The sequence below is a fragment of the Kumtagia sp. genome (assembly GCF_059502445.1).
Genome location: NZ_JCACER010000017.1, coordinates 54,987 through 105,284 on the forward strand (window position 1 = coordinate 54,987; position 50,298 = coordinate 105,284).

Genomic DNA, 50,298 nt, shown 5'->3' on the forward strand with positions numbered 1-50,298 from the left:
AGCACCGGAATGGCGATGCCATGGGCGATGAACAGGCCGCCTTCCGGCACGGCGATGCCGTTCTGCTCGGCATAGCGCCGCACGATGCCCGTCGGCCATGGATAGGAATTGGCTATTCCTACGGCGCCGAGGATGATGCCACAGGTGACGGCGCCGCGCAGCACCTCGGCCCACACCGGCCGCAGCGGAAAGCGGAAGCGCTTGCGCTGCCGGCGCGCCTGCAGGAGCATCAGCACGACGGCACCGCAGGCGACGATCGCGGCGATCCAGCTCCAGCGCGCGCCGATCGAGCCCTGCGGGCCGCCGCCCATCAGCTGGAAGGTGGCATCGAGCGGCGCGATCGTCTGGCCGCTGGTGATCCACCAGGCGGCGCCGCGCCACACCAGCAGGCCGCCCAGCGTCACGATGAAGGCAGGAACGTCCATATAGGCGATGATGAAGCCCTGGAACCCGCCGATCAAAAGGCCGATGGCCAAGCCTATGGCCAGGGCCAGCACCCATATCCAGGGATTGCCGAGCTCCAGCCCGACGACGCGGACGAGGAAATGCACCTGGGCGAAACCCATGATCATGCCGACCACGCCTTCCACCGATCCCACCGACAGGTCGATGTTGCGCATGACGATCACCAGCACCATGCCGGTCGCCATGATGGCGACCGAGGAGGTCTGGACGGAAAGATTCCAGAGGTTGCGGGCCGACAGGAAGGTGCGGCTGTCGAAGTCGAACGGATTGACGCCGATCCGCGCGCTCGAGATGACCTGCAACCCGATCCAGATGATCAGCAGCGCCCCGATCATGCCGAGCATGCGGGTATCGATCTCGGTGGCCTTCAGGAAGCGGGCGACGCCGCCGAGCTCGGATGCCCGCGCGAGGTCGGCCGACGATTTGGTGGCCGTATCGGTCATCGCTTCCTCCCTGCCGGTCGGCCGTCTGTCGCGGTTTGCCGGCTGTTGACGAGCTTAAGAAAACGCCGCGGCTTTCGCAAACCGCGGCGCCCGTTTTCATCGGCGGTTGAGCCGATCAGTTGCAGGCGGCGACGCTGCCTGCGGCGACGCCGGCACAGGCCACGTCCTTCGAGATCCAGCCGGCGTCTATGACGACGTTGAGGTTGTCCTTGGTGATCGCCACCGGGGTCAGGAACACCGACTTCACCGTGTTGCCGCCGGGCGTGGTGAAGTCGACGGCGTTCGGGATGTCGGCCATCGTCTTGCCGTCAGCGAGCTGCGCGGCGATCTCGGCGGCGTTCTTGCCGAGCTCGCGCGCGTCCTTCCATACCGACACGGTCTGCGTGCCGAGCGCGATGCGGTTGAGCGCCGCGTGGTCGCCGTCCTGGCCCGAGACCGGCACCGAGCCAGCAAGGCCCTGCGCGGCGAGCGCGGCAATCGCGCCGCCGGCGGTGCCGTCATTCGAAGCCACGACCGCGTCGACCTTGTTGTCGTTGGCGGTCAGGAACTGCTCCATGTTCTTCTGTGCGTTGGCGGGCAGCCAGCCGTCCGTGTAAGCCTCGCCGACATTCTTGATCTTGCCGGCGTCGACCGCTTCCTTCAGCACTTCCATCTGGCCGGAGAACAGGAAGTCGGCGTTCGGGTCGGCGCCCGAGCCTTTGATGAAGACGTAGTTGCCTTCCGGCTTGACGGCGAACACGCCCTTGGCCTGCAGGCGGCCGACTTCCTTGTTGTCGAAGGTCAGGTAGAAGACGTCCTTGTTCTCGATCAGGCGGTCGTAGCCGACCACCGGGATGCCCTCGTCGACCGCCTTCTGCACGGCCGGGCCGATGGCCGAGGCGTCCTGCGCCAGGATGATCAGCGCGTTGGCGCCCTGCGCGATCAGGCTCTCGACGTCGGTGAGCTGCTTGCCGGGGTTCGACTGCGCGTCGGCGGAGATGTACTTGTCGCCGGCTGCCTCGATCGCCGCCTTCATGGCCGCCTCGTCGGTCTTCCAGCGCTCCTCCTGGAAGTTCGACCACGAGACGCCGATGACCTTGTCCTTGGCGCTCGCGACGGTGGCGAGCGACATCGACAGCGCGACACCCGCCAGCATGGCGGCTGCAAACTTGTTCATGATTTCCTCCCTGCGCCTTTGCGGCGCTCCTACAGCTCCGAAGCTTTTTTTCGAGCTTCGAAAAAAATATGCCTCGGCCCGAGGCTGCTGTCAACTGGGGATTTGCGACGCCGACAGGTACTTTTTTCGGAACCCGAAGTAAATGGTGACAGCCCTTTTGCTTTCTGCCACACTCTCGCCCGAGTCGACGATCGGTCGCGATAGGATCGCAATCGTTGGCCGGGGAGGAAACTTACGCCATGTCGGTCGGAATCCGTCACGACGACTTGCGGCGGCGCAATCGCGCGATGGTCATCTCCGCCGTCCGGCGTGCCGGCCAGGCGTCGCGCACCGAAATCGCCGCCACCACCAGCCTGAGCCACTCGACGATCTCCGCCATCTCGTCCGATCTGATCGCTGAAGGCATCCTGGCCGAGGCCAGGAATGCCGAGGTGGGCACGCTCAAGCGCGGCCGCCCGCAGGTGGCGATCGGCCTCGATCCCGACGCAGCCACGGTGGTGACCATCGTGCTGCTCTTCAACTTCCTGGCGGTCTCGGTCGTCGACTATGCCGGCCGCACCATCGTGGAGGAACGCAGGAAGCTCAAAACCTTCGATCTCGGCGAGGACGAGCTCGTCGGCGAATGCATCGCGCTGGTGCGGCGGCAGCTCGCCAAGCGCGACGCCGCCGGCCGGCGCATCCTCAGAATCGTGCTCGCGGTCCAGGGCACCACCGATGCGGCTGGCCACACGATGCTGTGGTCGCCGATCACCGAACATGAGGGCATCCCTTTCGGCGAACGTCTGGCGCAGGCTTTCGGCGTGCCGGTGACGGTCGAGAACGACTGCAACATGATCGCCGTCGCGCTGCGGTGGCGCGATCCCGAGCGCTACCGTGACGACTTCATCGCCATACTGCTGTCGCACGGCATCGGCATGGGCCTCGTGCTGAAGGGCGAGTTGTTCACCGGCACCCACTCCTCGGGCGGCGAGTTCGGCCACATGGTGCACCGGCCGGACGGGGCGCTCTGCCGCTGCGGCCGCCGCGGCTGCGTGGAAGCCTATGCCGGAAATTATGCGATCTGGCGCAGTGCCAGCGGCGCCAGCGAGGACGAGGCGCCGATCTCCGACATCGACGCCGCCGACATGGCGCGGCTCGCCGCTGCGGCGCGCGATCACGACGGCCCGGAGCGCGAGGCCTACCGCAAGGCGGGCGAGGCGCTGGGCTACGGCTTCGGCAGCCTGTTCGCGCTGATCGATCCCGCGCCGGTGGCGCTGGTCGGCATCGGTGCCGCCGCCTTCGACCTGATCGAGCCGTCGCTGCGCGCCGCGATCGCCATGACCGCCGGCGGCCAGCACTCCAAGGCGATCTCCTTCGCCACCGAGACCGACGAGGTCCCGCTGATCGCGCTGGGCTGCGCCATGCGGGCGCTGACCTTCATCGATCAGGAAGTGCTCGCCGGCGCCGCACCTGTGCGCGGCAGGGATGTGGCGTGAGCGGGGCCATCAGTCGAAGTTGATCGGTATGGTGAGATGCAGCTTCGCCCCGGGCGGCGGCGCGGGCACCGGCGATGCGCGACGCACCATGGACAGGGCTTCCCTGTCGAGCCTCGCATCCCCGGATGAACGCGAGACTGAAGAAGACTGGAGCCGGCCGCCGGCATTGATCGTGAACGTCACGTGTACGTCGCCCTTGCGGTTCATCGAACGCAGTGTTCGCTGTATCTTCCTGCGGACCTGCGATTGCCAGCGCGCGATGTCCGATGCGCTTGCTCCGGCACCGGCGGTAGCGCTCCGCGCCGACGCCGCCCGCGGCGCATTCTGTGCGGATTTTTGAGCGGATACACTCGGCTTCGGCGGAGTCTTCTTCGTGGTCTTCTCGGCCGGCTTGTTTTCGGCAGGCTTTTCCCTGGCCGGTTTCTGGTCGGCCTTCTTCCTCACCACCGGCTTCGGCTCTTCGATCTCCGGACGCGGCTCGGGGATCGCCATCGCGACCTCCGGTAGCGGTACCTCGACCAGGTCCGGGACCACCTCCTCGGCTTCGGTGATCGTTTCTTCGGGGACCACTTCGGGAGCCTGCTCGGTTTCCACCGTATCCGGCGCGACCTCCTGCACCTCCTCCGGCACAGCCTCGGCCACCTCGGTTTCCTCGACCGGGTCCATCTCCTCCGTAACCGGCTCGGCGGTTTCGACCGGCTCCTCGACCGATTCGGTCGCCTGACTCTCCGCTATCTCCGCCATGTCCAGCGGCACTGCATTCGGCATCACGACCGTGGGGGCGATCATCTCCAGCATGATCGCCGGGGGTGCCTCATCGGGAGGAGGCGGCAACGGACTTGACTGATGGATCAGCCAGGCCGACCCAACATGCGCTGCCACGACGAGCACCGCCGCCCCGGACCACAGGGCCACTTCGCGCTTGTGGAAACGCGGCCCGACGAGGTCGGAGATCAGGCCAGCATGCACGCTCATTGCGCCGGTCCGCTCGCCGCCGCGCCCGCCGGTGCCACCTCGCCGCCGGCCGGCACCGTCTCCAGCCCGACCAGCGCGATCTTGAGATAGCCGGCCGCGCGCAGCAGGTTCATCACGTCCATCAGCGCGCCGTAGTCGACCGCCCGGTCGGCGCGCAGGAACACGCGCTGCTGCTTGTCGCCTCCGGTCGTCTGGTCGAGAGCGGCGCCGAGCGCCGGCCGGCCGACCGTGTCCTCGCCGATGGCGATGGAGAGATCGTCCTTCACCGTCACGAACAGCGGCTTGTCCGGCCGCGGCGCCGCGGTCGCGGTGGAGGCCGGCAGGTCGACGTTCACGTCGACGGTGGCCAGCGGCGCCGCCACCATGAAGATGATCAGCAGCACCAGCATGACGTCGATGAAGGGCGTGACGTTGATCTCGTGGTTCTCGTCGAGATCGTCGCCGTCGAAGGATTCTTTTATGCCGCCGGCCATGACGGAGCGTCCCCTACTCGGCCGCGTCGCGGATCAGCACCGGACGGCCGCCGGCCGACTGCCGCTCGACCGCCGGGGCGAAGCGGAAATCGAGGTCGCGGCTGACGAGGCGCTCGACGCCGGCGGCGGCGTCGGCCAGCGCCTGGCGGTAGGCCGTGATGGAGCGGGCGAACACGTTGTAGATGACGACCGCGGGTATGGCCGCGACCAGCCCGATCGCCGTCGCCAGCAGCGCCTCGGCGATGCCCGGCGCCACGACGGCGAGGTTGGTGGTCTGCGCTTCCGATATGCCGATGAAGGAATTCATGATGCCCCACACCGTGCCGAACAGGCCGACGAAGGGGGCGGTCGAGCCGATGGTGGCGAGCACGCCGGTGCCCTTGGTCATCCTGCGCCCGGCCAGCGCCTGGATACGGCCGAGCCGCGAGTTCACGCGTTCCTTGAGACCGTGAGACGACGCGTGTTGCAGCGCCTCGGCGGAGAGGCCGACCTCTTCCGCCGCCGCCCGGACCAGCTCCGCGCCCGGGCCGCCGCGCTTGCCGACCTCGGTCACCGCCTCGTCGAGCGTCCTGACCGAACCGAGCACCCGCAGCACGCCGCGCAGCCGCGTCTTGGCGCCGGCGATCTCCAGCGACTTGGCCAGCCACACCGTCCAGGTGACCAGCGAGGCGAAGGCAAGGCCGATCATCACCGCCTTGACCACCCAGTCGGCCGCCATGAACATGCCCCAGGGCGAAAGGTCGTGCGGCAGCGTGGAATTTGCAGCCTCGTCCTCGACGGCCACCGTAGGGCCCTCTCCCGCTGCAACCGGATCGGCCGGCGCGGTCGTCGGCGCGACGCCATCTACCGCCGTCCCGCCCGCAGCGGGCTCGGCAGCGACCGGCGCCTGCGCGTCCGGAGCTACCTGCGGCTGGCTTAGCCGTTCCTGCGTGGCGGCCGGCGCCGGCGCGGCGCCGGGCTGGTCGACCTGCGGCGTTGCCGTCGGCTGCGACGGCGCCTCCACTGCAGGCCGCGGATTGGCTTGCGGCGTGCCGCCGGCATCCTGAGCCACGGCGTGGCCGGCGGACATCAGAAGCGCCGCGGTCAGGGCTGCCCTCAACACACTCGGCAGTTGCACTCGCCGTCCGCCCGGAAAACAGATCATCGTGACCTCGCTCTCGCCCTTGCTGCTGCGAAACGCGGCTTTGTCGCGGTAGCCGCGAGCCGACACCAGCGCTATTCGCGCCGCAAAGCCCGCCATCCCCGTCGGAACACGGCGAACCCTTCGTCAAGCCATGATCGCCTTGACGGGCGGGGACGTAACATTCCTGACTAATCCATTCAACAATTATTTGGCTGAACTATTCCCACCTGACCGCCTCCCCCCGGCAGAAGTCCGCCTGCGCCGGTCCTCGGTCTTTCCCATTCCCCAAAAAGTGCAACCCGGCGTCGCACCGGCTGCTTCGGCACAGATGCGAGCTGCCGACCTCCCAGTCAGCCGCCCGCGCGCGAGCGGGCCGCGACCTTCATCCGGTAGAGCGGACGCAATATCTCGCGCGCCAGCTTGTCCAGCAGCGGCCGCTTCTTCCGCTGGATGGTGCTGCCGCCGAGCGTCGCCGAGATCTCCCGGACCCCGCTCGGCTCGACGCTGAGCGGGGCAAGACCGGTGACCCAGTTCATCTGGGCTGTCGTGTCGACGGGCCGGTCGAATCGTTCGGTGGCGGCAAGCAGCCGGCCGGCAGCGTCCCGGCCGATGAGTTGCGCGGCCATGCGCAGCCCGACCGGGTTCGGCCGGATGATGCGAAGCCCGTCGGCGGCAAAAACCTCCGGCCCGCGCTCCCTTCCTTCCTGCACCGGGAAGCGGATGAGATCGCCGGGCCCAAGACACGCGCGCGCCGCGGCGAAGGTTGCCGGAAAGCCCGGCTCCAATGCGACGTCGTCCTCGAGCACCAGTCCGGCATCGAGTCCCTGGTCGACGATGGCGCGCCAGGCCCCACGATGCGACAGGAAGCAGGCGATCTCGCTCCGCGACAGCGCGAAGGGATAACGTGGTCGATGCAGGTGCCTGCGGTAGACGCGATCGATGTCCGCGTCGCTCAGATCCAGCGCATCCACGGCATCCATGATCTCGAGCGGCACCGGCAACCCGGCCGCCAGCCGTTGCACCTGCGGCTGCCGATCGTGCGCGCGCCGCAGGTGGATGATGAACGCCTTGATGCCGCCTGCCGGGGCGGGAATGGCTGTGTCGTCGACCTGGATCAGGGTCAGCTCCGCTGGGATCGAGGCCGGCCTATAGCATGGAACGGGGCCGAGGAGACAAGCCGGTCCGCCAGCCCACGAGCTGCGGTGCGACGCCGACCTTTGAAGGGCGGCCGTTCTTTCCGAGGGGCTGCTGCGCCTCCGCCTCAGCCACGTTTGTGCTGCATCTCCTTGACGATGACGTCGCCGTCGAGAACCAAAGGCTCGTCGTCCAGGAACAGCGAGCAGTTGCGCATCGGGATGTCGAGATGGCAGGCGGTGTCGTTCGGCCCGCCGAGTTCGTTGTTCGGGCCTGTCGAGAACATCACGTTGCCGTAGAACGAGCGCGGTTCCATGCCCATACCGCCGGGGAACTCGCCCGGCACCATGCGATGCCACTTGGCGTCGGGGTTCAGGCCCCAGCCGACATGGCTCATGCCCTTGCCGCGGGGATCGTCGAAGGCGTCCATGTAGGACTTGACGAGTTCGGCGTCGAGGCCGCCGCGGATATCGGTGATCCAGCCCTTCTCGATCGTGTAGACGATCGGATCGCGGACATAGATGTTCTGCGGCAGCAGGATGTCGCCCGGCGCCACCACGATCGTGCCGTCGACGCCGTCGTCGTCGCCGCCTGTGAACACGAAGCCCGAAGGCCAGTGGTCCCAGCGGCCCGGCTCGTCGGTGCAGGCATATTCCGTGACCGCCGGATAGGTGTTGAGCTTGTAGGTGACGTCGGTCCCGTGCGGCGAGGTGATGCGCATCACCTTCGCCTTCGACAGGAGATGGCCGGCGAACTCGACGCGCTCGCGCAGCGCCTTGCTCGGCAGCATCCGGGCAAGCAGTTCCGGCGGCTCGACCGCCGTCAGGATGCGCGTGCCCGCCGCCTGGATGGCCATCTGCTCCGGGCTGAACAGCAGGAAGATGCAGTCGATCAGCATGTCGGCGGCCTTCAGCGCCTCGACAGCCTCCGGCATCGCCGCCAGGCCGGTCTTGCCCACCGCCCAGGCGCCCGCGGGCGGCACGGCGGGCAGGCGCATGTGATACATCTTCGCGCCGAGACGCTGGCCGGCCGCCATGAAGGCATCGGCATAGTCGAGGCGCTCGTTGCCCTGGGTGAGCACGATGAGCCGCTCGCCTTCATGCACGCCCGACATCTTGAGCTGATGCAGGCAGATCTCCGTAAAGCTGAACTGATCCATTCTGGTTCTCCTAGAGTGCGTGCCCTGCGGCTCAGTGCCGGTTCCCGAGATAGTCGAGCGCCTCGTCGAGACGGACGACGTCGCCATATTTGGAATCGATGTCGAAGAGGTTCGCCTCGTGCGGACCATCGTGCCGGTCGCCGACGCAGTCGCGCACGACGATGACGCGGAACCCGTGCTGCACCCCGTCGACAGCGCTCGCGCGGATGCAGCCGCTGGTCGAACAACCCGCCAGGATAAGCGTGTCGATGCCCTGTGCGTGCAGCATCGGCGCAAGGCTGGTGCCGAAGAAGGCGCTGGCATATTGCTTGGTGAAGACGGGCTCGCCGGCGGCCGGCTCGACGCCTTCGCAGAACTCGGCGAGCGGATTGCCGGGGACCATGGCGGCCATCACCGGGCTTTTCTTCACCCACATGCCGCCGTCGGCGCAGCCGGGTGCGTGATAGAGGATGTTGGTGTGAACGACCGGCGTCTGCGTGCGCCGGGCCATCGCCAGCAGCGTCGGCGTCCGCGCCACGGCGGCGACGACGCCCGGCGCGTAGAGCGGCGCGCCTTCGGTGGTGTAGGCCTTCATGAAGTCGATGACGAGCACGGCCGGACTCTTGCCGAAGCCGATGCGGTTGCCCCAGACTCCCTGGTAGTTGTCCTGCGCCGACTGGCTCATCACCTGCTCCTCCTCAATAGGCGCCCGACAGCAGCGCGCCGGCGCCCGGTACGATCGGCGCCAGCTCCAGCGCCTTCAGCATTTGGTAGGTGGTCGCGATGGCCGCCGTCACCACCGGCTTCCCGGTCATCGCCTCGACGCGGGCGACGCTGGCCAGCGACGGCATCTGCACGCAGGCCGAAAGCACGATCGCATCGACGCCCGACGTGTCGAGGTCCTGCACGATAGCGGGCAGGTTTGCCGGATCGTGCGCCGCCACCTCGAGGTTGTTGGATATCTCGAGCGCCTTGTGGGTGACGACCTCGACGCCCTCGGCTTCGATATAGTCGATCACCATCCTGGTCAGCGGCTTCATGTAGGGCGCGACCAGCGCGATGCGCCTGGCTCCCATGACGCCCAGCGCATCGACCAGGGCGCCGGCGCTGGTGACCACCGGCGCGGCCGCCTCGTTCGCCACGGTGACGGCATGCAGGCGCTTCTCGCTCTCGCGGTGATAGCCGTGGCCCATCGACATGATGGCGACGAGGCAGGCATAGCCGAGCACGTCGACGCGCGCGTCGGACAGCTCCAGCGCGCAGCGGTCGGACTGGGCGTCCATGGCGGCCAGCTCGTCCTTGGTGACGTGCTTCATGCGCATGCGCGCAGAGTGGAAGGTGAAGCGCTCCGGCAGGATGAGCTGGCGCGCCGCCAGCATCGCCGGGATCTCCGTCTCCATGGTGATATTGGAACTGGGGACGATCTGGCCGATGCGATAATGGGTCTTGTTCATGAATCAGCTCCTGACCGGAATGCTTGAGCCAAGCAGCGTGTTGACCGCGACGATGAAACCTTCGAGGTCGTCCCACGGGATCATGTGCCCGGCATTCTCGACCTTGGTCATGGCGATAGACGGGTTGAGCCGCTCTATCTCCGCACGGTCGGCGTCTTCGATCACACCGCCGCGTCCGGCGATCATCAGGCTGGCCGGCACCGGCAGGCCGGGCAGGTCCTTGTGGAAATCGTCGTCGTGGAAATCGTTGAAGGCCTTGACGATCGCCGGCTCGTAGCAGGTGTGCAGCCATTCGGCGCGCAGGGCCCGCTGCTCCTCCGTCCAGGTCGGGCAGAAGGCGCGCATGCCCTCCGCATCCGTGCCGGCCGTGGCCAGCCGGATGGAATCGACATACCAGGGCAGCTTGGAGGGATAGGAGCGCCGTCCTGGGCCGGAGACCGGCGGATCGACCATCACCAGGCGGGCGATGCCCGAAGCCTGCGCATGGGCCGCGCGCGCACCGATGCGGGCACCCATCGAGTGGCCGAGCACCGTCGCGTCCCGCAGTTCCAGCGCCTGGATGAAGGCAACCAGATCGGCCGCCATGGCGTCGGTGCCATAGTCGAGATCGGGTCCGCTCGACGACAGGCCACGGCCTCGCACGTCGAGCACATGTACGTCGAAGGCCTCCGCCAGCCGCTCGGCCACGAAGCCCCAGGTGATCGCCGGACTGGTGATACCCGGCACCACGACGAGGGGAGCGCCCTTTCCTGCATAGCGCAGAAAATGCTGGCGGATGCCGTTGGCGGAGACGTTGTGGCCGGTGGGAGCAGCAGTCATGGTCCGTCTCCTCACGCCGCCGCGGCGCTCTTCAGGGGCGCCGCGTAGATGTCGTAGCCGAACACCCAGGCCGGATCCTCCTGGGTCCGCAGCCAGGTGTTGGCGTTGGAAACCGCCTGAATGCGGGAGGCCCTGTCGCGCCGGTTCTCCTCGTACAACTGGAAGGCGCTGGCGTGGTCGCCGATGCCGGTCTCCGCCAGGCAGCGCGCCAGCATGGCCGCGTCCTCGATCGCCATGGCCGCGCCCTGCGCCATATGCGGCTTCATCGGGTGGCAGGCGTCGCCGAGCAGGACCATGCGGCCGCTGCTCCAGAGCGGCAGCGGATTGCGGTTGAGCAGCGGCCATTTGGTGACCTCGTCGGTCGACGCGATCAGCGCCTGGACGATCGGGTGATAGCCGACGAAGGCCGCTTCCATCTCCTCGCGGGAGGATTGCACGAAGGCGCCATCGAAGTCCCAGGCGTCGTGCGGCACGCCGGTGACGTAGTAGTACTCGTCCTTCCTGGTGGTGGTGTAATAGACCATCATGTGGCGGTCTTCCGACCACCATTTCACGCAGGCTTCGAAATCGAAATTGTAGCGGCGCAGCTTCTCGCCGGTGATCAGCGCGCGATGGCCGACCCAGCCGGAGTAGTTGGGCTTCTCCGGCCCGAGCAGCGCCTCGCGGACACGCGAATTGATGCCGTCCGCGCCGACCACGATGTCGGCCTTCGCCGTCGAGCCGTCGGCAAAGGTCAGGTTGACCCCGGCTTCGTCCTCGACGAGGGCCTCGAGGCGCTTGTCGAAGTGCAGCGTGCCGGTCTCCAGCGTCGAAATCTGCAAGGTGTGAAGGTCGCCGCGATGCACGGTGACGTAATGCGCACCGTACTCCTTGAGGGCGAAGTCGCCCAGCGGGATGCGCGAGAGATAGTCGCCGGTCGCGCCGTCGCGGCTGAACCAGAAGGACGGCTGGCTCCCCATCGCGACCAGCGCGTCCTCGATCCCCATGCGGCGGAATATCTTGAGGACGTTCGGCCCCATATGGATGCCGGCGCCAAGGCGGGAAAAGGCGGGCGCCTGCTCGTAGATGTCGACCTGGAAGCCCGCCTTCTGAAGCAGCGTGCCGGCCGCGACCCCGCCCAGGCCGGCACCGACGACGGCAATCTTCTGTAGTTTCGCCATGACCTCATCTCCGCAGCGCATTCACGCAACGAGTACGGCCAACAGACGAATAGTTCAAGTGTCTACACTTTTTTTCTGCTTCGGATTTGCTCCTCACCGGCGGGCATCTTGAAGCGAGACCCTTGCAAATCGCGCTGATTCGCATCATGAATTTCGAGAGATTGACAGGGCATCGTAAAACGCGATTAAAGTGATTGCACTCTTTATGAAAGGCTGAGCCGAGTGAAGGTCGTCGACATGCGCCATAACGCGATGCGCATGGGCCGGGCAGCAGGGCATTGCCGCGCGCCGGCGCACATTGACGGCCGCTCGCGTTCGGCGCTTCATGCCTGGATCGCTGAAGGTGCCGCGGAAAGCGACGGAAACGAGAATGCTCGGGAAACAGGATGCAGGGCAGCCAGACAACGAATACGCCTTTTCGGAGCAGATCGGCTATCTCCTGCGTCGCGCCTATCAGAAGCACCTGGCGATCTTCCAGGCAAACGCCTCCGATCCGCAGCTGACGTCGGTGCAGTTCGCGACGCTTTGTGCCCTCAAGGACCGCGGGCCGCAGTCGCAGGGGGAACTGGTCCGCTCGACCGCGATCGACCAGGCGACCATCCGGGGCATCATCGCGCGCCTGCAGGCGCGCTCGCTGGTCGCGCTTGGCGAGGACCCCTCGGATGCCCGCAAGGTCATCGTGACGATCACGGAAGAAGGCAGGACCGTTCTCGATGCGATGATCCCCTGCGCCCGCAGGATCAGCGAATTGACCGTGGAGCGGCTCAACCCGGCAGAACGGCTGGCGCTGATGCACACTCTGCGGCAGATCATCGGAACCGACACGCTCGAATAACGATTCCGGGCCACATGCCAGAGCCGCAGCCATGACGGTCGAACTTCTGGTCAACGGCGAGCGGGTCGAGGTCGAGGCCTCCCCGCAGACGCCGCTGTTCTACGTCCTGCGCAACGATCTTGCCCTCAACGGCCCGAAATATGGCTGCGGCCTGGGCGAATGCGGCGCCTGCGCGGTGCTAGTCGCGAACCGCGCGGTTCGCTCGTGCGCCGTCCCGCTTTCAGCCCTGAAGGGCCGGCCGGTCACCACGCTGGAGGGCCTGGGAACCCGCGAAAGGCCCCACCCGGTCCAGTCCGCCTTCATTGCCCGGAACGCGGCGCAATGCGGCTACTGCCTGAACGGCATGATCATCGCCACGGTCGCCCTGCTGCGCCGCACGAACAATCCGAGCGAGAGCGAGATCCGGGAGGCGTTGCGCCACCACCTATGCCGCTGCGGCACGCATCTGGAGATCCTGGACGCCGTGCGCGCCGCGGCGCGAGCCGGCAGCCCGGACGAAACGCATCGGGACCATCCATGAAGCAGCCCCGCGAAAAGCCGATCTCAGCCTATCTGGGCGACGCCGACATGCTCACCGTCACGCGGGTCTCGGATACCGGTCGGGAGGAGCTTTTCGTCGCCATCGGCGCCGACGGGAAGGTGCGCGCCTTCAACGGCCATGTCGACCTCGGCACGGGCATCCGCACCGCCCTGGCTCAGATCGTCGCGGAAGAGCTGGACGTGCCGTTCCAGGCCGTCGAGATGGTGCTCGGCGCCACCGAGGCGGCCCCGAACCAGGGCCCGACGATCGCCAGCGAGACGATCCAGGTCACGGCGATTCCGCTTCGTCAGGCGGCCGCCACCGCCCGGGCGCATCTGGTGCGGCTTGCCGCCGAACAGCTCGACTGCGTGCCGGACGACCTGCTGGTCGAGGACGGCGTGGTACGGCCGAGGGCGGAAAGCAATCGCTTCGCCAGTTATGGCGACCTCATCGCCGGCCGTGGCATCCGCCTGCGCCTGGACGCGGGCGCAGCCCTCAAGGCAAGTTCGGCCTACCGTGTGGTCGGCCGCGCGCAACCGCGCATCGACCTTCCCGAGAAGGCCACCGGCGCCTTCACCTATGTGCACGACGTGCGGCTGCCCGGCATGCTGCACGGCCGGGTGATCCGGCCGCCTTATGCCGGCTTCGACCACGGCCCTCACGTTGGCGGGAGCCTTGCGGGCGTGGATGAGGGATCGGTCGCGGACGTTCCGGGCCTGGTCTGCGTCGTGACGATCGGCGATTTCGTCGGCGTGGTCGCCACACGCGAGGAGAATGCGATCCTCGCCATGCAGAAGCTGAAGGTCACCTGGCGCGGCATCCCCGCCATCCCCAACCTGAACCGTCCTGAGGAAGCCATCCGCGACAATCCGGCGACGCCCCGCAAGCTGGCCGACCGGGGCGACGTGGAGCGCGCGCTGAAGGGCGTCGGCGACATCATGGACCGCAGCTATGTCTGGCCCTTCCAGATGCACGGATCGATCGGTCCCTCCTGCGCGGTCGCCGACTGGCGGCCCGGCGGGCTGACGGTCTGGTCGGGTACCCAGAACCCGTTCCCGATGCGCAGCGACCTGTCGCGCCTGATGGACATGCCGGAGGACCTGATCGTCGTCGAACGGCTCGAGGCCGCCGGCTGCTACGGCCGCAACTGCGCCGACGACGTGACGGCCGACGCCGCCCTGCTCTCACGCGCCGCGGGCAAGCCGGTGCGCGTGCAGCTGACGCGCGAGCAGGAGCACGGCTGGGAGCCCAAGGGAGCGGGCCAGGTCATCGACGTGCGCGGCGGTCTCGACCTGGAAGGCGGCCCGGCCGCCTACGAGTTCGAGACACGCTACCCCTCGAACCTCGCGCCGACGCTGCCGCTCATTCTCACCGGCAAGATCCCGCCCGTCGCCGGCGTCGCGCAGATGGGCGACCGGACCGCAATCCCGCCCTACGCATACGCCAACATGCGGGTGACGGTGCACGACATGCCGCCGATCGCGCGCGCTTCGTGGTTCCGCGGCGTTTCGGCCATGCCGAACAGTTTCGCGCACGAATCCTTCATCGACGAGCTGGCGACGGCCGCGGGTGTCGATCCGATCGAATACCGCCTGCGCTACCTGCATGATCCGCGCGCCGTCGACCTTGTCCGCGCAGTCGCGGAACGGGCGAACTGGCAGCCGCACACCGGGCCGTTCTCGCATGGCGGCGACGGCGACATCCTCTACGGCCGGGGTTTCGCCTATGCCGTCTACGTGCACGGCACCTTCCCCGGAACGGCGGCCGCCTGGTCGGCCTGGGTCGCCGACGTGGCGGTCAACAGGAAGACCGGCGAGATCGCCGTCACCAGGGTCGTCTGCGGTCAGGACACCGGCCAGGTCGTCAATCCCGACGGTGTCCGGCACCAGATCCATGGCAACGTCATCCAGTCCACCAGCCGCGTCCTCAAGGAGGAGGTGAACTTCTCCGCCGATGCCGTGCAGAGCCTCGAATGGGGGGCCTACCCGATCCTGCGGTTCCCGGAGGTGCCGCAGGTCGACGTGCTCATGGTGCCGAGGCCGGACGAACCGCCGCTCGGCGCGGGCGAATCGGCCTCCGTGCCCAGCGCCGCGGCCATCACCAACGCGATCTTCGATGCAACCGGCGTGCGCTTTCGCGAGCTGCCGCTGACCCCGGAGCGTGTGCGCGCGGCGCTCAACCCGCTGCCCCCGGCCCCGACGCAGGAGAAGCCGAAATCCGCCCGCCGCCGGGTTGCCGGACCGTTGGCCGGCGCTTTTGCCGGGGCTCTGGCGCTGGGCGCGGCGGTCCTGCCATGGCGCGCGCCGATCGCGCCGGTCGAGCGCCCCGCCTCCGACATGTTCTCGGCCGCCGCCATCGAGCGCGGGCGGCTGGCCGCCGCCGCGGGTGCCTGCAATGTCTGCCACATCGGAAATGACGGGCTGGCCTTCGCCGGGGGACGCGCGCTCGAAACCCCCTTCGGCGTCGTCCATGCCCCCAACATCACGCCGCATCCGGAGGCCGGGATCGGCGCCTGGTCCTATCCCGCCTTCGAGCGGGCGATGCGACAGGGCGTGAGCCGCGACGGCAGCCATCTCTACCCGGCCCATCCCTATACGTCCTTCGCCAAGGCGAGCGAGAGCGATCTCCAGGCCCTCTATGCCTATCTCATGCAGCAGCCGGCATCCCCCCGGAAGGTCCCGCAGACCGAATTGCGGTTCCCCTTCAACGTCCGTCCCCTGATGGCAGGCTGGAACGCGCTGTATCTCTCCTCCTCGCCGGTCCCGAAGGATGCAAGCCGCGGCGCGGCATGGAACCGGGGTGCCGAGCTGGTCGAAGGGCTCGGCCACTGCAGCGCCTGCCACTCGGAGCGCAATATCCTCGGCGCGGAGGTGAAAGGCGACCGGCACCTTGGCGGCGGCTATGCCGACGGCTGGCATGCGCCGGCGCTGACCGCCCTTTCGGCCTCGCCTGTCGGCTGGACCGAGGATGCCTTCTACGACTATCTCCGGAAGGGCCGGGCCGCCGATCATGGTCCGGCTGCCGGACCGATGGCGCACGTCGTCGAGTCGCTCGCGCCCTTGCCCGATTCCGACATCCACGCCATGGCGACCTATCTCGCCAGCCTGAACGACAAGCCCGCGACAGACCCGATAACCGCCGCCGCCGGCGCGATCGAAGCCGCAAGCGCCGCGGAACCGGCAGCGCGCATGCGCTTTCCCGTCGGCGCCCGCCTCTTCGAGGGCGCCTGCGCCTCATGCCACAACGATACGGCCCCGGTCGCCTCGCTCGCGCTCAACTCGAACGTCCATACCGAAACGCCGGACAACCTCATTCAGACGATCCTGCACGGCATTCCCGAACCGGTCGGCGAGCGTGAGGAGGTCATGGCCATGCCCGCCTTCGGCGCATCGCTGTCCCACCAGGCGATCGCCGAGTTGTCGGACTATATGCGCGCCCGCTTCGCGCCGCAGAAGCCGGACTGGGCCGACACGGCAGGCACGGTCAGGCGACTGGCAACGAAATAACCGGGAATTCGAAGCCGCCGACGCGGACCTCGGAATCAAGCTGCCGTATCCTTCCGGAACGCGCGGCCGGGCGGTACCGGGATCGCCCGGATCTCAGGATCGGTCTAGCGCAGCTTCGACAGCAGGCGAAGCAGGGCGTCGCGTTCTTCGCTGTCGAGCGGCTCGAGCGTTTCGCGCGTGACTTCCCGCGCCGGCCCGACACGCTCCGCGTAGATCGTGCTGCCCGCCGGCGAAAGGGAGATCGAGAACCGTCTGGGATCCGCCGGGTCGCGCCTGGTGACCAGCAGCCCGCGCTTGACCAGGCGCTCCACGACACCCTTGATCGTGACGTTGTCCATCGCGGTCTGGCGGCCCAGCAGGTTCTGCGACATGCCGCCCACCTCGGCGAGCTTGGCCAGGACCGCCCATTGGGTCGGCGTCAGATCGCCGCCGACACGGGTGGTGAAAAGCGCGGCATGCCGCTGCTGGACTTGCCGCAGGATGAATCCCACCTGCTCGTCGAGCACATAGTCGCGTGACTCGCCGCGTTGCGATGCGGAGATTTCCGTCTCCTCGCCCGTGCCTTCCCGTTTCTCCGGCACGCCCCGGTTCACCATCCTGGCCTTCACTCTGCGCGCCCCTCAGGCCGCAACAAGAATGGTATGATACGGCGCCCAGGTCAAAGCTATGGTCTGGTCCGGGCCGAACCGCTCGTCGGTGCGGTTCTGGACGAAAACCGTCACCGGCTTGTTCCCCGCGTCGACCTTGTACGTCACGCTGTTGCCGGCGAAAACCTCGGCCATGACGCGACCCTGGATGGTGTTCGTGCGGCCCTCCTGGCCCTGGGCTCCGACCGGCCCGGCAAGCAGCTTCTCCGGCCGCACGGCGGCAGTGACCCTCGCGCCGGCCGGCGCTTCGTCGGTGGTGAAGATCGCCTGCCCGTCCGGCAATTCGATCCGGGTGACCCCGTCGCCGCGCCCGGAAACGACACCTTCGAAGAAATTGGCGGTGCCTAGGAAGCTGGCGGCGAACGCCGTGCGCGGCCGCTCATAGATATCGCGTGGCGCACCGATCTGCTCGACCCTGCCCCCATTCATGATGGCGATACGGTCCGACAGCGTCAGCGCCTCCTCCTGGTCGTGGGTGACGAAGACGGTGGTGATGCCGACGTCGCGCTGAATCTGCTTGAGCTCGAACTGCATCTCCTCGCGGAGCTTCTTGTCGAGTGCGCCCAGCGGTTCGTCGAGAAGCAGCACTTTCGGATTGGTCGAGAGCGCGCGGGCGAGCGCGATGCGCTGCTGCTGGCCGCCCGACATCTGCTTGGGCTTGCGGCCCTCGAAACCGGACAGCCGGACGAGCTCCAGCAGCTGCCTGACACGTTCGGCGATCTCCGCCTTCGGCCGATGACGGACGGAGAGGCCGAAGCCGATATTTTCCGCCACCGTCAGATGCGGAAACAAGGCGTAGTTCTGGAACATCATCCCGATGTCGCGCTTGTTGATCGGGATGTTCGAGACTGCCTTGCCGGCGATGGTGATCTCGCCGCGATCCGGTTCCACGAAACCGGCGATCGCACGCAGCAGCGTGGTCTTGCCGCCGCCGGAGGGACCGAGCAAGCCGAAGAACTCGCCGTCCTGGACGGTCATGGAGACGTCGTCGAGTGCGGCGACCTTGCCGTAGTACTTCGCGACGTTGCTGATGCCGACAGCACTCATTTCAGCGTTCTCCACCGAACTTGGAAAAGCGGGCGAAACCGATCATCAGCACCATCGAGGCGAGAATGATGATCGTCGAGATCGCGTTGATCTCGGGGGTGAAACCCTTGCGGATGGCCGAGTAGATCTGCACCGGCAGCGTCGAGGTGCCGACGGGCGCAAGGAAGTAGGAAATGACGAACTGGTCGAAGGAAATCGCGAAGGCGAACAGTGCCGCCGCCACGATGCCCGGCGCCATCAGCGGCGCGGTCACGCGCCAGAAGGTCTGCCATGCATTCGCGCCCAGCGTCGCGGCGGCCTCTTCCATCGACACGCCGAGGCTGCGCAGGCGCGCGCCGACGATGATGACGACATAGGGCAGCGACAGGGCGACGTGGCCGAGCAGGATCGAATGGAGTCCGCGGCCGATGCCCGACCAGAAGAAGAACATTAGCATCGCCGTGCCGGTGATGAGCCACGGCATGGTGAGCGTCGGCACGAGCATGCCCTGCAGCACCCGCTTGCCGCGGAACTCGTAGCGCGCGAAGCACAGCGCCGTCAGCGTGCCCAGCGTCGTCGCGATCACGGTGTTGACCAGCGCGATGACGATGCTGTTGCGCGCCGCGCCGATCAGCTGGTCGTTCTGCGCAAGCTGCTGGTACCACACAAGGTCGAACTCGAACGGAAGCAGGTAGAGTTCCGACCGGTTGAACGACATGATCATCATGACGATGATCGGGATGTAGAGAAAGAACAGGATCAGGAGGAGGTACAGGCCCGATAAGGCGGAGCTGGCCTTGTTCATCGTCACACCCTCAATTGACCGAGATGTGCTTCTTCAGCACGGGATAGAACAGGCCCATGATCAGCAGCACGATTGCCAGCATGATGAAGCCGAGCGCCGCGCCGAGCGGCCAGTTGAACGAGGCCGTGAACTGGTTCTCGATCAGCGTCCCCAGCATGATGGCCTGCTGGCCGCCGAGGATGCGCGGCTCCATGAAGGCGCCCAGCACCGGCACGAAGATCAGGATCGAGCCGGCGATGAGCCCCGGCAGGCTGAGTGGCAGGATCACGCGGCGGAAGACATCGAAGCGCGACGCGCCGAGGCTGTAGGCCGCTTCCGTCAGACTGTCCTCGATCGCCTGCAGCGAGATGTAGCAGGTGAGGATCATGTAGGGCAGGTACGACTGCACCAGCCCGATCACGATCGCCGGGTAGGTGTAGAGCAGATCGAAGGAGGGCGCGAAAGGCAGGATGCCGTGGATCGTGCGGGCGAGCAAGCCGTTGTCGCTGAGCACCATCGTCCATGAAAACGTGCGCACGAGACTGTTGCTCCAGAACGGCAGGACGATGAGCAGGAGCAGGGCCTCGCGCCAGCGGCCCTTGATGGCCTTGGCGAGGATGTAGGCTGCCGGATAGCCGATCAGCGCGCAGAAGAAGGTCACTTCCAGGCCGAGCCGAACCGAACGCCAGGCATTGGTCAGATAGAGCGGCCGGGTGAAGAAGTCGGTGTAGTGCTTGAGCGTGAACGCCGCCTCGCGTCCGCCCACCGGCACGACCGTCAGGAAGCTGAACACCAACATGGCCGCCAGCGGCAGCACGACCGTCACGGTGAGCCACAGCGCGGTCGGCCCGCTCAGGCCGATGATTGCACGCAGGCGTCTGGCGCTGCTGGTCATGGCTACCTCGACAAGACGGCGCCGGGCGGTTGCCGCCGACGCGTTCCCCGTTTTACTGTTCGTATACGAACTAAAGCCGGTTTCCGCTACCCTAGCAAGTCGATTTTTGCGCAAGTGCCCGCTGTGCCCGAAAATTCGCCTCCGTCCCCTCTTGCGCAAGGGACGGTGTTGGATATTGTTAGTGTACGAACATGCGTGGAACCGCATCTTCGCGAGACCGAAACTGCGCGGGCATGCGCATCTCTCCAGGGGAAGGACATCAAAATGAACAGGCGCAAGATCATTCTGTCGGCCGCGGCGGCGCTCGCCGGGACGACGATGCTGTCATTGGCGGCGGGCACGACCGCCGCGCAGGCACAGGAAATCCGTGTTCTGAACTGGAACGGCTACGGCACGGACGAGAAGTTCGCAGTGGAGAAGTTCAAGGAGATGACGGGTGTCACCGTCGTCCACGACTACTATACGTCGGAGCAGGAAATGCTCACCAAGATGCGCACCAGCCCCGGCGCCTACGATGTCGTCGTGGTCGGCACGCCCTTCCTGCCGGCAACGCGCGACGAGGGTCTGATCGAGCCGATCGACACCTCCAAGATCAGCAACTTCGCCGACGTGTCCGCGCAGTTCAGGGATAGCGACATCGTCAAGGTCGGCGATGAGACGTGGGGAGTGCCGTGGGTCTGGGGCATCAACTCGTTCGCCTATAACACCGAGACCATCAAGGACAAGCTCACCTCGGTCAACGCCTTGTGGGATCCCAAATATGCGGGCCGCGTCTCCTTGCGCGACGACGGCATCTACAACGTCCAGATGGCGGCGCTCGCTCTCGGCCAGGACATCAACCACCCGGCGGACATGGCGGCGATCAAGGAGAAGCTGCTCGCGCTCAAGCCGCAGATCCGCTCCTTCTGGGCGTCCGAGGACGAGTGGATGAAGGGCATCGCGGCCAAGAACTTCGACATCGGCGAGATCTGGGCCGGCGGCGCGGCGCGCGCCATCAAGCGCCACAAGCTGCCGATCGAGTTCGTCGTCCCGACCGAGGGTGCCTCGGCCTGGTTCGACGTCATGATGATCGCCAAGGACGCTCCGAACAAGGAAGCCGCCGAGAAGTTCATCGACTACATGATCAGCCCCGACTTCTACGTCACCTGGGACACGAACGCGGGTGCGGCCGTTTCGGCCAATGCGAAGGCGGTCGCGGCGTTGCCGGAGGACGCCTTCAACAGGACCGTCATGGGCAACCCGGAAGTTCTCGATCGCCTGAAGTTCGCCCTTCCGCTGACGGAAGAACAGCGGCAGGAGATCTCGGACATGTGGGCCGAGGTCAAGACGGAGTTCGCGCGGTAGCATCGACTGCCCGATACCGACGGGACGGGCGCCAGGCCCGTCCCGGTTTTTCGGCCGGTCGGATAGGCTGACCGGCCCGCATGCACGGATGCTGACGATGCTAGTCGATGCCAACGTTCCGGCCGCGCGGGCCTGGAATACCTGGTCGAACCGGCCGGGCGAGATGGTTTTCCTGCCCCTCCGCGTTCGCCTGACGCCGGTGCTGTTTTCGAGCCGGGCCGGCAAGGCGACGACGATCGCTCCCGGACCCGACCTGACATTCGGCCGCCATGGCATCGACGGCGAGCATATCGCCTTCCAGACGCGCTATGGCGGCACGAAGCTGGATTTCCGCTACGACAAGACCGATCCTTGGGCCTTTCACGGCGAATGGCGCTGCACGCATCACGGCGAATGGGGTCTCCGCTACTGGGTAGCGCTTTCCCTTTCGGCCGAGAATGGCGCGACCGCCGTCTTCGACGAGGCCGCGCAGGCGGCGACCATCAAGGTCGGAACACGCTTCGTCGCCGTCGTCGCCTCCACTCAGCCGGTGCAGGTCACCGCGCATGACAGCGTCGCCGATCTGGTCGCCGATTTCGACGCCAACGGCTATTTCTATCTCGGCAGCCGCGGCAACGAGGCGAAGGCGCTGGCGCTGCGCTTCGAGCTCGAAATGTCGAAGCACACGCGCTTCGCCGCTGCGGTCGCGGACGACCGCGGGCTGGCGATCGCAAAGGCGCGGGAATGCCTCGCCAAGGGTGCATCCTCGCCGCCCCTGCCGGTCCAGACCGGCCGCAATGCCGGCGCGCTCGACGCGGTCTGCGACGTGATGGGCTGGAACACCCTGCGTGACACCGCACACCATCGCAACTTCACCGCGACCAGCCGCATGTGGGATCTCGGCGGCTTCGCCGTCTGGTACAACGACGCCACCTACCATGCGCTGATGTGCAGCCTGTTCGATCGCCGGCTCGGCTTCGACAACATGGCGACCGCAATGGCCAATGCCACGCCGCAGGGAAATTTCGCCTGCCTCACCAATGTCAACGATTCCTGGGTCGACCGCACCCAGGCGCCCAACGGGGCGTTCATGGCCTGGATGATGTTTTTGCGCGGTCGTGATCGTTCGCTGCTCGAGCTCGTCTACGAGCCGCTCCGGCGCAACCAGCTCTGGTGGCGCGAAATGCGCGATCCCGACCGCCGCGGGCTTGTCTCCTGCGGCACGTCGGATGTCGGCGAAGGCATGTACAAGGGCATGCACTTCGGCGCGCGCAACGAGACCGGCATGGACAATTCCGCCACCCATGACGAAGCGATCTACGAGCCGGAAACGCGCACGCTCTCGACCTTCGACGTCGGCTTGAACTCGGTGCTGGCGCTCGACGCCGAGATGCTGGCGCTGATCGCCCGCGAACTGGGCCGCACCGGCGAGGCGGAGGAGTTGGACGCTCTGGCGGCATCGAGCCGCGACAGGATCCGCACCGAGCTGTGGGACGAGGCGCGCGGCATCTTCGCCAACCGGCAGCGCAACGGCGGCTTCGTGCGGAGCCTGGCGCCGACGAGCTTCTATCCGCTGATCTGCGGCGCGGCCACGCCCGAACAGGCCGGGCGGCTGCTCCAGCATCTCGACGACCCCCGCACCTTCGGCGGCGAATGGGTCATCCCCAACGCCACCCGCGACGACCCGGCCTATCGCGACAACGTCTACTGGCGCGGCCGCATATGGCCGAACGTCAACTATTTCGTCTGGCATGCGCTGCGTCGCAACGGCTTCGAGGCCGAGGCCAGGGCGTTCGGCGCCAAATGCATGAAGCTCTTCGAAAAATCGTGGGCGGATCGGGTGATCGCCGAAAACTACAACGCCGAAACCGGCGAAGCCATGGATCAGGGCGACACGGACCCGTTCTACTCCTGGGGTGCACTGCTGCCGCTGCTCGGCGTGGCCGATATCATGGACATCAATCCGTGGGCGGGCTGGGAATTGCGCAACACCGGCGAGCCGGGAAGCCTCGGGCCTGTCGAGACCCCGATAGGTCCGGTGACGGTTGCCGTCGCCCAGGGCACCCTTTCCCTTTCGACGACCCGCGGAACGCTCCTTGAGACCCCGACCCGCGGCCGCATCGCCAACCTGACGCTCGCCGAGACCTGTGTCTCGATGACGCTTCATCCTGAAGTCGGCGATAGTTTCGAGATCGCCTTGTCGGGGATCGAGCCCGGGCGGCTGGTCGCGGCGCATCTCGACGGCGAGGCCGTTTCCCCGACCGGGGACACAGGCGTCCTGCGGTTCTCGCTGCCCGACGCCACCGGCCGCCGCCTCGTCGTCCACCTGGCGCCGATCGCCTGACCCCGATGGAAGCCCCGGATTGGTTCCAGTCTCCCGCCCAGCCGTTTCGGCCGGGCGCCTTCTGGTTCTGGCACCATATCCCGGGCAAGGCCGAGATCGCCGCCCGCCTCGCGGAGATCGCCCGGTCGGGCCTGGGCACGATCATGATCCAGGCACGGCTCGGGCTGCCGCTCGGCGACTATCTTTCGCCTGCTTTCCTCGACGCCTATCGCCTGGCCTGTGACGAGGCCGGCCGGCTGGGCCTCTCCATCGAGATTTACGACGAATACAACTGGATGTCCGGCCACGGCGGTGGACGGACGGTCGAAGGCGCCGACCATCTCCGCGAACGCCACCTCTTCTGGCTGACCGTTCCGGTGCGCCGGGGCAGTGCCCAGGCGACCTTTGGCGACATCCGCTCCCCCTGGCTGGAATTTCTCGGCGAGGAGGGGCTGCGCTGGTGCTACGAGGGCGCCGCGCCGCTCTGGGATGAGTGGGAGATCGTCGCCGCCGCCGGCCATGGACCGGATCGCCGCTTCCGCGACCTCACCTCCCGCGCCGGCATCGTCGCGGCCGACGACGTCTCATGCGCTGTCGATATCCCGGCCGATACCGACGCCTCGGTCACCGTCTTCGTCGCCGCCCGCTGCCGCAGCTCGCGCCTCGTCAACTACCTGATGCCCGAAGCGGCGCAGCGTTTTGCCGAAAAAGTCTATCGCCCGCTACTTGCAGCGACGAACGCCGACGCGAAGGGCTTTTTCTTCGATCATCCCTATGCCGGCTTCTATCACTGGCAGGGCATGCACGGCGACGTCGGCAACAGCCTGCTGTGGGACAAACGTCTGCCGGCCCTGCTCGGCGGCGAGTCGCTGGCGCTGCAGCTCGCCGCGCTGATCGGAGATGTCGGGCCGGCCACCGTGGCGATGCGCACGCGTTTCTTCCGCGCCTACTCCGACCGGCTGCAGGAGGCGTTCTTCGGCACGCTGCGCGCCTGGTGCGACAAGCATGGCGTGGCCTTCAGCGGGCACGAACTGCTGACTCACGTCGGAACATGGGGCCTGCACGACGGCCTGACGGGCATCGACCCGCGCTCGATGCCCGGTGTCGACTATTTCGGCGTCGACCGGTACCGTTCGGCGACGTCGGTCGACGCGGCCGACTATCGTCCGCAACTGGCCGCCAGGCTCGGCGATTCGGTCGCCCGCGCCAATGGCCGCGCACGCTGCACGCTGGAGCAGTATTCGACCGGCCGCGAGTCCGGCATGGCCGGAGCCGCCGGCCAATGGGGCCTGACGCTGGAGCGCCTGCGCGCCCAGGCCATCCGCCACACCTTGCAGGGCGCACGCCGCGTCGTGCTGCATGCGCTCTATCTGACCGACGGCTTCGCGCCGGGCGAAAGGTCCGGCGCCAATCCACGCTTCGATTTCGCGCCCGGCTTCAATTTTGAGCCCTGGTGGCAGGATGCGCCCCCGGTGCTCGAGGAACTTGCGCGGCTCTCGGCCTTCCTGGAGGACGGCGAGCCCATCCGCCCGGTGGCACTCCTCTATCCGCTCGAGACCATCCGCGCCGAAGGCCCCGCTTCCGATTGCGGCCGCCATTTCGGGCTTTGGGCCGAAGCCCTGACGCTGTCGGGCATCGGCTTCGACATCGTCGACGAAAGCGGCCTCGCCGACGCCCGGATTTTTGACTGCGAGTTGCTCCTGCCGTCGGGCCGCTATGCCGCGCTGATCCTGCCGGCGGTCAGCACGCTGGCGGGGCCGCGCACGGCGACAATCATCGCGGAATTCGCGACCGCGGGCGGCCGGTTGATCGGCTCGGGCAGCCTGCCCCGGCAGACGCGCGAGACCGGCCTCGACAAAGCACTAGCGGCAGCCTTCGCCGGCCTGCCGCTCCGCCATGTCGACGAACCCGACTACGAAACCGTCGCAAACCTTCTCCGCGATGCCCTTCCCGTCCCGCCGGCGCGCTTCGAGCATGGGCCGACCTTCGCCGCGGCGGCGCGCGTCGATGGCGGGATGCGGCTCGCCCTTTTCAACGACCAGCCGGAACGGCGCATCGTACGGCTATCCCTGCCGGACGGCCCGGTCGATCTCCTGCGCTGGCATCCGGAAACCGGCGCGGTGTCGCCTTTCGCCTATGGGCTCAGCGGCGCGGTCCGCATCGAGATCGCCGCGCATGCCTTGCTCTGCATCGGAACCCGGCCCGGCAGCGGGGCCGACCCACGGCCGGCGCCGGCGACGGCGCCAATGTCCGACCTGCCGCCTCCGGTCCCGCTGCCCGATGGCTGGACCTTCTCCGCCGGCGGGCCGTTCCAGCCGATCCGGACGGATCGAGGCTGGGAGAGGCAGGGTTTCGGGGCCTTCGCCGGCACCGGTGTCTACCGCCGCGAGATCGAGCTCCCGCCTCTCGATGCCGGCCGACGCTGGAGTCTCGTCTGTCCGGGCCTCGCCGGCACCGCGGAATGCCTGATGGACGGCGCGGTCGCCGGCCGCCATGTCGCCGGCGAGGCCGCCTTCGCTCTGCCGGGCGCCGGCCGTGTCATGGTCGAACTGCGCGTCCGCAACACCGCCGCCAACCGCTATTATCCCGGCACGCCCTATGAAAGCGGCGCGGGCCAGCCCTCCGGTCTCACCGACGCGCCGCGCCTCGAGGTGCGGACAATCGGCGATATCCGCATTCTGACCTCTTGAAAGGTTCCTCCCATGGCCGACACGATACCGCAGACCCCTTTCGCGCTGATTTCCGGCAGTGCCCAATGGGGTCTCATGTTTCCCGACGACGTGCTGGAGCCCGGCGTCTCGGTCAGGGAGCGCGGCCTGGTCTTCGAGACGCCGTGGGGACCGAGCGAGAACTGGCAGGTCATCGAGGTCTCCGGCGAAGGCACGCCGGATGGCGAGCCGAGGCGGATTCTCAACGTCTTCGCCCATGGGTGGCCGATCGATTCCATCAACCATGAGGCTTTTCGCAAGGTTGCCTGGATCCTGCGGGAAGCCGGCGTGAAGAAGATCTTGGCGGACTCGACCTCCGGTTCGATGAACCGGATGCTGAAGCCCGGAGATTTCATCATCCCCTGGGACGTGCTCGACCTTTCGCAGACGCGCTACTCGCTGTCGGGCAAGATGACCGCCGCCTGCCAGTCCGTGCAGCTCTTCTGCCCGCAACTCGCGGCCCTGCTGAAAGAGACCGCCGAGGAGCTGTGGCCGCAGCCGCACCGCGTCGTCGGGCAGGATCAGCAGCTCGTGTTCGCGCACAATTGGGGGCCGCGTTTCGGCAGCCGCGCCGAGGCGCATGCCTACAAGGTCCTGGGAGCCGACGCGATGAACCATTCGACCGGCGCGGAGGCCTCGCTCGCCCGCGAGATCGGTGCCTGCTACGTCGCCGCCAGCTTCATCGTGCGCTGGCAGGACGGCATCATGGACCGGCCGCCGGAAGATTCGACCGCCCTGCATGAAAGCCTGCGCCACCCCGCCTCGCGCATCAGCCTGCGCACCATGATCCGCGCGCCGCTCAGCGAGCAATGCGGCTGTCACAAGCTGCGCACGCTGACGCCCAGGGAAGACGTCCGCTTCGCCCAAAACCAGCGCGGTTTCACCTGCGGCTAGAGCATGATCCCGAAAAGTTGCAGACTTTTTGGACAAAGATCATGCGACAAAACAAACAGATAGAGTGGAATTCCGGTCCATCTTGACCGGATTCCGCTCTAGAGCGGTTCCAGCAAAAGTGCGCAGCGTTCGGAATTGCAAAAAACAAAGAGATAGAGAGCAGTTCCGTTGATCCGAAGAAAAACGGAAATGCTCGCTCAGGCCGCCAAGGCGGCACGGCTGTCCCCGAGTTCGGCGGCCGCGTCGGCGACGCGCTCCTTCACCAGCCTGTCGACGAGCTTGCCGTCGGAAAAATCCGCATCGCAGGCATAGACGGCGGTCGGCATCACCTGCGCGCGGAAGAAGCCGAACAGCGGCCGCATCTGGTGCTCGACGACCAGCGCATGGCGGGGGCCGCCGCCGGCCGCCGCGACGATCACCGGTTTGCCGTAGAGTGCATCTGGCCGGACGAGGTCGAAGACGTGCTTGAACAGCCCGGTGTAGGAACCCTTGTGGACCGGGCTCGCGACGACGAGTGCATCCGCCCGCTCTATTACCGCGAGGATGTCCGCCGCCTCGCCGGTCAGTTCGCTTGCCTGCAAGGCGCCGCCGAACATGCGTGCCGTCTCGGAGAGATCGTGCAGGCTGGCGGGTCCGAAACGGTCGCCCAGCCTTTCGACGATCTCCGCGACCAGCGCCCGCGTCTTCGACGGCCGCTGGAGATTGGCGGAAAATCCGATCAGCATGCGGCGTTCCCCTCGCGCAGATGCTCGCGCAGCGTCTTGCCCTGATAGGCCTTGCGGAACAGGCCCCGCCGCTGCAGCTCCGGCACCACGGCGCGCGCAAAACTCTCGTGGCTGGTGGGGAAAGTCGCCGGCGCCAGCACGAAGCCGTCGCAGGCCTGCGCCAGGAACAGCTCTTCCAGCCGGTCGGCGATCGTCGCCGGCGAGCCGACCAGTTGGTTGGGAAGCGCCTTCCGCGCCGCTTGCGAAATCGACAGGGCGCCGTCCCTGCGCACCTGCTCGAGCAGATCGACCGAGCCCTGCATGCCCTGGCTGCCGGCCAGGTCCGACAACGACTGGCCGTCCTCATAGCGGCTCATATCGACACCCACGGAACTGGAGGTGGTTGCCAGCCGCAGCTCTTCGTCGGCCAGATCGTTGAGATAGGCGGCCTTCTCGGCGGCGATCGCATCTGTTTCGCCGACGATGCAGCTCGTCTGCACCAGGATCGCGCAGTCTTCCGGCCGGCGGCAATGCGCGTCGAGCCGCCCTTTAATGTCCTGGTAGAAGGCCTGCATCTCGGCCTTGCCCTTCTGCGCCGCGAACACGACCTCCGCCCAGCGGGCGGCGAACCGCCGGCCGCGCTCGGAGGAGCCCGCCTGCATCAGCACCGGATGCTTCTGAGCGCTTTGCGGGATGGAGAGCGGACCGCGCGTCTTCACGAAGCGGCCGGCATGGTCGCTGTAGTGAACCTTGGACGGATCGGCGAAGACGCCCGTCGTCTTGTCGAGAACGAATGCATCGGCATCCCAGCTTCGCCAAAGCTTCAGGCAGGCTTCGACGACCTCGTCGGCCTGGTCGTAGCGGGCGTCCTTGTCCGGCAGCGTCTCAAGCCCGAAATTCCGGGCCTCCAGAGCCGTCGCCGACGTGACGATGTTCCAGGCGACGCGTCCCCTGGAGAATACGTCGAGCGAAAGCAGCGACCGCGCCAGGTGATACGGGTGGAAAAGTGTGGTCGACAGCGTCGCGCCGAGCCCCAGACGGCTGGTGGCGCGCGCCATCACCGGCAGGACGGTCAGCGGATCGAGGAAGGAAATCTGTCCGCCGCGCTCGACATAGGTGTCGAAGCCGCCCTTGTGGATGTCGTAGAGCCCGAACAGGTCAGCGAAGAAGCAGCCGTCGAAGCAGGCATCCTCCAGCACCCGCGCGACATGTTCGTAGCGCGCCGGCTCGAAGATGTCGGCGAGCGTCGCCTCCGGATGCCGCCATCCGCCGGCATGCAGCGCCGTCGGGCCGGTCTTGAGGTAGGCGACGAGGTGCATCTGGCGTTGCATGGAAATGCCAAATCCATCGGTTGTTGAGAACGGCCCACATCCTGCCTTCCCGACGCCGAAAGGGCATCCTTCAATCCGTAGGACAGGCAGGCTATTGTTTTCCTATGAAACATAGGAGAGCGCGGCATGCAGCCGGAAGCTGTCGATCGTCTCGCAAGAGAGCTGGCCGCGTGCACCGGCAGCGAAGCAAAAATTCGCGTGGGGCTGGCGGGCGTGACGCGGATTTGCCCGCAATGGCGGAATACCGGTCTGCTGGAGGTCGACGGTTCCACGGGAACGGTCACGCTGCTGGCCCGGCATGGCCCGGTCAGCCCCCTGTTCGAGAGCCTGCGAACCAAGTGGCCGCTCGGCCTCAGCCCGGCGCGGGAACTCCTCAAAGGCGGCGCTCCGCGGTTCATTCCGGACATGCGGGAAAGCACCGCTTTCCCGCTCTACCGCCTCGATGCGGACATCCAGGACTACCGTTCCGTGGCGATGCTGCTCCTGCGCACGCAAGGCAACAAGGGTTTCGTCGTCAGCTGCCATTCCAGCCGGGTGCTTTCCCGGGAGGAGGCCGCCTTGCCTTGGCTCCAGCTTGCCATATCCATCCTGGCTCTGGCGCTGGGCGACATCGACGCCACGCGCCATTCCGAGCCGCCCGGCGCCGAGGTCCACCCCGCCGTTCTGAAGCTGGCGGGCGAGAAGCGTGCCGACATGCTTGAGACCGCCCGGGCATTTGCCCTCCACGACGGAAGGTTCCAGCGAACAGCGGATGCGCTCGGCATTCATGTTTCGACGCTGCGCTACCGACTGAACCGATTGCGCGAACGGCTGGACATCGACCTGCTCGACCGCGACATACGCCACGCTCTCCTGAGAAGTGCCGAAAACGGTTCATCCTGAACAGAGCCGGCACCGAATACGCGGCGCTCCTGCGCAGCGCAAAAAAGCATGCCTGCTGAGATCGTCTCCCGCCGAGGGTGCTTCCACCCCTTCTCGGGAAATCGGGCTGACCCCACAGGATGGACGGCTTGAGATCGAGTTGGTTGCGAGATCGCGGGTATTCTGGCGCGTACAAACGGCAAAGGCCCCGGTGCTTCCACCGGGGCCTTTGCAATTCTGGTTGCGGGGGCTGGCTACCAGCGTTGTCTGCCTCGGCTCAGCTGCAAGCTGTTTCCTCTTGTGCCGGCAAAGCGCACAGTCTTGGAGCATGACCCGCACTAATTGAAGGAGATTCAGAAATCAGGGCGACGCTGATTCAGGCTGTCTGCCGGATCAACACGGCCGGCCATGCCGAAGCTTTTCGGTGGAAAGCGTGCCAGGCGGAGAGCTACCGGCGGTTTCCAGCGGCACGCGTAACGCCCACTGACCGAAACTGAAGTTGGAGCGGAAGGATCGGGGGCGTACTGATAGAAATTTTTCTCGCCAACGGGCTTTGGCTTCTTCCAGCCATATTCACACTCGTCACACTCCTGATTCACCCCCGCTCGCTCGGCTGATCTAAACAAACCTGTGATTTTCGTGGTTCCGTTCCCATTGGTCACTGAACGCTTTCCTGTTTTTTGCTAATGAGAGAGTGTCTTATCTGCTGCTACGCGCCGGACTGACGGCATGCATCAATTCTCCCTGCGCAACGATTTGGCTGATTTCGGCGAGTGGTGGCTGGCGGAACTCGTCGCCATGACGCCGGCTGCGGTCAGGAAAAAGCAAACTGCAGATTGCACCCTCGTTGTGGGAAGGGACTCTGTTCATAGCTGGCACGCTGCAGGCGCTTCAGGCGACGTGACCGAACCGCGGGAATTGTTCGAGCCCCAGGATTTGCGGGTGGAACTTGAAGGACTCGTGCGTTCCGCTCATGAAAAGAAGCGCCCTATCGTCGACCTTGTGCTGGGCTCGGGACGTTTTCTGGAGCGGCAAGTTGCTCCCTTCCGCCTACCCAGCCGCCGCGCTAGCGCTATGGCCGCGCTCGACCTCCAGTCCTCCACCCCACTCGATCCAGCCACCGTGATCATGCTGTTTGCCACCGGCGATGCTGATCGCAGTGATCACCGCTATTTCGTCGTCAAGCGGGAGACGCTAAAGCCGCTTCTCGCCGCGATCGAGCAGGCCGGGGCACGCCTCGGCACCATGCGGGCGGAGAGCGAGGGTGGCCCAGTTGAGCTATATGTCGAAGAACTTGGCGCGCTCGTTCGGCCGGCCTGGCGTGACAGGTTGCAGCGCGGCTTTTTCCGAGTCGTGGTCGCCGCCTCGGCCGTGCTCGCTATCGCAACCCTCGGTCATGCCCAATGGCATTACAGGGAAGGGATAAGACAGCTCGATACGGAGATCGAGGCGCTCGGAGTCGAGGTAAAGACCGTGCGCGCGCTGTCGGACGAACGCAATCGGCGCGTCGAGCAAATTGAGAGCGTGCGCGTGCAGCGCGCCCAGGCGATCCCGCTCGCTAAAATCCTGGAAGAACTGACACGGCTCGTGCCCGACGACAGTTGGATCATCGATCTTTCTATCGAGGACGACAAGGTGACGTTTTCAGGGTTTTCGTCTTCCGCCGCCGGGCTGATTGCGACGCTCGACGCCTCGCCGCTGTTCAGCGGACCGACCTTCACCGCTCCGGTCGTCAAAGCGCCTGGCGCCGACGGCGAGCGCTTCACCCTCGTCATGAAGCTGGAGCGGTGATGGGGGATCCAGTCACCCGCATCGTCAACGCTTCACGCCGCGCGCGGCGGGCGATCGCCCTTGCCGTGCTCGTGATGGTGCTTGTGGCGAGCGGTTTCGCTGTCCAACTGGCGCTGTCCTCCGTGCTGGACGTCAACGCGGAGGTTCGTGAGAAACGGGAGGCGATCGGCCGCCTGCAGGCGATCGCCGGCCTGAAGGCCGGGTTGATGCGGGAAAGGGAGATGGCCTCACCATCGGCTGGTGCCGAATTTCTCGAAGGCGAGACCGAGGCCGTCATCCGCGGCAACATGCAGAAGCATTTGAGCGAAGTGATCACCGCGCAGAACGCCAATGTACTGTCGATCAGCAACGTCCCCGACCTGACGGTCAATGGCGTGCGTTACGTCGGTGTCGGCGCCGACATATCCGGCACTGTGGAGGCGGTCTACAACGCGGTGCTATCGGTCGAGACGTCGAAGCCAATGATCGTGCGCAGCGCCAATCTGTGGCTGAGCGGATCGATCGGCCCCAACGTAAGGCAGGCACCGGAAATATCGGCGCAGTTGCGTGTCTACGGCGCCCTGCGTTCCGATCTCGGCGTGCCGCAAGCCGGAACCGTGCAATGATACGGACCCCCGTCTCTCTTGCTCTTGTGGCGGCCAGCGCGGCGATGGTTTTCCTCAACATCCACTGGTGGCGGACCCCGCCCGACCTCTCGCCGATCGAGCCCAACAACGCCGTAAACCTGTCTTATCCGCAAGTGGCCAATGGCGGTGCAGACCAGCCCGACCGGGAATTGGCGCTTGCGCCTGCCGAGAGCCTTTTGCGGCCGCTGTTTCATACCACGCGCAGGCCCTTTGTTCCGCCTCCGGTCGAACCCGTGGAGGAAGAATTCGTCGAGGAACCGCCACCCCCTCTCGAAATCGAACCGGAGTCGGTGGTGGCCGAGACGATGCCGGACCTGCGGCTGGCCGGCATCAGTCTGACGTCCGATAGAAGTCGCGCGCTGATCGGCCCCGCCAAAGGCGGCGACCTTCGCTGGTATGGCCGGGGCGAGGAAGTTTCGGGATGGACAGTCGTCTCGATTACCCGTGCCGCTGTGACACTTGAGAGTGGCGGACGGAATTTGACGGTTTCCCTTTATTCGGCCGCGCCGGCCAGTAGTGTCACCGAATGAGCGCGCCGCCGGGTCGGCCGGAGCATGACAATGCCGGTTTCGCGCTGGTCGCGGTGCTATTGTTCCTGCTTTTCGTGGCAGCGATCGTCGCGCCTTTCGCTATGGCGGCCCGAACCAACTGGCTGGTCGCAGCCAACCGGGCCCAGCAGGACCGCCTGGATAGCCTTGCCGACGCGGTCTTGACCTTGGTAGCGATGCGACAATTGGGGACCGCCGGAGTGGCACCGCAGCAGCCTTTGCCTCTTAATTCCCAACCTGTCGTCTGCAAGATTTCCGGCTATTTGGTCACGGCCGAACTCCAGGACCAGACCGGGCTGGTCGATCTCAACGCCGCAGACGCAAGCACGCTTGCGACAGGCTTGAGGGCGCTTGGCGTGTCCGAAGATCAAGCGGACGATCTCGCCGAAGCGATCGTCACCTACCGAAGCTATGAGCCGCAATCCGAAACGCGCGGCGCGGAAGTCGAGATATTCAGCGGCGCGAAGCGGGGACCGTTCGAGTCCGTTTTCGAGCTTTCGGACTTTCAGCCGCTTCGCGACATTCCGCCGGCCGCCCTCTATGCGACTTTTACAGTGCATTCGCGGTTGGGCATCGTTGTTTCGTCGCGAGCACCCAAGCGGCTCGCCATCATGATGGAGAATGCGGCCAGCCCGCATGCGGATGCCGGCGCGTCCCGTTCTCCGACGGCGATCAGCGTTGCCGTAGAGGCGCCGAAATCGCCATTCCGTGGTCATTCGGCATACCTGATTGAGCCGTCGACGCGGCGCGATCGGCCGTTCAGACGCATCGAAAAACTATTGGCGGCGCGGGACGAGACGCGCGATATACAGTCGCAGGTCACATGTCCCGCGCCTCTTTCCAGCGACATCGCTCAAGTCCTTGCGGGGCTCGGCCCATGAATGTCCATCTGCAAAGGCCGACTGCGGACGAGGTACTGAACCGTCTGGTTGCCGATGGTGCGTTGTCCCAGGACGGAGCAGGCCGCGCCAGGGCCGCGCTGACCTCCACGTCGCATCCATTCGACATCGTCTTGACCGAACTTGGCCTGTTGCGGGAGGATGAACTGGCCAGACATCTCGCCTCGATCCTGCAATTGCCATTGTTCAACGACCTTTTCGGCCTCGACGCTCAGTTGGTCGATCTCGTGGGGCTCTCGTTCTGCGAAGGCAGTTCCATCTTACCGCTCGGCATGACCGACGGCGTTGTCTCCGTGGCGGTCAGCGACCCTTTCTCACGCGGTGCGATCGATGCGCTGGCCTTCCACCTCGACCGCATGCCTTCGCTGCATATCGCTACCCGCAGCCACATTGCCGCGCAGTTTAAGCTCCTCCGGCAGGGCGCGGCAGGAGAGGTTTTGGCGGATGCGTTCGACGCTTACGCCAATCTCAACGATGCGGACAGACTACGCGACATCGCCCGCGAGGCGCCGGTCGTTCGGCTGGTCAGCCGGGTGATCAACGAGGCCGTGGAACGTGGAGCCACCGACATCCACATCGAGCCGCAGGAGGACAATGTACGCATCCGGGTTCGTCTGGATGGGCTATTGTTGCTCGCAGAGACCGTGGCGCGTTCGATGCATGCGGGCATCGTGACGCGTATCAAGATCCTGGCGCAATTGAACATTGCGGAACGGCGCATTCCCCAGGACGGGCGCTTGCGGGCAGTGGTGCGTGGCCAGAATGTCGACATGCGCGTGTCGGTGGTGCCCAGCGCGCATGGAGAGGCGATCGTGCTGCGCGTGCTCGATCGATCGAGAGTGAGACTTGAACTGGAAGCCCTTGGCTTCGACCCCGCAGCAAGGGCACGGCTCACGGCGATGTCGCAAGCGGCAAATGGCATCATCCTGATTACCGGCCCGACCGGCAGCGGCAAAACCACGACTCTTTATTCGATGCTCAAGGGGCGCAATTCGATCGACACCAAGATCTTTACGGTCGAGGATCCCGTCGAGTACCGCCTAGCAGGTGTTACACAATTGCAGGTGGAACCGGCGATCGGCCTGGATTTCGCAGCGGCCCTGCGATCGGTGCTGCGTCAGGATCCGGATGTCATCCTGGTCGGCGAGGTACGCGACAAGGAGACAGCCGAGATCGCGATCCGCGCGGCTCTTACCGGGCATCTCGTGTTGTCGACCTTGCACACGAACAGCGCCGCGGGCGCGTTCACACGGCTACGCGACATCGGTATCGACAGCTATCTGCTCGGCGCGACGATTCGCGGCGTGGTCAGCCAAAGGCTCGTCCGCAGGACATGTCCACATTGCCGCGGCCAATCGGCTGGGTCCCCCGCGTCCGGTCTGACGCGATGTGCAGACTGTCGTGACACCGGCTATTCCGGACGGATCGTCTGCTTCGAACTGCTCTCCGTGTCGGAGAAGATCGGCAGCTTGGTAAGCGGCGGCGCCAACGAGGCGGAAATCGAGGCCGAAGCTGAGCAGGAGGGCATGATCTCACTCATGGCTCACGCGCGGAAGCTCGTCGCTGCGGGAATGACGACGGAGGCTGAAATACGCCGGGTCGTCGAATTGGCGGATCACTGAACGTGGCATCGTTCACCTACCGCGCCTACCTGACGGATGGGTCGCCCGAGGCCGGCCGGATCGACGCGGCCGATTCCCACGACGCCGCCCGCAAACTTTTGCAGGCCGGCAAGCGGCCTTTTGCCCTCACCGAATTGGATGTAGCGGGGAGCGCGCAACAAGCAAACGCTCTCTGGTGGCAAATCCGGCGAACGCCCGATTTGGCGAAACTTCTTTCCGAACTGTCGGTGCTGCTCGAAGCGGGTTTCAACGTGCCGGCTGCGCTCCGCATCTTTGCGACCGCCGAGGCGTCCGGCCACCACCGCACGCAACTCCTGACCATCTCGGATCAGATTGCCAACGGCAAATCTTTCTCCGAGGCATTTTCGACGCTGCCCGGATTACCGTCGACGATGGGAGCGATGATTGCCAGCGGCGAGAGCAGTGGCCGAATCGTCGAGGTGATCGCCCGCATGGCGGAGGATCACCGCTATCGTGCCGAGAGGCGGTCGGCGATCCTGGGTGCACTTGCCTATCCGGCCTTCCTTGTTCTGATGATCATCGCCGCAGTGCTCTTCCTGTCGCTTTTTCTGATGCCGGCGATAGAACCGATCTTCGAAGCCGGTACGGCGCAAAAACCGGTTGTCGTGGCGTTGTTTTCGGGCCTCGGACGGCTTCTGAGCGGTCATGCCGTAGCCATCGTTTGCGGCGTTCTGGTCTCGGCGCTCGGGGCCACTTTGCTGTGGCAGCGACCTGCCGGACGACTGGCGATTGCGCGCCTGCTACTGAAAATGCCGATCCTAGGTCGCCTTCGCCGGGACAACGCGGTTGCGACCTATCTCCACACACTATCGCTGCTGATGGAAAACGATGTGGCGATGATCGAGGCGCTACGGCTCGCAGCCCTTACCTGTTCGATCCCCGATATGAAGGCAAGGTTCGCAAGTGTGCGGGACGGCGTAGCCACTGGCGAGCGGCTGCAAGACGCGTGCAAGAAGACCGGTATGTTCTCCGATGCAACGCTTACGCTGGTTGGTATCGGCGAGGAATCGAACCGCTTGCCGACACTCTTGAGGCGCGCTTCAGCGCTGGTCGAGGCGAAGGTCAAACGCCGGATCGATCAGCTTGTCACGTTCCTCACGCCCGCCATCACAATTGCCCTTGGTCTGACGGTCGGCGGTCTTTTCGTCTCCGTGATGACAGCGTTGCTCAGCGTCAACGAGGTGGCCGTGCAATGAGGCACTCCTCTTTTGATCGGCGGATCGAGCAGCAGGGCTTCACCCTTGTCGAAATGATGGTCGTTCTTGCCGTGGTCGCCCTGATGACAGCCATCGCCTTGCCGATGATTGGACGCGGCCGCGTCGAGGGGGCTCCGGATTCCATCGTGCGGGACCTGCAGTCGATGTTTTTCGCGGCGCGTATCAAGGCGCTGGCGCAGGGGCACGAGCAACGGATCGAGTTCGATCTCGACAAGCGCAGCATTGGAGGCGCCGGACGGACGATCCATTTCGGCGAAGGATTGCAGGCCGATTTGCTGATCGGGCAGGAATTGCTGGCCGCCGACGGAAGCGCGGCTCTTCTCTTTTTCGCCGACGGTGGATCGACCGGCGCGAAATTCACGTTGACCGATCAGAGGAATAGGTCTTCGAGGATCGTCGTATCGTGGCTGACCGGCATTCCGATGATCCAGGACGGCGGCGATGACTAAGGCAACCGACCGCGGCGATGCCGGCTTCTGGACGCTGGAAGTTCTTGTTGCTTTCCTCGTGCTCTCCTTGGGCCTAGCGCTCTCGGTGCAATCGATCTCTCAAGCGAGCCTGAGTGACCGCCAAGCGGAATCGAGAGGCGATCGACATATGCTGCTGCGCAAGGTGGTGTCCGAGGAATTGCCGGCCGTGATCGACGCCTATTCGGGTGGAGTGCGGACGTTCAGCGGTCCGTCATGGCGCATCGAGTTACGGCCGATGGCCCTCGAAGGCGGAAGCGTAGCTGCCCGGGTGACCGTGGCGCTTACTGGTGTGGATGGAAAGGATTTGCCCGAGATGCATGTCCAGATAGTACCCATGATCGGCACGGTCCCGGAGAACTAGCGATCCAGCGCCAGCACAAAAGTAGCCTTCGATGACGCCGTTTCGCAAAACTACACTCGCCAGGAGCGATCGCAGCGGAGGCTTCACGCTGGTCGACATGCTCGTCGCCCTTGTTCTCACCTCTCTTCTTGCCGGCCTGATGATGGGCTTCCTCGGTCAGTTTCGATCGATAAAACGCCTTCAGACGGACATCTCCGCACAGGCGGAGCTGGATGCATTGGCCGCCTATCTTGAGGAAACCATTGGCGGGGCGATGCCTCTGTTTTTCATCAACGGCGATCCGGAAAAGCGCATGTCTCTGGATGGCGATCGGGCAAGACTGAGTTTCGTCACAATAGCCCGCCAGGGGGCGCAGTCTTTTGGGCTTCGCGAGACCACCATAGAACTTTCGGGAACGGAAGTTGCGCGAAGCCTCATGCAATCCTTCCGGCCCCGCCGGTTCGGTGCAGCGAGCATTGCGGGAGAGAAATCGATTAACCTCGCCGACAACATCACTTCGATAACCTTCCGCTATCTGTATTATGAAGGAAAGTCTCGTAGCCCGATCTGGTCCGATAACTGGACGTCGAGGCCGGGTCTGCCGGCAGCAGTGCAGATCGACCTCGTCGCCCGGCGGAACGGCAAGTCCATGACAGCGGAGGGACATGCCATTCTCGGATTGGCTGCCGGCACAGCCGAGTGACTCGGAGGAGCAGAGGCTTCGCCCCGAATCCACTCTCGTGAAGGGAACTCAGCCGCCTATATCCGCGTCGAGCCCCTCACCACCCTCCTTGCCGTCGCGGCCAAGTGACCGGATGGAAAACTCCGATCCGTCGTTCTGATATACATAAGCCTCGCCCCACGGGTCGGTCAGCTTGTCGGCGCCCCTGAGATAGGGGCCGTTCCAGTGTGTCGCCGAAGCCGGAGCGACCGCCAAAGCCGGCAACCCTTCCTCGTTCGTGGGATAGGCTCCGACATCGATGAAGTAGAGTTCGAGCGCGCTACCGATGCTCCGGATTTGCGCCTGGGCCGCGTCGGCCCGCGCCGAGCCGAGATAGCGCAGGATCTGGGGCGCCACGAGCGTCGTGACGAGAGCGATGATCGCCAGCACGACCAGCATTTCTACCAATGTGAAACCCTCCTCGCGGGCACATTGGACCGTCGAGGTTGTCTGCTCGCCAACAGCTTTCTCCATTGCAACCCTCATCGCTTACAAACCTGAAGTTTCCGGAAGCGGCAGTTCCATAAGCCAAGCCGTCAGGAGCCCGAGCCCCAGGAACGGGCCGAAGGGCTGACGTGCTGTCAGCTCAACGCTCGCCAGACCGCGGAGCAGGACGAAGATAAGAGCCCCGGCGCTCGCCACGAAGATGAAGATCGGCATGTTCCAGCCGTCGATCCACAACATCGCCGCGCCGATCATCTTCACGTCGCCCATGCCCAAACCCACCCGCCCCGTCAGCTTGAAGTGCAGATGGCGGATGAGCCGAAGCACCGTATAGGCCGCACCGGCCATCACAAGGTGCAGCCAGACCGATTCCGGAGCGGCGATCCATTGATAGGCAAAGCCCGACATCGCCAGCGCAAGGTTCAGAGCATCCGGAATGATCATCTTGCGAAGATCGATCCACGCGATGGTGCCAAGAAGAACAACAAGCAGTGGGCCGAAGGTGATCTGAAGCAGCATCGGGATCAATAGGTCAACCGCTTGATGTCTTGCTGAGTCCTGTTCGCGCCGCCGCGCCGCTTCTTGATCGGCGTTTCGAAGTTCAGCTGTCGACGAAATTCTTCGGTCACGTCCCTGGCCTCCGCGATATCGCGCACGACTCGTGGCCTGATGAAGATGATGAGTTCGGTCCGCTTGATACCATCGGTCTTGTTCTTGAAGAGATTGCCGACGAGCGGAATGTCGCCGAGGACCGGCACTTGCCCGCGGCTGATTTCATTCTTTTCCTGGATGAGACCGCCCAGCGCGAGGCTTTCCCCGTCATTGACCAGCACGCGGGTGGAGATCCTGCGCTGCTGTATCGTCGGGGAATCGATGCCCGACGTGGTGGTCTTGACCACCGCGCTGACCTCCTGCTCGATATCCAGCATGACGCGGCCGGAGGAATTGACGCGCGGCGTCACATTCAAGATGACGCCCGTGTCCTTCATGGCGATGGAGTTTATGACGGGCGCGCCGGGCGCGTCGGTGCCGGTGGATTGTTGCGTGACGATCGGCACTTCATCGCCAACTTGCAGCGTCGCCTTCTGGTTGTTCAGCGCCATCAGGCTCGGCGCCGAAACGACATTGACGTCGGTGACGCTGGAAAGCGCGTTCAACGTCACCTTTACGTCGTCCGTCGCATAGCGCCACGCAAAGCCCGGGAACGCCGCGCTGACCGCGCCGCTCGCCAGATCGGAGAAGCCGACCGAAAAATCACCGCTCTCGAAGAACCAGCGCAGGCCGAACTTCAGCTCGTCGGTGAGCGTCACCTCGGCGATAACGGCTTCCAGCAGCACCTGCGTGGGAAGCACGTCGAGCTGGCCGAGCAGGCGTTCGACGCGCTCGTATTCGCGCGCCGTCGTCTGGATCAACAGCGCATTGTTCTCCGTGTCGGCCGTTATCTTCAGGCTTGCCACGGCCGCCGGAGCGAAGGCCGTCGCCGCGGAGGCGGACTCGATCCCCATGCGCGCGCCGAGTGTGCTTGCCATGGCCTCGGTCGCGCCGGTCGGCTCGCCCTCGGTCGACACCATGACCGGCGACAGGTCGGGAGCAACGCTGGCGGGAGACTGGCCTGCCGATCCGCCTCTGCTGTCGCTGGCGAGCACCGCTTGCAGAACCTGCGCCAGTTCCTTCGCCGGCCGGTTCTGGATCTCGTAGACGAAGAGCTGGTCGTCGTTGCTGTAGGCGATCCGGTCCAGCTTGGCGATCCAGGTTGCGGCGCGCTCCAGATAGGCGGGACGCGAGGTGATGACCAGCACGGCGTTCAGCCGGGCGTTCGGCACGAAGCGGATGAGTTTCGAGCCGGGGCCGCCGCTGGTGCCGAAGATCGTGTCGAGCTCCTGCGCGACCGCTGCGGGCTGCGAGGTCTTCAGCGGATGGATGGCGACCGACATGCCGCGCATCCAGTCGACGTCGAACACCGAGACCGCCTCCTGCATTGCGTTGAGATCGTTGGAATTGCCGGCGAGTACGATGAGGTTGCGATTGGGATCGGCCCTGAGAATGGCACCGTTTCGGCTGATCGGCTCGAGCAGGCTTTTCATCTCGTCGGCGCCGATGTGCCGGAGCTCGACCACCTGCACCTTGATGCCCGGCCCGGACGGCGTGGAACCCGCGACGCTAACCGGCGGCGTCGAGGCCAGCGTCTCGCCGATCGGCACAACCTGATAGCCGCCGCCGCGCCGCACGATGCCGGCGCCGTTGACCGCCAGCGCCGATTCCAGGACGTCCGACAGCGCCTCGCGCGACACCGGGGAAGGTGTCTGCAGGGTGACCGTCCCCTGGACACGCGGATCGACGACATAGCTCGCCTGCAGCGCGTCGCCGAGCACCGCCTTGGCCGCCTCCGCGATCGGCGCGTTGACGAGGTTCAGCTCATATTTCCGGCCGTCGCCGGACGGCCTGACCGAGACGATCGCCGGCCCGCCGCGCGAGACGAAACTGCCGGTTCCGACATGCTTTGCACCGGTGAAATTGGTCGCCGCCGTGGCCCGGTCGGTGATCGGGCTGGATCGCCCCTTGCCCGAGCGCAAAGGCGAGTTCATGGCGTGCATGCGGTCCACGGCGTCGGAGAAGGAATCCTTGACGGGCGCGGTGCTGCACGCGCTCACGGCCGCCAGCGCAACCGACAGATATACGAGTCGCCACCGCATGAACGCCCATCCACCCCGTCGGAAAGAATAGCGGCAGACGGGGCCGGGCGCTGGAATGAGAATGCATCAAACGGCTTTATGCACAGGATTTCGGGTGGTTGAGTCTAACCAATCCTATCGGCGAGCGATTGAGGCGTGCAGCCAGCAGCATCGTCGAATACTTCACCGCACACTGCTGGACAAACACTCCGTATCGTGTCACGCGGAATCTGGCTCGAGACACAGGCCGCTCAAGACGGCCTCCACACCGACGGCAATCAGTGTCGGCCACACTGAGGGCAACGCCACAAACGGCCGAATCCCACGAAAGTCTCCGCCGACAGTCTACCCAAAAATGCATAGGTTAGAAGGAGGAACCCCAGACCAGCTAAACAAACCAACTAACACCACCGCTAGCAGCGGCACTGTCAGCCGATCCCTCTCTGTACGTATGCTTCATCTAAGGTTGATCTATTCGGCCACCTGTTCACACCCGGCAATTTTCGGCAGGTAATCTTTCATAAACCTATAGGCATCATTTTGATCAAAATCGTCACCAAGATTTGCCCTCAAGAAAGACCATAAATCTTTGCAAATACTATCTCTACCTCCAAAAGCCAGATCAAATTCCTCAATTAGATCACGGTCTCCAAACACATATGTAAAATCGCAATCAAGATTTGCAAGAAGTGAAAGCCGTCCATCAACACGTGTCATGCCACAAGGACGCATGCCACATTCACTAGCGTAGACGTATAGCCAATCTCTTCGGGCTGGCGAATAAGGAGCCCAAAATAGTATCTCAGGTTTCCGTTCAAAGCTGTCAAAGGGTTCTATCCACAAATAACATCCACCAACAAGATACTTTTCAAAAAAATTATCAAAATCCTCCTCTGACCAGCGGCCATGCCTCGCACCCTCTAGACCGAACACCGATTCGAGTATCCTGGCTGTAACGCTACCTTTCGGCGCAAGCAGAGTGCGATCAGGAACTAGCTTGTCACCCATATGCGCTCTTGATGTCTGGTACGCGAGGGCATCAGATGCAAATCTTCTTTCTGCCTCCGTTAATTCACGTATCCCATCTGCTATGTCCTTTAACACATATCGCGGCTCATTCATTTATGTCATCCATCGCGCTATGGAAGTTTATCCGGGTCACTTCCTGCTGACTTATCCGACGCTTTTGGCGAGTCAGGAGATTCTGATACCGCCGGCGGCTTGTTAGCTGAAAGCACATCTATTTTAACATTTTTCTTTTTATCACTTGGGTGCTGCAGCTCAATACCAGGGCGTTTAGTTGAATCTCGCTCCGGGTAGCTCGTAACTCGCGTGCCGTCAGGAAAAGAAATGACCTCGACGCCTGGTCCTTTTGGCTTTGGATCTGCTCCTGGAAGGCTTCGAACGTTATCCAGATTCTCCTTCGCCTCATTCTGGCCGAGGACGGCTTGTTCCTTTATGGCATCTTTGTTCTTGTTACCAGGCATTGCTCCTTTTGTAAGCGCTTCGTGAACCTCGTCAAACCCGGCCTTTGCTTTCGGTGGCTCCTCCGCGCCTTCATCGGGTGGTGGCGCTTCTTCATTCGCCAAAGGATTTCCAAAAATTGCTACTCCGACAGCCGTTCCCAGCGCGAGTCCAATCACGGCTTCACATCCGCCTCCTGCACAGGCAATTGCCGGTACTACAAACGCAATATGCCCATTCGGATCGCTCTTGTTGATCGGATCATTTCCCGCATAGGCATACCGGTTCGTCCCCACCCCCAGCAGCGTCGGGTCCCAGTCGTCGGGCGAGATGAACCGCCCCCAGGCGGGATCCATGTAGCGGGCGTTGAGGTAGATCAGCCCGGTCTCGGCGTCGTAGCGCTCGCCGATATAACCCTTCTGCGTGCTGTAGCCGACATTCGGATAGTTGCTGTTGGACATAGCCACCCGCTCGCCATAGGCGGAGTAGCCGGTGTCCTCCACCACCGTTCCGGCATCGTTGGTGATCAGCCTGACCGAGGCCAGATGATCGCGGTGAAGGAAGAACTTCTGGCTGCCGACGATCTTGATGTCGGCATGCGGATAGCGCGTGTAATCGCCCGCAGCGATCGCGCTGCCGCCGGCATTCACCTCCACGTCGGCCGACGGATAGAGCGTCGTCGAAAGCGTGCTGGATTTTTTGGCCCGCGCCCCGTCCGGGCCGTAGGCGAAGACCACGGTGGCGCCGCCGGTGATCGCCACCTGCTGCAGCCGGTTGGCGCCGTCCCAGGCGAGGGAGCGCGTGCCTGCGGTCGCCAGCACCCCGTCACGCGTCATGTTGCCGTTGGCGTCGTAGGAGATGTCGGCGCCGTTGACCTTGATCGGCGCATGCGGCCGCGTCGCCGAGCCGCTCGGATAGGTGAAGGTGGTCAGCACGCCCGCCTTGTCGCGGCTCTTCAGATTGCCGTTCGGCGCATAGGCGAAATCCTCGTCGCGGCTGTTGACGCGGGCGTCGACCTTGGTCAGCCGGTCGAGTTCGTCATAGACATAGAGGAACTCCTTGGAAGAGCTGGCATTGCAATTCTGCGGCAGCGTCGCGGGATTGTCGCACGCGGCCGTGATCTTGCCCATGGCATCGCGGCCATAGGCGGCGTTGAACAGCACCACATTGCCAGCCGTCCGGGTCGTGATCACCCGGTTCAGCCAGCGCCTTGCCGGCGAATATTCGAAGGTGGTCACCACCCCGTTGGCGTATTCGATCCGACTGGTCTGGCCGTCCGCCTCGTACTGGATCGAGGTGATGTAGTCCGGGATCGAATAGAGCTGCCCATCAAGCGTGTATTGCCAGCGATCGCTGCTGGTGCCGACCTGGAGCGTCGCACCCGCCCCGTCATAGGCGACCCGCGCCGGCTTGTGCGAGGCATCGCGGTACGTCGTCGTCGTGTTCGTCGGCGTCGCGGACGTCGGGGTATCGATCCAGCTCTTGCGCCGGGCCTCCTGTCCGGCGCCGTCATAATCGATCTCGTGGGTCGTCGCGCCACCGGTTGTACCGGCGATAGCCGCGCCGTTGCGGGTCGTCGTCAACTGCCCGACGTTGAAATAGCCGGGGCGAGCCTGGTCGTAGGTGTTCTCGACCAGCGTCTCGTCGACGGCGGCATCCACCCAGCGCCTGAGCAGCCGGCCCATCTGGTCGTAGCTCATGCGCGTCACCACGCCGCGCGCATCCGTCTGCGTCACCAGCCGGCCGGCGTCGTCATAGGCATAGGTCCATTCGCCGAGATCGGGATCGACCGCCTCCAGCCGGTTGCCGAGCGCGTCGTATTCATAGGCCCATACCGCGCCGCCGGCATCGCGCAGCCCGACCAGCCGCTTGAAGCGGTCATAGGTCCGGTATTCGTTGTTCTGGGTCGCCCCGTCCGGGTCTTGCGTCAGGTCGCGGCGCAGCCGGATCACGTCGCCCCAGCTGCTTGTGTAGGTGTAGCTTGTGCGCCCGAGCTCGTCTGTAAGTTCCGCATGCTGGAGCGGCAGATTGCCTGTGCTTGAGAAGGTCGTTCCGACCGGAACCACGTTATAATAGTACTGCCGGCTGGAGTCATCCGGATGTTTGACCCGCAGCAGCCGGTTGTCCCAGTCGTAGCGGTTCTCCGTCCACTGAATATCCGCTGCAGCGGTGTCGTTGAAATACGGATGGCTCTTCTGCTCGACATTGCCGCGCCCGTCATAAATGGTGTCGGTGAAGCGGTATGGATCCGTCGCGGTGGCATCGCCGCGCCGCATCTCGCGCCACACCCGGCCCAGCCCATCGTAATAGACCTGGCTCAGGAGAGTGGCACCGGCAACCACAGCGCCCGGCTGGGCGTCCATGGTCAGGATGCGCTGCGTCAGCGGATTGCCGTCCGAATGATACTGGACGATGCGGAAGAAATTGGTCGTGGTGTTGCGGTAGTCGACGACACGGCAGATCGAATCGTAGGCGAAGGTGTAGACGATGCCATTGATGTCGCTGTGCTGCGACGGCGCCCCGCACAGCGGGTCGTATTGCGTCGTCGTCTGGAACGCCGCCTTGGCCGGCAGGCTGCCATTGGCGAAATAGGCCGGAAGCCGCTCGGTCACGGGATGGAGCCGGTAGACCGGGTCGTAGTCCCATTCCGTCCGGTTGCCGACACCGTCAACCGCCGAGGTCTTGTTGCCGTAGGTGTCGTAGGTGAAACGCTCGTTGACGTAGCTGTCGGGACCGAACGCGGTCCATCGCGCAATGCGCGTCACATCGCCTGTCGTCGGCGGTTGCACATAGCTGCCGCTACCGTCGTAGAACCAGGCAGTCTGCTTGAGCTTCGTCTGCGTGACGCCCGAAGCAAAAGTGTCGTAGACCCTTTCCAGCATAGGCAGCGAGACGATGTAGTCTGCGGTGTTGGGCTCGAAGTCCCAGATCGTCCAAATCTCGTCGCCCGGGATGTCGGAGCCGTCGGCATTGACGAGTCCGAAGTTTCTCTCCTGTGTCTGATTGCCGTAGGTGTCGAACACCCGCTCGACCAAGAGGAACTGGGTGTTGTTTTCGGCAAGCCGGGTTTTAGTGGCGGTGTTCAGCGAGCGATAGGGTTTTGAGCTGGTGACGGTCCAGGTCTCTTCGACCTTCCTGCGCAGCACGCCAGCGCCGTCGCGATAGACAACGGTCTCCGGCAGTCCGTAAGTCCCGAGCCCCTGCAGATAGGTCGTCTCCACCGTCGGCGCCTCGGTCTCGCCGGCGATCACAGGCTTGGTTTCGGTGATCGATCGATAGCCGAGGAACTTGCGCGCTATAGGATCGTACTTGCCGCCCGAATAGGCGTAAGTGGTCGCGGCCGGAGCCGCCGGACCACCGCCGTCGGCATCGACCGAAAGCTTCGTCACCGCATGCATGACACGCGGCATGTAGCCGTTGTCCCAGTTCGTCGACGGACGGTACTGGATCGCAAAATTGCCACCTAGCTCGTTCAGCGCCACCTTCAGAAGGTTCGGGTTGCCGGCACCGGCGTTGCTCAGCAGCACGTTGCGCTTGTTGACCTTGATGTCGGCCAGGCCGTCGCCGTTGATGTCTGCAAGGTTGAGTTCGTCACTGCCGAACGACCATGCCGTCACCGAAAACGGCGTGAACTGCACGAAACTGGCGCCAGTACTGCCCTTGCGCAGCGAATAGACGCGGCCCAGCCAGCCTTCGTTCTTGTAGGTGAAGTAGAAATCCGTCTTGCCGTCATTGTCGTAGTCGCCCAGCGCGAGCCTTATGTCGTCCGAAACAGGTATCGGAAGTTCCGAGTGGAGCTCGTAAGTGCTTCCAGCAGAAAGATAGACGCGTATATTCCAGTAGTCGGCACTATCCTTGAACAGCTTCATGAGGTCGGAGGCGCCGTCACCGTTGAAATCGCCGATGCGGCACTTGTCGTCTTCGCAATTCGCGACAACGCCAGTATTGACAGACTCCCACTCGCTGCCGACGCGTTTGGCGAACCTTATGACCTCGCTGCTGCTGCCGTGATAGAGCAGCTGCTGGCGGCCGTTGCCATACATGTCGGCCACGCCGATGATGTTGTCGTAGTCGTTCGGGTCGAATTTATAGAGACTGTCGATACCGTCGCCGTTGGGATCAATGACGACCCGCGGCCAGTCCATGTCACCATATGGATTACTGCGCAGCGCTCCGCAAGGATAGGGCAGACCACAAAGCATAGCGCCTTCACCGTGAAGATTTTCACCAGTTTTTTCGGCGTATCTAAAATAGCGATAATCCCCATCATCTGATATAGTTCGACGATCATCAAAGACCAAATCACGAAAATTGCGATCCTTATCAAAATGGCCTTGATATCCTCTTATATCATACATTTCCTTGAATTTTCCTGGAAAATTCAGAGAACCGCTGGATGCGCTCCACGTATTGTTTGGGCGGAAGAACAATCGTTTCTTTACAAGATAGCCACCGCTTACAAAATCCTCCATGAGACTCACTTCGTCCCGACCGTCGAAGTCCATGTCCGAGACAAAATCCGTCCTCACGTCGCTGTTGCCGGTCAGTTCCACCGGCCCGGTGAAGTCCCCGGTGGCATCGTAATAATCGAATGCCGCGATGCGTTTGGAGATGAAGCCGGTAGTGGGCGCGGTGATCGTACCGTCAGCGGCGATCTCTTCCGTGACGTTGCTGCCGAAAAGATCGACGCGTGTCAGCCGCGATGCGCCCGAGAACGGCGCCTGGTCATAGGTTAGCCTGTAGGCGTTCCGCAGCGTCAATCCACCGTTGCCCGGGCCGGTGCGTGCGCTGACGCCGATCGCGCTGATGCGCAGGTCAATGGTCGTGACCCCGCGACCGTTGGCCATGAAAATATGATCGGGTCGGGGTTCCCGATAAAGTTGAATCCGCACGATCTCGTCGTTGGAGCCTGCGTTCTTGTAACGGACCGTCGATGGATAGCAGACGCCATCCAATCCCGGCGCCACATTGGGTGCGAAACCGGTGCAGACGTAGACATACTCCACCCTGTTGCCGTGCGTGTCCTCCACCGACGACAGCAGCCAGCGCGAATCGCGCCATACATCCTCGATTTCGGGGCTTGCAGTGGCGATCCCGTAAAAGTCCGCGGCCGTGCGGAAGGTCGATTTCGTGCCGCTGCGATCCGTCACCACGAACTGATTTTGGCTGTCCTTCTGGATACGCAGGAAGGATTCGCGCTCTGTGACGAAATATTCGCCGCTTTCATACGTCTCGCCGCTCGAACAGGACGGCGGCAACGGCGAAGCGGTCACGACCGTGCAATCGATCAGTTCCTCGCCATTCAGCAGGTAGACGTCGTTGGCGTCGAAGGCCGGCACGCCGTTTTTAGGGCTCGCCCTCTCGATGACGTCAAACCCGTCAATGCCCCAGCCGTAACCAAGCCAGCCCTGATAGAGCCCTCCGGTCTTGGTCTTGCGCAGCGAATTGTAGCTCAGCGATATGGCGGGCTCGAGCCCCCGAAAGGCCGGCACGTCGATATCGACCTCATAGGTCAGATTGCCTGCATTGCCGGCGCGCGCCGCTCCCGCGCCCTCTGCCGTAGCTTTCAAATCCGGAGACGGTGCCGCAGACACCGGCTCTTCCGATGCCATAGTGGCTGCCTGGTCCGGCGCAATCGGCTCGTCTGTTTCTGCGGCGCCATCATCTGGTTCGGTATCCTCAACTGCTTGAGGATCCCCGGTAGCCTCTCCGCTCGGCTGCTCTTCCTCCCCCGTCAGCCCGGCGCCGTCATTGCCGAGTCCTTGCGATTGAGGCAGCGCCGGCGCATCCCCGGCTTGCGGTGATCCGGGAACCTCCTGTGTTTGGGCCGACCCACCACTCGGCACCAACGTAGCAAAAATGGCCAAGCCAATAGAAAGCCACAGCCACCGAAAACGGCGAGCCAGCATGATTCTCCCCCCACCCATATTGCCCAAGCGGGAGCGCGCCATAAGCGTAGGAAAGTGTCAACGGGCAACAACCACAGCGAGAGTTTATCCACAACTCCGCAGCGCCGCTTCTTGTTAGATCTTCCTGCAAGCGCTGGTGGAGCCCCCGACGTCGACGTACTGCGCAAGATGACCGGCTTTGTCGCCGATTACCGGGGCGAACTATGCGAGAAGTCACCGGTGCGGCTGGTGGAGCGTTCGATGTTTGAAGAGATCAGGTGACCTGAGACCCTGAACTTCCCCCAGATTTGGGTAGAGTCCGTCGATCAGGGAGACGAACGATGCGACCCTCGCGGGTCACGGAAGAGCAGATCCTGGTTGAAGAAGCTGCTGGTCCAGCAGTTGCTCGACAACGCGATCCTGAAGGATGTCGCCGCCCGATGCGAAGCGGGAGGCGGTGGCTCATGCCTGCGAAGTGGATGGGGTGAGCCAGCGTCGGGCGTGCCAGGCTCTGAACATCGACCGTTCGACGGTGCGCTACACCAGCACCCGCCGAATGACGCTCGGTTCCGTGGAGGCGATGAAGGCCATGGCGGCGGAGCGCCGGCGGTTCGGCTACCCCAGGAGCCACATCATGCTGGACCGACAGCGCATCGTGATGAACCAGAAGAAGCTGCGGCGCCTCTACCGGGAGGAGAAGCTGCAGGTGCGCCGGCGCGACGGCCGCAAGGCGGGGCGCTGGGCACGCGCACGCTCATGCTCGTGGCCGATCGTGCCAACACTCGATGGATCCTGGACTTCGTCTCCGATACCTTCACCGATGGCCGTCGCTTCCGGGTGCTCGCCATCGTCGATGACTACACGCGCGAATGCCTTGCATTGATTGCCGACACCTCTATCGGGCCTGCGCGTCGTGGAAGGAGGACTTACAACACCACAGGCCCCACTCGGCCCTCGGCAACATGCACCAGCCGAGTTCGCAATGAAATCCACATTGGAAAAACAGGCCGCATGAGGCCACAACGAAACCCAGGACTCTGCCTCAAACCGGAGGAGATTAGAGTCTCAGGTCACAGGCTTTGACCCGCGAGACGGCAGCTTGAGATCGAACTGACCGGCGAGATCGCCGGCATCCCGGCGCGTACAAAACGGCAAAGGCCCCGGTGCTTCCACCGGGGCCTTTGCAATTCTGGTTGCGGGGGCAAGATTTGAACTTGCGACCTTCAGGTTATGAGCCTGACGAGCTACCGGGCTGCTCCACCCCGCGCCACCAAGACGTAAGCTTACGCTTACGCTACTCGCTCTGCAAACGAAAAAGGCCGCGCAAGCGGCCCTGCCACTTTTCGTCGCCTATCATAAAGAGAAGATATTGATGCTTTTGGCAGACCTGGCAGCGACCTACT

The 50,298-nt window shown here is 64.5% G+C and carries 42 protein-coding genes and 1 tRNA gene (1 of these 43 cut by a window edge); 19 read left to right on the forward strand and 24 right to left on the reverse strand.

The genetic code is table 11. The annotated features are described in order from the left end of the window. Together AC5JDC_RS06970 and xylF are read right to left on the reverse strand one after the other, a co-directional pair. Positions 1-908 carry the 5' portion of a sugar ABC transporter permease gene (locus tag AC5JDC_RS06970; RefSeq protein ID WP_106771493.1) on the reverse strand. It extends 445 nt beyond the left edge of the window, so only the first 908 of its 1,353 coding nucleotides appear in the window; its start codon is at positions 906-908; its stop codon lies beyond the left edge, outside the window. A 115-nt stretch (positions 909-1,023) separates the two neighbouring features. Continuing rightward, positions 1,024-2,064: a D-xylose ABC transporter substrate-binding protein gene (gene xylF / locus AC5JDC_RS06975; RefSeq protein WP_106771494.1), complete on the reverse strand. Its 1,041-nt coding sequence runs from the start codon at positions 2,062-2,064 to the stop codon at positions 1,024-1,026. Positions 2,065-2,303: 239 nt separating this feature from the next. Between xylF and AC5JDC_RS06980 the strand changes: the two genes are divergently transcribed. Beyond that, positions 2,304-3,539 (forward strand): ROK family protein, encoded by a 1,236-nt coding sequence (locus tag AC5JDC_RS06980; RefSeq protein WP_495840331.1) that lies wholly within the window; start codon positions 2,304-2,306, stop codon positions 3,537-3,539. A 9-nt stretch (positions 3,540-3,548) separates the two neighbouring features. Here AC5JDC_RS06980 and AC5JDC_RS06985 read toward each other — a convergent pair whose 3' ends face one another. From AC5JDC_RS06985 to AC5JDC_RS07025, 9 genes are all read right to left on the reverse strand, one after another. After that, on the reverse strand, positions 3,549-4,514 hold the full coding sequence (locus AC5JDC_RS06985; RefSeq protein ID WP_495840333.1) for an energy transducer TonB family protein: 966 nt from the start codon (positions 4,512-4,514) through the stop codon (positions 3,549-3,551). After that, positions 4,511-4,987: a TonB system transport protein ExbD gene (gene exbD / locus AC5JDC_RS06990; protein WP_106771497.1), complete on the reverse strand. Its 477-nt coding sequence runs from the start codon at positions 4,985-4,987 to the stop codon at positions 4,511-4,513. Before exbD ends, AC5JDC_RS06985 begins: the two co-directional genes overlap by 4 nt. Before the next feature lie 13 nt (positions 4,988-5,000). Further along, a complete protein-coding gene (gene exbB, locus AC5JDC_RS06995; protein WP_495840336.1) occupies positions 5,001-6,056 on the reverse strand; it encodes a tonB-system energizer ExbB in 1,056 nt (351 codons plus the stop codon). 404 nt (positions 6,057-6,460) lie between these two features. After that, entirely contained in the window at positions 6,461-7,183 is a 723-nt protein-coding gene (locus AC5JDC_RS07000; RefSeq protein ID WP_495840401.1) for a glycosyltransferase family 25 protein, read from the reverse strand. Positions 7,184-7,371: 188 nt separating this feature from the next. After that, positions 7,372-8,403: a 2,5-dihydroxypyridine 5,6-dioxygenase NicX family protein gene (locus AC5JDC_RS07005; protein WP_495840338.1), complete on the reverse strand. Its 1,032-nt coding sequence runs from the start codon at positions 8,401-8,403 to the stop codon at positions 7,372-7,374. Positions 8,404-8,434: 31 nt separating this feature from the next. Further along, positions 8,435-9,067: an N-carbamoylsarcosine amidohydrolase gene (locus AC5JDC_RS07010; protein ID WP_495840340.1), complete on the reverse strand. Its 633-nt coding sequence runs from the start codon at positions 9,065-9,067 to the stop codon at positions 8,435-8,437. Positions 9,068-9,080: 13 nt separating this feature from the next. Further along, positions 9,081-9,836 (reverse strand): maleate cis-trans isomerase family protein, encoded by a 756-nt coding sequence (locus AC5JDC_RS07015; protein ID WP_495840342.1) that lies wholly within the window; start codon positions 9,834-9,836, stop codon positions 9,081-9,083. A gap of 3 nt (positions 9,837-9,839) precedes the next feature. Continuing rightward, the gene (locus tag AC5JDC_RS07020) at positions 9,840-10,655 is read right to left on the reverse strand and encodes an alpha/beta fold hydrolase (protein WP_495840344.1); all 816 of its coding nucleotides are present in this window, start codon (positions 10,653-10,655) and stop codon (positions 9,840-9,842) included. 11 nt (positions 10,656-10,666) lie between these two features. Continuing rightward, on the reverse strand, positions 10,667-11,815 hold the full coding sequence (locus tag AC5JDC_RS07025) for an FAD-dependent oxidoreductase (RefSeq protein WP_495840346.1): 1,149 nt from the start codon (positions 11,813-11,815) through the stop codon (positions 10,667-10,669). A gap of 370 nt (positions 11,816-12,185) precedes the next feature. Between AC5JDC_RS07025 and AC5JDC_RS07030 the strand changes: the two genes are divergently transcribed. Genes AC5JDC_RS07030 through AC5JDC_RS07040 form a run of 3 tightly spaced genes read left to right on the forward strand, consistent with a single transcriptional unit; the run spans position 12,186 to position 16,676 of the window. Continuing rightward, positions 12,186-12,650, forward strand: coding sequence for a MarR family winged helix-turn-helix transcriptional regulator (locus AC5JDC_RS07030; RefSeq protein WP_106771503.1), 465 nt, complete (start codon positions 12,186-12,188; stop codon positions 12,648-12,650). Positions 12,651-12,681: 31 nt separating this feature from the next. Further along, positions 12,682-13,170, forward strand: coding sequence for a (2Fe-2S)-binding protein (locus AC5JDC_RS07035; protein ID WP_495840349.1), 489 nt, complete (start codon positions 12,682-12,684; stop codon positions 13,168-13,170). Beyond that, positions 13,167-16,676 (forward strand): molybdopterin cofactor-binding domain-containing protein, encoded by a 3,510-nt coding sequence (locus tag AC5JDC_RS07040; protein WP_495840351.1) that lies wholly within the window; start codon positions 13,167-13,169, stop codon positions 16,674-16,676. Before AC5JDC_RS07035 ends, AC5JDC_RS07040 begins: the two co-directional genes overlap by 4 nt. Positions 16,677-16,780: 104 nt before the next feature. Here AC5JDC_RS07040 and AC5JDC_RS07045 read toward each other — a convergent pair whose 3' ends face one another. Genes AC5JDC_RS07045 through AC5JDC_RS07060 form a run of 4 tightly spaced genes read right to left on the reverse strand, consistent with a single transcriptional unit; the run spans position 16,781 to position 20,028 of the window. Beyond that, positions 16,781-17,272 (reverse strand): MarR family winged helix-turn-helix transcriptional regulator, encoded by a 492-nt coding sequence (locus AC5JDC_RS07045; RefSeq protein ID WP_495840353.1) that lies wholly within the window; start codon positions 17,270-17,272, stop codon positions 16,781-16,783. A 24-nt stretch (positions 17,273-17,296) separates the two neighbouring features. Continuing rightward, positions 17,297-18,370 carry an ABC transporter ATP-binding protein gene (locus AC5JDC_RS07050; protein ID WP_106771507.1) on the reverse strand — a complete coding sequence of 358 codons (1,074 nt, stop codon included), beginning with the start codon at positions 18,368-18,370 and terminating at the stop codon, positions 17,297-17,299. Between the two features lies 1 nt (position 18,371). Continuing rightward, positions 18,372-19,154: an ABC transporter permease gene (locus tag AC5JDC_RS07055; protein WP_495840355.1), complete on the reverse strand. Its 783-nt coding sequence runs from the start codon at positions 19,152-19,154 to the stop codon at positions 18,372-18,374. A 10-nt stretch (positions 19,155-19,164) separates the two neighbouring features. Then, on the reverse strand, positions 19,165-20,028 hold the full coding sequence (locus AC5JDC_RS07060) for an ABC transporter permease (RefSeq protein ID WP_495840357.1): 864 nt from the start codon (positions 20,026-20,028) through the stop codon (positions 19,165-19,167). Positions 20,029-20,292: 264 nt separating this feature from the next. Here AC5JDC_RS07060 and AC5JDC_RS07065 point away from each other — a divergent pair, with 264 nt between their 5' ends. From AC5JDC_RS07065 to AC5JDC_RS07080, 4 genes are all read left to right on the forward strand, one after another. Continuing rightward, entirely contained in the window at positions 20,293-21,372 is a 1,080-nt protein-coding gene (locus tag AC5JDC_RS07065) for an ABC transporter substrate-binding protein (RefSeq protein WP_495840359.1), read from the forward strand. Positions 21,373-21,460: 88 nt separating this feature from the next. Next, positions 21,461-23,695 carry an MGH1-like glycoside hydrolase domain-containing protein gene (locus AC5JDC_RS07070; RefSeq protein WP_495840361.1) on the forward strand — a complete coding sequence of 745 codons (2,235 nt, stop codon included), beginning with the start codon at positions 21,461-21,463 and terminating at the stop codon, positions 23,693-23,695. A gap of 5 nt (positions 23,696-23,700) precedes the next feature. Further along, positions 23,701-26,364 carry a carbohydrate-binding protein gene (locus AC5JDC_RS07075; RefSeq protein ID WP_495840363.1) on the forward strand — a complete coding sequence of 888 codons (2,664 nt, stop codon included), beginning with the start codon at positions 23,701-23,703 and terminating at the stop codon, positions 26,362-26,364. Positions 26,365-26,376: 12 nt separating this feature from the next. After that, entirely contained in the window at positions 26,377-27,276 is a 900-nt protein-coding gene (locus AC5JDC_RS07080; RefSeq protein WP_495840365.1) for a phosphorylase family protein, read from the forward strand. A 197-nt stretch (positions 27,277-27,473) separates the two neighbouring features. Here the strand turns inward: AC5JDC_RS07080 and AC5JDC_RS07085 are convergent, their stop codons facing one another. Continuing rightward, positions 27,474-28,001, reverse strand: a complete 528-nt coding sequence (locus tag AC5JDC_RS07085; RefSeq protein WP_495840367.1) for an NAD(P)H-dependent oxidoreductase — start codon at positions 27,999-28,001, stop codon at positions 27,474-27,476. After that, a complete protein-coding gene (locus AC5JDC_RS07090) occupies positions 27,995-29,311 on the reverse strand; it encodes an NtaA/DmoA family FMN-dependent monooxygenase (RefSeq protein WP_495840369.1) in 1,317 nt (438 codons plus the stop codon). The genes AC5JDC_RS07085 and AC5JDC_RS07090 overlap by 7 nt, the downstream gene beginning before the upstream one ends. 126 nt (positions 29,312-29,437) lie before the next feature. On the opposite strand from AC5JDC_RS07090, the gene AC5JDC_RS07095 reads away from it, so the two are divergent. Further along, positions 29,438-30,193, forward strand: a complete 756-nt coding sequence (locus AC5JDC_RS07095; RefSeq protein WP_495840371.1) for a helix-turn-helix domain-containing protein — start codon at positions 29,438-29,440, stop codon at positions 30,191-30,193. 332 nt (positions 30,194-30,525) lie between these two features. Here the strand turns inward: AC5JDC_RS07095 and AC5JDC_RS07100 are convergent, their stop codons facing one another. After that, complete coding sequence (locus AC5JDC_RS07100) at positions 30,526-30,834, reverse strand: hypothetical protein (protein ID WP_133170069.1); 309 nt, start codon at positions 30,832-30,834, stop codon at positions 30,526-30,528. 67 nt (positions 30,835-30,901) lie between these two features. On the opposite strand from AC5JDC_RS07100, the gene AC5JDC_RS07105 reads away from it, so the two are divergent. The 9 genes from AC5JDC_RS07105 to AC5JDC_RS07145 are packed head-to-tail and all read left to right on the forward strand — an operon-like array spanning position 30,902 to position 38,409. Further along, positions 30,902-31,963: a PilN domain-containing protein gene (locus AC5JDC_RS07105; protein WP_106771514.1), complete on the forward strand. Its 1,062-nt coding sequence runs from the start codon at positions 30,902-30,904 to the stop codon at positions 31,961-31,963. Beyond that, the gene (gspM, locus tag AC5JDC_RS07110; protein WP_106771515.1) at positions 31,963-32,568 is read left to right on the forward strand and encodes a type II secretion system protein GspM; all 606 of its coding nucleotides are present in this window, start codon (positions 31,963-31,965) and stop codon (positions 32,566-32,568) included. Before AC5JDC_RS07105 ends, gspM begins: the two co-directional genes overlap by 1 nt. Continuing rightward, complete coding sequence (locus AC5JDC_RS07115; protein WP_495840373.1) at positions 32,565-33,119, forward strand: hypothetical protein; 555 nt, start codon at positions 32,565-32,567, stop codon at positions 33,117-33,119. Before gspM ends, AC5JDC_RS07115 begins: the two co-directional genes overlap by 4 nt. After that, the gene (locus AC5JDC_RS07120; RefSeq protein ID WP_495840375.1) at positions 33,116-34,018 is read left to right on the forward strand and encodes a hypothetical protein; all 903 of its coding nucleotides are present in this window, start codon (positions 33,116-33,118) and stop codon (positions 34,016-34,018) included. Before AC5JDC_RS07115 ends, AC5JDC_RS07120 begins: the two co-directional genes overlap by 4 nt. Beyond that, positions 34,015-35,658 carry a GspE/PulE family protein gene (locus tag AC5JDC_RS07125; RefSeq protein WP_495840377.1) on the forward strand — a complete coding sequence of 548 codons (1,644 nt, stop codon included), beginning with the start codon at positions 34,015-34,017 and terminating at the stop codon, positions 35,656-35,658. The genes AC5JDC_RS07120 and AC5JDC_RS07125 overlap by 4 nt, the downstream gene beginning before the upstream one ends. A 2-nt stretch (positions 35,659-35,660) precedes the next feature. Then, positions 35,661-36,875, forward strand: coding sequence for a type II secretion system F family protein (locus AC5JDC_RS07130; protein ID WP_495840379.1), 1,215 nt, complete (start codon positions 35,661-35,663; stop codon positions 36,873-36,875). Continuing rightward, positions 36,872-37,345, forward strand: coding sequence for a GspH/FimT family pseudopilin (locus AC5JDC_RS07135; RefSeq protein ID WP_495840381.1), 474 nt, complete (start codon positions 36,872-36,874; stop codon positions 37,343-37,345). The genes AC5JDC_RS07130 and AC5JDC_RS07135 overlap by 4 nt, the downstream gene beginning before the upstream one ends. Beyond that, positions 37,338-37,727, forward strand: coding sequence for a hypothetical protein (locus tag AC5JDC_RS07140; protein ID WP_495840383.1), 390 nt, complete (start codon positions 37,338-37,340; stop codon positions 37,725-37,727). Before AC5JDC_RS07135 ends, AC5JDC_RS07140 begins: the two co-directional genes overlap by 8 nt. A gap of 31 nt (positions 37,728-37,758) precedes the next feature. After that, entirely contained in the window at positions 37,759-38,409 is a 651-nt protein-coding gene (locus AC5JDC_RS07145) for a PulJ/GspJ family protein (protein WP_495840385.1), read from the forward strand. A gap of 48 nt (positions 38,410-38,457) precedes the next feature. Here the strand turns inward: AC5JDC_RS07145 and gspG are convergent, their stop codons facing one another. The 5 genes from gspG to AC5JDC_RS07170 all read right to left on the reverse strand — a co-directional run bounded on the left by gspG (position 38,458) and on the right by AC5JDC_RS07170 (position 48,916). Next, positions 38,458-38,901 (reverse strand): type II secretion system major pseudopilin GspG, encoded by a 444-nt coding sequence (gene gspG / locus AC5JDC_RS07150; protein ID WP_495840387.1) that lies wholly within the window; start codon positions 38,899-38,901, stop codon positions 38,458-38,460. Positions 38,902-38,916: 15 nt separating this feature from the next. Then, positions 38,917-39,390, reverse strand: a complete 474-nt coding sequence (locus AC5JDC_RS07155; RefSeq protein WP_495840403.1) for a prepilin peptidase — start codon at positions 39,388-39,390, stop codon at positions 38,917-38,919. Between the two features lie 5 nt (positions 39,391-39,395). Then, positions 39,396-41,564: a type II secretion system secretin GspD gene (gene gspD / locus AC5JDC_RS07160; protein ID WP_495840389.1), complete on the reverse strand. Its 2,169-nt coding sequence runs from the start codon at positions 41,562-41,564 to the stop codon at positions 39,396-39,398. Positions 41,565-42,014: 450 nt separating this feature from the next. After that, the gene (locus tag AC5JDC_RS07165; RefSeq protein ID WP_495840391.1) at positions 42,015-42,665 is read right to left on the reverse strand and encodes a hypothetical protein; all 651 of its coding nucleotides are present in this window, start codon (positions 42,663-42,665) and stop codon (positions 42,015-42,017) included. A 17-nt stretch (positions 42,666-42,682) separates the two neighbouring features. Continuing rightward, entirely contained in the window at positions 42,683-48,916 is a 6,234-nt protein-coding gene (locus tag AC5JDC_RS07170) for an RHS repeat-associated core domain-containing protein (RefSeq protein WP_495840392.1), read from the reverse strand. 406 nt (positions 48,917-49,322) lie between these two features. Between AC5JDC_RS07170 and AC5JDC_RS07175 the strand changes: the two genes are divergently transcribed. Beyond that, positions 49,323-49,778: an IS3 family transposase gene (locus AC5JDC_RS07175; RefSeq protein ID WP_495840394.1), complete on the forward strand. Its 456-nt coding sequence runs from the start codon at positions 49,323-49,325 to the stop codon at positions 49,776-49,778. A 307-nt stretch (positions 49,779-50,085) separates the two neighbouring features. Here AC5JDC_RS07175 and AC5JDC_RS07180 read toward each other — a convergent pair. After that, positions 50,086-50,162: transfer RNA gene (locus tag AC5JDC_RS07180), tRNA-Met, on the reverse strand. Positions 50,163-50,298 lie beyond the last annotated feature (136 nt).

Bases quoted from the DNA above. Each gene is read 5' to 3' on its own strand.
- AC5JDC_RS07005 (WP_495840338.1), bottom strand. From the start codon at position 8,403: ATGGATCAGTTCAGCTTTACGGAGATCTGCCTGCATCAGCTCAAGATG.
- AC5JDC_RS07050 (WP_106771507.1), bottom strand. From the start codon at position 18,370: ATGAGTGCTGTCGGCATCAGCAACGTCGCGAAGTACTACGGCAAGGTC.
- xylF (WP_106771494.1), bottom strand. From the start codon at position 2,064: ATGAACAAGTTTGCAGCCGCCATGCTGGCGGGTGTCGCGCTGTCGATG.
- AC5JDC_RS07085 (WP_495840367.1), bottom strand. From the start codon at position 28,001: ATGCTGATCGGATTTTCCGCCAATCTCCAGCGGCCGTCGAAGACGCGG.
- AC5JDC_RS07140 (WP_495840383.1), top strand. From the start codon at position 37,338: ATGACTAAGGCAACCGACCGCGGCGATGCCGGCTTCTGGACGCTGGAA.
- AC5JDC_RS07045 (WP_495840353.1), bottom strand. From the start codon at position 17,272: ATGGTGAACCGGGGCGTGCCGGAGAAACGGGAAGGCACGGGCGAGGAG.
- AC5JDC_RS07115 (WP_495840373.1), top strand. From the start codon at position 32,565: ATGATACGGACCCCCGTCTCTCTTGCTCTTGTGGCGGCCAGCGCGGCG.
- exbD (WP_106771497.1), bottom strand. From the start codon at position 4,987: ATGGCCGGCGGCATAAAAGAATCCTTCGACGGCGACGATCTCGACGAG.
- AC5JDC_RS07080 (WP_495840365.1), top strand. From the start codon at position 26,377: ATGGCCGACACGATACCGCAGACCCCTTTCGCGCTGATTTCCGGCAGT.
- AC5JDC_RS07060 (WP_495840357.1), bottom strand. From the start codon at position 20,028: ATGACCAGCAGCGCCAGACGCCTGCGTGCAATCATCGGCCTGAGCGGG.
- AC5JDC_RS07015 (WP_495840342.1), bottom strand. From the start codon at position 9,836: ATGAACAAGACCCATTATCGCATCGGCCAGATCGTCCCCAGTTCCAAT.
- AC5JDC_RS07095 (WP_495840371.1), top strand. From the start codon at position 29,438: ATGCAGCCGGAAGCTGTCGATCGTCTCGCAAGAGAGCTGGCCGCGTGC.
- gspM (WP_106771515.1), top strand. From the start codon at position 31,963: ATGGGGGATCCAGTCACCCGCATCGTCAACGCTTCACGCCGCGCGCGG.
- AC5JDC_RS07075 (WP_495840363.1), top strand. From the start codon at position 23,701: ATGGAAGCCCCGGATTGGTTCCAGTCTCCCGCCCAGCCGTTTCGGCCG.
- AC5JDC_RS07165 (WP_495840391.1), bottom strand. From the start codon at position 42,665: ATGAATGAGCCGCGATATGTGTTAAAGGACATAGCAGATGGGATACGT.
- AC5JDC_RS07120 (WP_495840375.1), top strand. From the start codon at position 33,116: ATGAGCGCGCCGCCGGGTCGGCCGGAGCATGACAATGCCGGTTTCGCG.
- AC5JDC_RS07145 (WP_495840385.1), top strand. From the start codon at position 37,759: ATGACGCCGTTTCGCAAAACTACACTCGCCAGGAGCGATCGCAGCGGA.
- gspD (WP_495840389.1), bottom strand. From the start codon at position 41,564: ATGCGGTGGCGACTCGTATATCTGTCGGTTGCGCTGGCGGCCGTGAGC.
- AC5JDC_RS07155 (WP_495840403.1), bottom strand. From the start codon at position 39,390: ATGCTGCTTCAGATCACCTTCGGCCCACTGCTTGTTGTTCTTCTTGGC.
- AC5JDC_RS07055 (WP_495840355.1), bottom strand. From the start codon at position 19,154: ATGAACAAGGCCAGCTCCGCCTTATCGGGCCTGTACCTCCTCCTGATC.
- AC5JDC_RS07135 (WP_495840381.1), top strand. From the start codon at position 36,872: ATGAGGCACTCCTCTTTTGATCGGCGGATCGAGCAGCAGGGCTTCACC.
- AC5JDC_RS07065 (WP_495840359.1), top strand. From the start codon at position 20,293: ATGAACAGGCGCAAGATCATTCTGTCGGCCGCGGCGGCGCTCGCCGGG.
- exbB (WP_495840336.1), bottom strand. From the start codon at position 6,056: ATGTCCGCCGGCCACGCCGTGGCTCAGGATGCCGGCGGCACGCCGCAA.
- AC5JDC_RS06980 (WP_495840331.1), top strand. From the start codon at position 2,304: ATGTCGGTCGGAATCCGTCACGACGACTTGCGGCGGCGCAATCGCGCG.
- AC5JDC_RS07090 (WP_495840369.1), bottom strand. From the start codon at position 29,311: ATGCAACGCCAGATGCACCTCGTCGCCTACCTCAAGACCGGCCCGACG.
- AC5JDC_RS07105 (WP_106771514.1), top strand. From the start codon at position 30,902: ATGCATCAATTCTCCCTGCGCAACGATTTGGCTGATTTCGGCGAGTGG.
- AC5JDC_RS07025 (WP_495840346.1), bottom strand. From the start codon at position 11,815: ATGGCGAAACTACAGAAGATTGCCGTCGTCGGTGCCGGCCTGGGCGGG.
- AC5JDC_RS07070 (WP_495840361.1), top strand. From the start codon at position 21,461: ATGCTGACGATGCTAGTCGATGCCAACGTTCCGGCCGCGCGGGCCTGG.
- AC5JDC_RS07170 (WP_495840392.1), bottom strand. From the start codon at position 48,916: ATGCTGGCTCGCCGTTTTCGGTGGCTGTGGCTTTCTATTGGCTTGGCC.
- AC5JDC_RS07040 (WP_495840351.1), top strand. From the start codon at position 13,167: ATGAAGCAGCCCCGCGAAAAGCCGATCTCAGCCTATCTGGGCGACGCC.
- gspG (WP_495840387.1), bottom strand. From the start codon at position 38,901: ATGGAGAAAGCTGTTGGCGAGCAGACAACCTCGACGGTCCAATGTGCC.
- AC5JDC_RS07125 (WP_495840377.1), top strand. From the start codon at position 34,015: ATGAATGTCCATCTGCAAAGGCCGACTGCGGACGAGGTACTGAACCGT.
- AC5JDC_RS07035 (WP_495840349.1), top strand. From the start codon at position 12,682: ATGACGGTCGAACTTCTGGTCAACGGCGAGCGGGTCGAGGTCGAGGCC.
- AC5JDC_RS07020 (WP_495840344.1), bottom strand. From the start codon at position 10,655: ATGACTGCTGCTCCCACCGGCCACAACGTCTCCGCCAACGGCATCCGC.
- AC5JDC_RS07030 (WP_106771503.1), top strand. From the start codon at position 12,186: ATGCTCGGGAAACAGGATGCAGGGCAGCCAGACAACGAATACGCCTTT.
- AC5JDC_RS07175 (WP_495840394.1), top strand. From the start codon at position 49,323: ATGTCGCCGCCCGATGCGAAGCGGGAGGCGGTGGCTCATGCCTGCGAA.
- AC5JDC_RS06985 (WP_495840333.1), bottom strand. From the start codon at position 4,514: ATGAGCGTGCATGCTGGCCTGATCTCCGACCTCGTCGGGCCGCGTTTC.
- AC5JDC_RS07010 (WP_495840340.1), bottom strand. From the start codon at position 9,067: ATGAGCCAGTCGGCGCAGGACAACTACCAGGGAGTCTGGGGCAACCGC.